Below are 57474 nucleotides of genomic sequence, written 5' to 3' on the forward strand. Positions count from 1 at the left end.
TTTATTTAAAAGCTTTGATCTAGAGAAAGATAAAATAGTTTGGGATGTTGGTCATCAAAGTTATATTCATAAACTATTAACAGGAAGAAAAGAGATGTTTAACACACTTAGACAATATGGTGGGTTAAGTGGATTTCCTAAAAGATGTGAAAGCAAATATGATTCGTTTGATACAGGTCATAGTACCACCTCACTATCAGCAGCTCTTGGAATGGCAAGAGCTAGAGATATTAAAGGTGAAGATAACGAAGTTATTGCAGTTATAGGTGATGGAGCTTTAACTGGTGGGATGGCTTTTGAAGCTTTAAATGACGTAGGGTTTAATAAAACTAAAATGATAATTATTTTAAATGATAATCAAATGTCCATTTCTAAAAATGTAGGTGGATTATCTAGTTATTTTAATAAAATAAGAGTTGATCCTAAATATAACAAATTGAAATCAAACATAAATACCTCGCTAAAATTATCAAATACAGGAAAACGAGTAGCTTATTATTTAAGCAAAATTAAAGACGGAATAAAGCAAGTTGTTGTTCCATCTATGCTATTTGAAGATATGGGTATTAAATATATTGGCCCAATTGATGGACATGATATAGATATGATGAACGAAGTATTTAAAAAGGTTAAACAAATAGAAGGACCTGTAATTATCCATACTATAACTCAAAAGGGTAGAGGCTATGAACTAGCTGAAAAAAATCCAGGTAAATTTCATAGTGTAGGAGCTTTTGACTTAGAAAGTGGAGAAGTAATTAGTTCAGCCAGTGAAAATTATTCAAAGGTTTTTGGGGATACTATGATAGAGTTAGCAAATGAAGATAATAGAATAGTTGCAATAACAGCGGCAATGCCAGATGGAACTGGGCTTAAAGACTTTGCTAAAGAATTTCCAAATAGAATTTTTGATGTAGGAATAGCAGAGCAACATGCAACAACATTAGCAGCTGGAATGGCAAGTCAGGGATTAAGACCTGTATTTGCAGTATATTCAACATTTCTGCAAAGAGCTTTTGATCAAGTTATACATGATGTATGTATTCAAGAAATGCCTGTAACATTTGCAATAGATAGAGCTGGTATAGTTGGTGAAGATGGAGAAACACATCAAGGTATATTTGATATTTCATATTTAAATCAAATACCTAAAATGAATATATTAGCACCTAAGAGTTTAGGTGATTTACCAATAATGCTTAAATGGGCTGTAAATTCAAATATGCCAGTTGCAATAAGATATCCAAGAGGTGGAGATATTTTAAAAGATATTAAGCCACTAACTGAAATAAAATATGGGAAATGGGAAAAGATAATAAATGGAGAAAAAATTGCAATAATAGCTGTAGGAAAAATGGTACAGCATGCAATTCTTGCAAAAAAAAATCTAGAAAAAAATGGAATAAATCCATTAATAATAAGTGCAACTTTTGTCAAACCACAGGATACAGAGTTATTAAAGGAACTTGTTGATAATAAATACAATATAGTAACTATAGAAGATAATATGATAAGTGGTGGTTTTGGTAATTCAGTTTTAATGAATTTAGTAGAACTTGGATTTGAAAATAAGTTTAAAGCTTTAGGGTTTAAGGATGATTTTATTACTCATGGAGCAGTTAACATATTATATAAAGAAGCAAAACTTGATGGGGATGGAATAGCAGAAACAATTATAGAACTTCAAGGATAAAGGAGATTATCATGTCAATTAAAAAAGAAAGAATAGATATACTTTTAGTAGAGAAAGGTATAATTACATCAAGAGAAAGAGCAAAAACTAATATAATGGCAGGTAAAATCTTTGTAAATGGACATAGAGTGGATAAAGTCGGAGAAAAAGTTGATGTAGATGCTGAGATAATATTTAAAGGGGAAGAGATTCCTTATGTAAGTAGAGGTGGACTTAAGCTTGAAAAAGCTATGAAGTCTTTTAATATAATATTAGAAGATAAGGTTTGTATGGATATTGGTGCTTCTACTGGAGGATTTACAGATTGTATGCTACAAAATCATGCAAGTAAGGTTTTCGCAGTAGATGTTGGATATGGACAATTTGCTTGGAAACTTAGAACAGATGAAAGAGTAGTATGTATGGAAAGAACTAATATAAGATATGTAACTCCAGAAGAAATAGGAGAAAAATTAGACTTTGCATCTATAGATGTTTCATTTATATCTTTAAAAACAATAATGCCAGCAACTGTAAATCTTTTAAAGGAAGATGGAGAAATTGTAGCTTTAATTAAGCCCCAATTTGAAGCCGGAAGAGATAAAGTTGGTAAAAAAGGTGTTATACGTGATATAAATGTTCATAAAGAGGTAGTAACTAAAATAGTTGATTACTTAATATCAAAAGAATTAAATATACTTGGGATAAGCTATTCTCCAATTAAAGGGCCAGAAGGCAATAGAGAATATCTTGTTTATTTTACAAAAAATAAAGAAAAACCATCAAATTTCAAAATAGAACAAATTGATGAAATAGTAGAAATGTCACATAATCAATTATAAACTTAAATAGTAAGGGATCTTTAAAAAAATAAATAGTGAGATTCTTATATATTATGTACTATGCTTAATCGAAATAACCCTTAAATGCTCAATGTGAGCAGATGTGGATCTTGGGCTAGTGCAAAATATCCTAAGAATCTTTTACTTATTATTTTATTTTAGCACCCCTAAGTGTTGGAGGAGTTATGAAGAATATTATAATAGCTATAAATCCATTAAAGGATAAAGGAAATAAAATTCTAGATTTAGTTCTAGAAAAAGTTAAAAAAGTATTTACAGATTCTAAAATAGTAGTTTTAGATAGTTATAAAATTTCTGATTATGACTTTAAAGAAGAAATAGATATTATTATGGTCCTAGGTGGAGATGGAACAATTTTAGGTGTAGCTAGAGAACTAATAGGAAGAAGTAATGCACCTATAATTGGAATTAATATTGGAAACCTAGGATTTTTATCAAGTGTTGAAATATCAGGATTAGATATGGCTATGGATAAGTTGAAAAATGGAAAATATAAAATCCAAAATAGGATGATGTTAGAGTGCAACTTAGCAATAAAAGAAATTAAAAATAGTCGTAATGCACTTAATGATATTGTTGTTGCAAGAGGAACTTTATCTCGTATGGTTAAGTTTCAAGTTTTTATAGACGGTAAACGATATTATACTTTTAAGGGTGATGGAATTATAATTGCAACGCCAACAGGATCTACAGCATATTCTTTTTCAGCGGGAGGACCATTTGTATATCCAGATGTAGATGTAATTACAGTTACTCCTATATGTGCACATACAAAAGGAATGCAGACTATTGTATTAAATAGTGATAGTGAAATAGAAATTATGGCTGAAAATGGGGAAGAGGAAATATATATAACCTTTGATGGACAAAAAGCCATTAAATCAAATAAAGAAGCTCTAATAAAAATCAAAAAATCAAAAGAATATGCAAAAATTGTATTATTTGATGATTATGATTATTTTAAAGTTCTAAGAACAAAAATATTAAATAATTCTAAAGAATGTGAAGGTGATTAAATTGAAACCTAGAAGACATAGTAAAATTTTAGAGATAATTAATGATAAAGATATAGAAACTCAAGAAGAATTAGCAGATGAATTGAAAAATGATGGGTTTGATGTAACTCAAGCTACAGTATCAAGAGATATAAAAATATTAAAATTAATAAAAATGCAAAGTTCTTCAGGAAGTTATAGATATATAGCATCCTCCACGGAACAAAGAGATATAAACAATAAACTATCTAGTATTTTATCAAATGCAGTTGTATCAGTAGAAAATGTAGATAAGTTTGTAGTTGTAAAAACATTAACTGGAGCCGCTAATGCAGCGGCAGAGGCTATAGATATATTAATTCCTACAGAAATTGCAGGAACTATAGCTGGAGATAATACTATATTTATATTAGTTAGAAGTATTGAAAAAGCAGAAGAATTAGTCTGTAAAGTAAGAAAAATGATTTTATAAAGGATATGAAGGATGGGATAGAATGTTATTGCAATTAAACATTAAAAATTTTGCTTTAATTCAGGAGTTATCTGTTGAGTTTGGAGAAGGTTTTAACATACTATCAGGTGAAACAGGAGCAGGTAAATCTATATTAATTGATACTATAGATTATGTTCTTGGGGGAAAGTTTTCTAAAAATTTAATCAGATATGGAGAGCAGAAAACATTTGTAGAGGCTGTTTTTTCTATAGAAAATGAGGATGTTTATGTACCACTTAAAGAACTTGAAATTCAAGCTGATGACATACTAATAATATCTAGAGAAACTACAATTTCAGGAAAAAGTATAATAAAAGTTAATGGTAAATCAGTAGTGCTTAGTTGTATAAAGAAAATAAGAGAAAAATTACTTGATATACATGGCCAAAATCAAAATCAAAATTTACTACACAAATCTTCTCATATTGGTTATTTAGATAGTTTTTGTGGAGAAAAAATAGATGCTTTATTAGAAAAATTTATTGTTTTAAAAGATGAATATAATAGTATAAAAGATAAAGTCGAAAGATTAAGAGGAAATGAGGATAGGGAAAAACTTATAGATTATATAAAATTTCAAATAGATGATATTGAAAAAGGAAAATTAAAAGTTGGAGAAGAGCAAGAGTTACTTGAAGAGTTTAATCGTCTTTCAAATGCAGAAAAAATTTCTCTAGCTCTTGGAAATTCCTATGCTCATTTGGATGAACCTAAAGAAGGTGTATCTGTTTTAGAAGGCTTATCTAAGGTTATAAATGAATTGTCTTTTGTAGAAGAACATTTTGAAAAAATTAAAGATAAAAGAGAACAAGTTGAAGGTGCTTTTTATGTAATTGAAGAAGTATCAAGAGAAATAAGAGATTTTATGAGTGAAGTTTATTATGATGAGGATACGTTAGAAAAAATAAATTCAAGAATATATGAGATAAGTATTTATAAAAAAAAATATGGAAAAACTCTTGAAGATGTACTTGAATATTATACAAAACTTAAGAATCAATGTGATGAATTAGTTAATTCAGAGCAAATAATTATAGAATTAAAAGAAAAAGCAAATAATATCATTGAAAAAATGAGGATTTTAGGAGAGAAAATGCATTTAATTAGAAATGAAAATGCAGAAATTCTACAATATGAAATAAAACAAGAATTAGCTTATGTAGGGTTAGAAAAAGCTATTATTAAAATTGATGTTAATTTAATAGATGAGTTTAATAGCAAAGGCTATGATGATGTAACTTTCCTAATTTCTACTAATCCAGGAGAACCTTTAAAATCATTAGAGAAAGTATTATCAGGTGGAGAATTATCAAGAATAATGCTTGCATTAAAATGTGTATTTGTTGGAAAAGATAAAATACCTACTTTAATATTTGATGAAATAGATACAGGAATAAGTGGAACTATCGCAAAAAGAGTTGGAGAAAAAATGTATCAAGTATCTACCAAACATCAAGTGCTTTGTATAACTCATCTTCCTCAAATATCAGCCTTATCAGATTGTCATTATTTTGTATCTAAAAAGGTTAAAGATAGTAAGACTTTTACCCAAATAAGGACTTTATCTAAATATGATAAAATTAAGGAAATTGCAAAAATGATTGGTGGAGATGAAATAAGTGAGGTAACCTTAGAAAATGCATCTGAAATGGTTGAATTTGCTGAATTAAAGAAAAATGAAATAAGAAATTTATATAATTAAATACATAAGAATTATATATAATGTAAACAATAGAACCATGGTAATTTACCGTGGTTCTATTTTTTTTATTTAAATTAAATATTAATATTTAACTATTAATATTTAACTATTAATATTTAACTATTATAACAATGTTCCTACAGCATATAAAAAACTCTAAAAGGGAAACTTAAAGACAGAAGCAAAGGAGGAGATAATATGTCATATAAGCGTTTAAGTAAATACAGTATAGTAGTGACTCCAATATTGATTCTGGGATTAATAATTTTCCTTAGTTTAAGGGATATACCAGAAGTTGTTTATATTAATAATTCGGTTCAAACTTCCGATATTTGTTTCCCGAAAATTAGTACATTCAATAAACTAAAATATACAAAAGATAAATTAAAAGTAAGTTTTTTAGGGTTAATACCATTGAAGTCAGTATCTGTTCAAAAAGTAAATGATTTAGAAGTTTATCCAGGTGGTAGTAGTGTAGGTGTTAGGCTATCTACAGAGGGAGTTTTGGTTGTAGGACACTTTGAAATGCAAACAAAAGAAGGTGAAGTTTCTAGTCCAGGTCAAAATGCAGGTATAGAACTTGGAGATGTAATTTTAAAAGTTAATGGAGAAGAAATTCAAGGTTCTAAAGATTTATCTAAAAAAATAAAAGATAGTGAAAGCCAAAAGGTAAATATGGAATTGATGAGAGATGAAAAAATAATTTCTAAAGAAGTAAATTTATTAAAAGAAGAAGAAGAATATAAATTAGGTTTATGGGTAAGAGATTCTACTGCTGGAATTGGAACATTGACTTTTTATCACAAAGAAACATCAACTTTTGGAGCGTTAGGACATCCAATTACAGATGGTGATACTAATAAAGCATTTAGAATAAAAACAGGAGAGTTATTATCTTCATCAGTATTAAGTGTGAGAAAAGGAGAAAAAGGAACACCAGGAGAGTTAAAAGGTTTATTTATAAATGATAAAATAAGTATAGGATCAATAGATAAAAATACTAAATCAGGAATTTTTGGAAAAACAGAAAATTCAATAATAAATGAATCATATAGTAAACCAATGAAAGTTGGATTTAGAAGCGAAATTAAAGAAGGACCAGCAAAAATAATTACTTCAATAGATCAAAAAGGTCCTAAAGAATATGATATAGAAATAGTAAAATTATTATCTCAAGATGAACCAGGACCTAAAAGTATGGTTATAAAAGTAACTGATCAAGAATTGTTAGAAAAGACTGGGGGAATAGTTCAAGGAATGAGTGGAAGTCCAATTATACAAAATAATAAATTAGTTGGTGCAGTTACACATGTTTTAATAAATAAACCAGATGTAGGATATGGAATTTATATTGAATGGATGTTAAAGGATGCTGGAGTTTTAAATTAGTTTAAATATAAATATTCAATTATAAAATAAATAACTAGTCAAAAATCCTAAGGATATTTGACTAGTTATTTATTGTAATAAATGTTATTTGCAAGTGTTATATATTATAGAAAAAATTTAACTTATTGGTAAATATGTTTAAATATAGATAAAAATAAATTTTAAAACACTAATTAAGTAAAAAAATATATAAAATTATTATTAATTTAAACACAATTATGAAATAAAGAGATAAAATAAAATAATTTCAAAATAATGTAAAATATCTATCTTTCATATATTATATGTGTTATAATAATATTAAATTATTACTTATAACAAAATATACAAAAAAACTTATGAAACTAAGGTTTATTTTGAAAAATACTTCGAAATAAAAGGAATAATTTAACTTTAATAGAATTAATTAATTAGGGAATTGAAAAAAAGGGAATAAGGGGAGAAAAATATGAATGGATCAAAAATATCAGTACTAATAGCTGATGATAACAAGGAATTTTGCAGTATTTTAAATGATTATCTTTTAAATCAAAGAGACATAGTTGTTATAGGGATTGCTAAGGATGGAAGAGAAGCATTAACTCTAATTGAGGAAAGAAAACCGGATTTAGTAGTGTTAGATATAATTATGCCACATTTAGATGGTCTTGGGGTATTAGAAAGATTGAATATTATGGAATTAGAAAAGATGCCAAGAGTAATTGTTTTATCAGCAGTTGGGCAAGATAAGATTACTCAAAAAGCAATAACATTAGGTGCTGATTATTATGTGGTAAAACCATTTGATATGGATGTATTTACTAAAAGAATAAGAGAAATGTTTACTGGATCTACAACAAGTGAACCAGTAAGAAGACAATCTGGAATGATGAGAAGTGAAATGCCAACTAAAGAGCCTATGGATTTAGAAACTGAAATTACAGCTATAATTCATGAAATAGGAGTGCCAGCACACATCAAGGGATATATGTATTTAAGAGAAGCTATTATGATGGTTGTAAATGATATGGAGTTACTGTCAGCAGTAACAAAAGAATTATATCCATCAATAGCTAAAAAATATAACACAACTGCTTCAAGAGTTGAAAGAGCGATAAGACATGCAATTGAGGTTGCTTGGGGTAGAGGACAAATTGAAGCTATAAATAAATTATTTGGATATACAGTTCACACTGAAAAAGGAAAGCCTACTAATTCAGAATTTATTGCAATTATTGCTGATAAATTAAGACTTAAAAATAAAGTTAGCTAAACTTGTGTAATTCTTATTCTTCATAGAATCCATATCTATAAACAAAATAAAAATATCTATGAGATCTATGAACTATATCAATGAGTTAGAATAATTAAAATTATGAAAACACCTTTTATCTATTGCTTTAAATATCAATAGATAAAAGGTGCTTTTTTATATAAAATATTAAAATTTAATTTTTAATATTTTAATTATATATTGAAATATTCTATAAAATGTTATAAAATGATAACAAGTGATAATAAACAATAGAAAGTAATTTGAAATTCACTATTAAATTAATTAATAATAGAAATTAAAGGGGTGAAAAACAAATGTTCATGGAAGAAAGATTAGAGGCAATATTACAATTACTAAAATTAGAAGGGAAAGTGATTGTCAAAAGTTTAAGTGAAAAATTTAATGTTTCAGAAGGTATGATTCGTAAGGATCTTCAAAAATTAGAATGTGAGGGTCTTATTAAGAGAACTTATGGGGGAGCTATATTAGAAAGAAAAATATTGAATAATGAGAACACTACAGCAAGAGTTATAAGTGACTTAGATGGAAAAGAAAAAATTTCTAAGGTAGTATTTAATGAAATAGAAGAAAATGATGTTATATTTTTAGATATATCTAGTACAAATTATGCAATAGCAACAGTCTTGGAGAAAATTCAAAAAAATATTACTATAATAACAAATATGAATCGAATATGTATGTTGTTCGATTATAGCCCAAATGTTGATGTTATTTTTGTTGGTGGAAATTATAATAAGAAGCTTGGAGGAACAATAGGATCAGAAACAATAGATGCTATTAGAAAATTTAGAGTTAATAAAGCATTTATTGGAACAGGTGGAATAAATATAGAGAGAAATTTTATAAGTAACTTTAACTTAGATGAAGCAAACACTAAAAAGGCTATTATGGAAATAAGTAAAAAAAACTATTTAGTAGTCACAAATGAAAAATTCTATAGAGATGGGTCCTATAAGTTTGCTAGTTTGAAAAATATAAATTTTATAATTACAGATATCAAACCTGATGAAAAGTTAATGCAAGGTTTGAAAAAATATGAAGTAGAAGTAATATATTAATAATGTAAAAAACAAAAGTTCAAGATGAGATAGTTTCAAAAAAACGACTAATTAAGAATACATATTATAAAAATTAAAAAGGTAGGGATAGGTACATATGATAAAGTTAATTGCAACTGATATGGATGGAACATTATTAAATACAAATAATGAAATTAATCCAGAATTTTATAAAATTTTTAAAAAACTTAAACAAAAGGGGGTTATTTTTGCAGCAGCAAGTGGAAGACAATATTATAATCTTTTAAAAAGGTTTGAAGATATTAAGGATGATATGATGTTTATAGCTGAAAATGGAACGTTTGTGGTCTATAAAGGTGAGGAATTACTAGTTAATGCATTAGATAAAACTTCAGCTAAGAAGTTAATAGAGGTAGGAAGAACAATAAACAATGCTTATGTTATTGTATGTGGCAAAAAATCAGCTTATATTGAACAAGCTGATAGTAGATTTATAAAAGAAACAGAAAAGTATTATGAACAATATGAAGTGGTTAAAGATTTAACTAAAGTTCAAGATGATATATTAAAAGTAACAATATGTGATTTCTCGGGTTCGGAAAATAACAGTAATAACTATTACGAAGAATACAGACAAGCTTTCCAAGTAACTGTTTCAGGTAAATTATGGTTAGATATTACGGCTAAGGGTGTAAATAAAGGTATAACTATAAATAAAATACAAGAACTTCTAAATATAAGATATGAAGAAACTATGGTGTTTGGAGATTATTTAAATGATTTAGAAATGATGGAAAGTGCTTATTATAGTTATGCTATGGAAAATGCTCATGATAATTTGAAAAAAGTATCAAGGTTCATAGCTGAAAGTAACGATAATAATGGAGTAGTTAAGGCTATAAAGGAAGTACTGAGATTAAAATAGAACGAATATATACAAATAAAAGGTGATTTCTACATTGTTAGAAATCATCTTTTATTTTAATAATATATTTTTTAATATGACTAAGATACTTTTTTACAAAATCGTTTTCAAATAAATTAGCATTGTAATCCGTTTAGTCGTTCTTGTTCTTCTAATTCCTTATATTCTATATCAAAAATTTCTTGTTCAAGTAATTTAATTTTATTAGTTAACTCTTTAATTTTATCTTCTCTATAAATTGATTTATGATCCCTATTCCACATTACTAATTCCCTTTTGCTTTCTTTTAATTGCCATTGTAATTCGTTCATTAATAAGCACCACCTTTATAATAATATATTTCTACAATAATTATTAAATTCCTTTATTTTTTGAATATTTTTAATTTTCTTTTAAAGTATATCATTTCTATTTATATTAGTATAGCTTTACTGGTGAAAAATATATTAGATTCTACCGATATATTATTTGTTTATAGTCACTATTTAAGTTAATCTATAAATACTTATATTGATTAATCATATGCTATAATAAAAATAAAGTTAAAGGAGAGTTTTGAATGGATTTGTATGAAAAGACTATAACTGAAACAATTATACATAAGGGGAATTTTATGACTTATATTAATGTTGATGTTGAGCTTCCAGATGGTAAAATAGGAAATAGAGATATAATAAAACACCCAGGAGCATGTGCTATTATTCCATTTATAGATAATCAAACAGTTATATTAGTTAAGCAATTTAGAAAGGCTTTAGAAAAAAATATTTTAGAGATTCCAGCGGGAAAATTAGAAAAAGGCGAAGATCCAAAGCTTTGTGCAATTAGAGAATTAGAAGAAGAAACCGGGTATAGAGCAGAGAATGTAACTTTTCTTGGTACAATAGCTACAGCCCCAGGATTTTGTGATGAATTAATACATCTATATAAAGCAACAGGCTTATTTCAAGGTGAAAAAAGTTTGGATGAAGATGAATTTACAGAAGTAAAAATATTTACTATTGAAGAAATAAAGTCAATGATAAAGAATGGAGAAATAATAGATACTAAAACAATAAGTTCACTTATGTATTTATAAAATTTGAGAAAGTTAAAGTAAAGGGTAGAAATCTAAAATAGATTTTCTAGTCTTTATTTTTATATATAGAGTATAAAGAAATATTAAGTTTAATATATTTTAGAAATAGAGAACAAAAAAGATTATGTAATTGATAAGTTATGTTTATATAATTCAGAAATTATAGTATTAAGTAAATTAATACTATGCAATTACTTAACATTACTTGTAATAGTATTAATTATGTAAAGATGGAGACTGATGTTTTATAACAGCATATATTGCTGAAATTATATGTATATTTTAACCGGAAATAAATGAAGTACTGTATAAAAAAAATGAAAATGTTAGATAAGGATAGAATAATAAAAAAAATGTCTAACATTTCTATATGTTACATATATTTAATTGTGAATATATGTAATGTAATTATCATAAGTATTATCTATAGCAACTATTGAGGAGGGAAAACATGAATATTGTAAACAAGTTAAATTCAAAATTTAGAGAAAATAAAATGCTTTATATATTAGTATTAGTTTTTTTCTGTATAGGAATAGTTTTGGGTACGTACACAATAAAATATATGAATACAAGTGATACAACAGATTTATCTAACTATTTTACTACATTTATAAATAGCTTAGGGGACAAGCCAATAGATAAAAAAATATTATTTATTGATATTTTAAAAAAGAACATAGTAATTATAATTTTAATTTTAATGTTATCATTTACGATTATCGGATCGCCTATAATTTTATTAGTAGATTTATTTAAGGGATTTACATTAGGATATACATTTAGCTTTTTGATAACTACATTTAGTGGAAAGGGAATTTGGATAGCTCTTGCATCTATAATACCTCAAAATATATTTTATATACCATTTTTCATTGGTATAAGTATTATATCAATTGAAATGTCATCAATAAAATTAAAAGAGAAGTTTTTAAATAAAGGAACAAAAAACAATATTTTTTCTAATGAATTATTAATTAAGTTAGGGTTTCTGTTTTGTCTCTTTGTAGTAGGCGTTATTATTGAAACCTTTATTTGCCCAAATTTAATTAAATTTATATCTAGTAAGTTGTATTAATTATTGAGGCTAGGCTAAAAAATAAAGGTAATATAAGTTTTTTGTCGAATAGAAATAAGTATAATGGGATAGGGGAGAATTATGAAAGAAATTGTGAATAACTACAGAGAATCATTATTGATAAGTCACAAGAGTGAAAATACTGTTTATGCCTATGTTACAGATGTTAATCTTTATATTAAACATCTAAATACTAAAAATTTAGATGTTATTGAAACAGATAATATTGCAGTGCTTGCATATATACAACATCTATTAAGTGAAGGAAAATCGGAGAGATCTATAAATAGAATTGTTATTAGTCTTAGAAGTTTCTATAATTATTTAAAGGATTCAAAAGTAGTTACAGAGATTCCTAAAATATATTATAAAAGTACATCCACAACTAAAAAACTACCAGAAGTATTAACAATTGAAGAAGTGGATAAAATAATAAGAATAGTAGATAAGGATTGTAACAAGGGAATAAGAGATACTGCTATTTTAGAATTAATGTATGCAACTGGTATGAAGGTTTCAGAAGTTATTGGAATAAGAACCTGGGATATAAATTTGGATTTATCTTTTGTGAAGTGTCATGATAATAAGAATTTTGAAAGGCTAATTCCAATTGGTAGAAGCGCAGTAGAAGCTATAAAAGAGTATTATAAAGTAAGAGAGCATATAGCATCCGCAGGAGTAGATACGCTTTTTGTAAACTTAAATGGAAACCAGTTAACAAGACAAGGAGTATGGAGAATTGTAAAGGAATACTCCCATAGAGCAGGAATAAAAAAAGATGTTAATTTAAACACTTTTAGACATTCTTTTGCGGTTCATTTATTGCAAAATGGAGCTAATGTGAGAGCGGTTCAAAAACTATTAGGTAATCAAGTTCTTACTTATATGGATACTTATTATGAAATAATAAATAATGATAAAATAAATATAGTTTATAAAAATTTTCATCCTAGAGCATAATAAGTGATTTAGAGTTGAAAGTAGATATTTAAATTAAGAAAGTAATATTAGATAGTTTAGGAGTAGGATAATTGTCCTTGGGAAACTATTGATAAACTAGAATGTTTTAAGGGGTTTTCAGTTTAACTAAGTCAACAAGCATTTATAAAACTATATAGTAAATAAATGAAAAAATATGATAAAAAGAAAATTTATTTCTTTTTATCATATTTTTATTTATATTGGTAATAATAAGCTTGAAGGGAGGTAGTGAAAATGAATAAAAAAACAATTAAAAGATTTTCAGTAATAGCTTTAAGCTTATTTTGCCTAAATACAGTAAACGTAAAGGCAGACACAGATCCATATAACACATGGTGGAATGCAGAGGTGAATGCAGAAAAAGAATCTCAAAATGTAATTGAAAATTATGATGATTTTACAAAAGCGGTAAATGCAGAAGAAGGAATAAACGTAGAGGCTAAATCTGCAATACTTATGGAACCTACAACGGGGAAAATTCTTTATGAAAAAAATATAGATGAAAAATATGCCCCTGCATCAGTAACTAAGGTTATGACCATGTTACTAACTATGGAAAATATAGATAGTGGAAAAATAACACTACAAGATAAAGTTACCTGTAGTGAAAATGCTAAAAATATGGGCGGTAGTACAATGCTGCTTGATACAGGTGAAATTAGAACTGTAGAAGAATTATTAAAAGGGGTAGCTATAGCATCCGGTAATGATGCGGCAGTTGCACTTGCAGAGTTTCTTGGTGGAACAGAAGATGCTTTTGCAGAAATGATGAATAAAAGGGCTCAAGAATTAGGTATGACAAATACAACGTTCAAGAACTGTAATGGATTGCCAGCAGTGGGACATGAATCAACAGCAAGAGATATTGCTAAAATGTCATTGGAATTATTAAAACATCCTACTATTCTTAAATATACAGGTACATATATGGAAACAATATCTGAAGGTCGAAAGAGCCCTATAGAACTTGTTAATCATAATAAACTTGTAAGATTTTTTGAAGGTTGTGATGGGCTTAAAACAGGATTTACAGATGAAGCTAAATATTGCATAACAGCAACAGCAACAAAAAATAAAGTTAGAATGCTTTCAGTTATAATGGGAGCTCCAACCTTCAAAATAAGAAATAGAGATGCCAGCATGCTTATGAACTATGGTTTCTCTAAATACGAAGGAAGAAAATTATTAGCTAAGGATGAAGATGTAGAAACAATTTATATGAGTAAGCAAACAGATAGATTTTTCATCGCAAAGGCTAAAGAAGATTTAGTTGTAGTATTACCAAAAGGAACAACTGGAGACCTTGAAAAACGAGTAGTTATAGAAGAATTACAAAAAGAATATAAATCTGGAGATGTAGTAGGTAAATGTGAAGTTTACTTAGGTGAAGATAAGGTTGGAGAAGTAGAACTTTACTCTGATAGAGATATTAAAAAGGGAAATATATTAGATAACTTTAAATATAATGTTAGAAACTTATTCAAAAAAGGGATTTAATTATCGTTAGAGAATTATTTATAATATATTTAACTTAAATAGACCTAAAAAAGTCAGCTAATTATAGCTGGCTTTTTTATGTAGATAATTAGTATGAAACTCATTTAGATTTTTTGTTGTTCTTTCTTGTTAAAATTGATATGATATAAGATGGATAATAAGTATAAAAAATATGAGGTGGGATGACAAGTATGGAAATGCCAAAAGTGAAAGTGGCAAATTTCGAAGGACCCTTTGATCTCTTATTGCATCTAATAAGAAAGCATGAAATGGACATATATAATGTCGAGATATATAAGATAACAAATCAATATTTAAAGTATTTAGATGATATGAAAGTTATGGATTTAGAAGTTACATCTGAATTTATTGTAGTTGCAGCAACATTAATTGAAATAAAATCTAAAAAGCTTCTTCCAAAGGTTAAGGAAGAAGAGGAAAGTGAAGAGGATATTGAAAAGAATTTATTGGAAAAATTAATAGAATATAAAAAAATCAAAGGTGTCTCAGGATTTTTTAGAGAGCGATATATAAGTGCAGGGGATGTGTATCCTAAGAAAGCTGAAATTATAGAAGAAACAGAAAGTGAAACAAATAATGATGATATTTTTAAAAATACCACTTTATTAGATTTATATACTATTTACAATAGTCTTTTAGAAAATTATACAAACAAACAAAATACAGCAAATATTATACAAAAGAAAATATATGTTGATAAATATAAAATAGAAGATAAGATGGAAAGTTTATTAAATTTATTTAATATTAAAGAAATAATGGAGTTTGATGATTTGGTAAATGAGTGTGAATGTAAACTAGAAGTTGTAGTAACATTTTTAGCATTACTCGAACTTATAAAGATAAAAATGGTTAAAATATATCAAGATGATAATTTTGGTAACATACTTGTAAAGAGGAGAAAATCGGATGGATAGTTTATATATAAAGCAGTATGAATTTGAAGAAACAGCTAGGACTACAGCAATAAAATCAGTGATTGAGTCATTACTATTTGTAAGCGGAGAGCCATTATCTATAAGGGATTTACATAATAATCTTGAAATTTCAATTAAAGTAATTGAATCGGTAATAGAGGAAATGGTTCATGATTATGAAGAAGATAATAGAGGGATTAAATTAATTTCTATAAATGGAGAGTATCAATTAGTTTCTAAGCCTCAGAATAGCGATAGTATTCAAAAATTACTTAAGAAAAATAAGAGACAATCCCTTTCACAGGCATCATTAGAGAGTTTAGCTATAGTTGCATATAAGCAACCTATAACAAGAATCGATATTGATGAAATTAGAGGGGTAAAGTCTGATAGTGCCCTTCAAAGATTAATCGAAAGAGAATTAATTAAAGATATTGGGAGATTAGAAGTTCCTGGTAGACCAATTATTTTTGGAACAACAGAAGAATTCTTAAGACAGTTTGGATTAAAAGATTTAGATGAATTACCTTCGCTAGATTTATATGATGAAAAAGATGATGATGAAATAGAAGGATCTATTGATTTATTAAATAAAGCAATGGAAACACTTTAAGTAAATATATAGATAAAAAACGCCAAATAAGGATTGTTAAATATCCTTATTTGGTGTATTTTTAAAAATTATATTAGTTAAGAGAACTTCAAAACAAATAAATTATTTTGAAAAATCATTACCCATTGAAGAACTACTGTCGTCGCAGCAATAATCGTCAGCCTGTTTGTTATTGTTTTGATTAGAGGAATCAGTATGACATTTATTTTTTATAATGTCATTATAAAAACCTTTAAACATATCAAGAACTTGAGGAACAGAATCTACAATTCTATCATATGTATTATCTTGATCTACAGGAAGTAACCTAACAGAATCTTCTTTAACAACAAGGAAGGCTACAGGTTTAACTGTAACTCCTGCACCAGAGCCTCCTCCAAAAGGTAGTTTACTATCTTTATCTGCTGAGGGTTTTGTTGCATTACCAAATTCACTTCCGCCAGATGCAAAACCAAAAGTTACTTTAGATATTGGCACTATGTAGCTACCATCTCTTGTCTCAACAGCATCACCAACTACTGTATTAACATCAATCATATCCCTTAAATTTTCCATTGTACTTTTCATCAAATTTTCTACTGGATGTTCATTATTCATAAAATTCCCTATAAAGTTATATTAAAATAAATAGAAATTCATTATTAATAAGTTTTCAGAAAAATATTTATTTTAATATTACTAAGGGTCCACCTCCTTTTTATTTTTAAATGATTTAATAGTTAAAATTAATATATATATAATTTTAGCAATATTGAAAGAAATTATACTAGTAATTGTGAAATTTAATAAATTCTTTCCTGTAAAATGGGGATTTATTTGTAAAGACAAATCTTTCACCTTGAAAATTTTTGAAAAACTAAAATATAGTAATGGAATTAGATTAGAAGCAACACCGTAGGTAATTGCAGTTATTGCTGCATCTTCTAACTCGAAATTAACATCGCCTCTAAGTTTAAATTTAGGTTTGAATGTATTAGTAGTTAAATTTTTATATAATTTAAAAATAGAAAGTTTTTTATTTTTTAGTTTTTTAGATAAGGGGTTATGCCGTTTCTTTTGATACTTTTCTTTTTTTTTATTAGCTTTCTTTGAATATTTAGAAGAAATTTTAATAGAAAGCTTTTTTATTAATTTATTTATTTTATCTTCTTCAGAAGATAAAAGTAAAATCTTATAAAACTTAATATAAAAACAGTTTTTTGAAAAATGTATAGTTAACTTAATTGGTATTGGAACTAATAGTATAAATAATAAAACTAGAAAAACTAACAATATAGACATAAAATTCCTCCTATATAAACTATTAATAGTATTACCATAAATAAATAAAGTAATCTAAATTTTTTTTATTAATAGTGAGTAAAAACTTTTTTTTTGAAGAAACTACACTTAGATGGTTGATATAGAGGGTGATTTTATGAAAAATGTAAAAAAAATAATTTTAATGCTTTTAATATTATTATTAACAACTCAAAGTTTTACATGTTATCCTAAGGCATATGTTGATGAAGATAATATAGAAAAAGAAGAGGAAACAATTGATTTTAAAGAAGAGGAAATTGATGTTGTTGATAATAAACAAGTTAAAAGTCCAGGTAAACTTAGAGTAAGTGCCCACAATGCAATTGCTATAGATGCTGAAACAAGAGAAGTCCTTTTTGAACAAAAGGGATATGAAGTAGTTCCTATGGCTAGTACCACTAAAATATTAACAGCTTTAGTTGCCATAAGTTATGGGGATTTAGATAGAAAAATAACCATCAGTAAAAATTCAGCATCAGTTAGAGGATCAACAGTAGGGTACAAAGCAGGAGAGGAAATAGCGATGAGGGAGCTTCTTTTTGGGTTAATATTTAAATCTGGAAATGATGCAGCCATTGCAATTGCAGAAGAAATCGGAGGTTCAATTGAGAATTTTGCAAATATTATGAATGATTTTTCAAGAAGTCTTGGGCTTTTGAATTCTCATTTCGAATCGCCTCATGGGCTAGATAGTGCAAACCATTATTCATCAGCCTATGATTTAGCTATTTTAACATCAAAAGCAATGGAAAATGAAATATTTAGAGAAATTTGTGGAGAGAAAACTATATCTAAAGAAAAATATAATTTTACAAGGGAATATAATAATATAAATAAAATACTATGGCAAATTCCCGGAGCAAATGGAGTAAAGACAGGTTATACAGGTCAAGCAGGAAAGTGTTTGGTATCGTCTGTAAACCATGAAGGCAGAAATATTATAATGGTAGTGCTAGATTGCACGGACAGATGGAATCAAACAGCAAAGATTTTCAAAGAAGTTACAGATACAAATGCATTTCAAAAAACAACTGTTAAAGATTTAGTAAATAAAGAAGGCTATATGCAACTTGGATCATTAATTCAAGATGAAGAGTTTAGTTATGGATATAAAGATGATGATGAAATAGAAATAGAAGTATTTCATCCTATAGATGATATAAAAGAAGGCGATGTCCTAGGAAAAATTATTTTAAAGGAAAAAGATAAAGAAAAACTTAGAAAGGCATTAAGAAGTGCTTCAAATATTAATAAATCAGAATTTGAAAGAATGACTCTTGTAAAATAACAACAAAAAGGTCAATCCAATTTGGGTTGACCTTTTTGTTATTTATTTTACTATGCCTTATTTAGAATTAAAGCTAGCACAATTTGTTTCAGAGTAGATTTTAGCATTTTCACCTGAAACATTAATTGAGTTAAGATTGCATAAATTATTATAGTTATACTCGCAACTTTCAACTTTACATATAAGGCAATCGCAATAACATTGGGTATTTACGTTATTAGTTAAATCACTATATAGTTTTTTATCTAAGAATGAGCCACAACAAGTATCGCATTCTTCGTTTGCGGTTTTACCACCAATATTGACACGAGTTGAATAACAAATATCTGACTTATTATAAGAACAGTTATTTACAACACAATTAATTTTATTCATTTAAGACACTCCTTCATTTATTAAAATCATTTGATAATTAAAGTATTACCTATTAATAAAGAATATATTTAGATTATATAAAAATAGTTTTTTTATATAATTATTTAGTTCGTATTTATTGTGAAATAGCCAAATCACAGTATTGATAAAAATTAGATGTTTTATTAAAAAATCTATATGCACAAAAAAATTGCAATAATAACTAATTGTATATATAGTAGAAGGAGAATCTTTGGGCAATATAAAATATGAATCTTTAGAAATACATATTACTTGAAATTATATAATTTACAGATATAAAACAAAACAATAAGTTAAATAAAAAATGATAATATAAGATAGGAGCAAAAAATGAATAAACAAGATTACTTAGGAGAAGCACCAATATATAAATTGTTAATTAAATATTCAATACCTGCAATTATAGGAATGATGGTAAATGCATTATATAATGTTGTAGATAGGATGTTTATTGGTAGAATTCCCGACATTGGAAAATTAGCAATGGCAGGACTTGGAGTAACTATGCCAATAGTTACTATAATGTTAGCTTTTGGAATGTTGGTTGGAATAGGTACTGCAGCAAATATCTCTATTAAACTCGGACAAGGAAATAGGGAGGATGCAGAAAAAATTATAGGAAATGCATTGACATTAGGGGTGGTAATAGGAATTGGTATTACGGCTATAGGAATAATATTTGGAGGAAAGTTATTGTTATTATTTGGTGCAAGTGAAAGCACATTACCATTTGCTAAAGCATACATAAATATTATTCTATTAGGATCAATATTTAATATTGTATCTTTTGCATTAAATAGTTCAATAAGATCAGATGGAAATCCAAAAAAATCAGCAATTATAATGGTAGTTGGATGTTTAGTTAATATAATTTTGGATGCGTTGTTCATATTTGTTTTTGGATTTGGAATTGAAGGGGCAGCATTTGCAACTATAATTTCACAAGCTATAACAGCAATTTGGACTGTTTTATATTACACTAAAGGAAGTTCTAATTTGAAATTAAAAAAAGAAAATCTAAAATTAGATAAAAGATTAGTAAAAATGATATTTGCAATAGGGTCAGCACCTTTTGCAATGCAATTAGCTTCGAGCTTAGTTCAAGTTATTGCAAATAATACATTGAAAACTTATGGTGGTGATTTAGCCATTGGAGCTATGGCCACAATTTCAGCAATATCAATGATGTTTTTGATGCCTATATTTGGAATAAATCAAGGAGCACAGCCTATTATAGGTTACAATTATGGGGCTAAAAAATATGATAGAGCAAATAAAACATATTTACTATCAATGGGAGTGGCTATGGTAGTATTAGTAGTAGGGTTTATAATAATTCAAATTTTCCCAAGAGCTATACTTGGATTATTTAATAAAGATGAAGAGTTAATGAAAATTACAATAATAGGGGTTAGAATATACTTATCTATGCTACCTATTGTAGCTATATCAATAACCGGTTCAAATTATTTTCAATCAATAGGATCAGTAAAAAAAGCAATGTTCCTAAGTTTATTAAGGCAAATAATACTTTTAATGCCATTACTTATAATTTTACCAAAATGGATAGGTTTAAAAGGGGTATGGTTAGCTCAACCAGTATCAGATGTTTTAGCTGTTAGTATAACACTAGTATTTTTGATAAATGAATTTAAAAAACATAAGAGTGGAATATCACAAATTTTAAATTCTTAATGAACTTAAAAAATAAACTTGCAAAAATAGAGTTATTATGTTATTCTTAATGAGTTGCAAAAGCACATTGATTTAAAATATGTAAATGAGCAATAAATATGAAGATAGATAATTATAAGATACTTTCTCCATTAAGAGATATGTTTTTATATGAAAATCTTTAAGGATGGAGGAATTTATAATGGAAGATAAGAAAATAATCTGTAGAGATTGTAGCAATGAATTTGTTTTCACAACTGGAGAACAAGAATTCTACAAAGAAAAAGGATTCGACAACGAGCCAGTAAGATGTATCGATTGTAGAAGAGCTAAGAAAGAACAAAACAACAGAAGATAATTCTATTGTGTAAAAGAGCTGTAAGAGTTTTACTCTTACAGCTTTTTGTTCATATTTAAAAATAAAGAAAAGAGGTAGCTAATGAAAATTAACTGGAATATTAAATATACTACTATATGTGTGTACACATTTATTCTATTAAGCTCACTTGGAATATTGTATTTATCAATATCACACTTAGGAGAGCTTATAAATAAAGTTGATGATATAGTAAAGATTTTACAACCATTTATAATAGGGTTTGCAATTGCATATCTTTTAAATTTTATTTTAAAATTCTATGAAAATAAGGTGTTAAAGAAGGTTAAAATAAAATCTAAAAGGGGAATAGCTATTTTATTAACATATATAACTCTATTTTTTATTTTGAGTTTGTTTATTAAATTTGTATTACCTCAGCTAATAGATAGTGTAGTTGGGCTAATAAATGACATTCCTATATATATAAATAATACAAGTATATATGGATATAATTTATTGCAAAATTTAAATATAGATGAAGAGTATTTAAATATTATAATGAAAAATTTTAATGGATTTGTAGATTTCATAATTAAGTTCACAACAAATTTAATTCCTGTATTAGGGAGATTACTCGCTACAATTGCATCAAGTATTTGGAATGTAATTTTAGGTCTTATTATTTCAATTTATCTATTAATAGATAAAGATAAGCTTTGTGCATTAAATAAAAAAATGACTTATGCTATATTGCCAGAAGTTGCTGCAAATAAGGTTATAGAAATAACTCATATGAGTAATGTTACTTTTGGTAAATTTTTAAGTGGAAAGATATTGGATTCATTTATTATAGGTGTATTAACATTTTTAGTATTAACTATTTTTAAAATGCCATATATTCTTTTAATATCAGTTATAATAGGTATTACAAATATTATTCCGTTTTTTGGACCATTTATAGGTGCAGTTCCAGCATTTATAATAATTTTATTTATTTCACCAACTCAAGCTTTGTGGTTTTTACTAATTATATTAGTAATCCAACAAATAGATGGAAATATAATTGGACCTAAAATACTTGGAAACTCAATTGGTATATCTGCCTTTTGGATACTATTTTCAATATTAATAGCTGGAAAAGTATTAGGTGTATTAGGAATGATTATAGGCGTGCCTTTATTTGCAATTGTATATTCAATAATAAAGGATGTTATTGAAGTGTCGTTAAAGAAAAAAGGTTTGAAAAGTGAAACTAAAGATTATATGTAAATACAAATTTATAAATAAAAATATTTTAATTGGAGGTAATTATGGCAAAGAATCAAAGTGTTAAGGGAAATTTTAATTACAATAATATAGAGAAGAAAGATAAGAATTTTATGTATAAAAACCTTAGAAGAAGTAATTGTTATAACTGCAATTTTTCAAATTCAAATTTTAATTTTGCAAGTTTTAGAGGTGCACATTTTAAATCATGTGATTTTTCAAAATGCACATTTACATGGGCTGAGTTAATTGGAACTAATTTGAAGGGTAGTAATTTAAAATTCGCTAAATTTGAAAATACTGTATTTGATGGGGTGAACTTAGATGGTGCTGATTTTAAAGACGCAGAGTTTAAGAACACTATATTTTTATCAACGAATACTGAAAAGGCTGAAAATTTAAATCTGAATGATCCTGGAATAAAAATATTTAATGAAATGCCTCAAATAGATATTAGCGAGGAACTAAGAACTTCTGTTATAAATTCAATGGAAAATAAATATGTAAAAGAGTCAAGAGTCTTAGATACAAAAGATGGATCACTTAATCTATTAAACTTAATGATTTTATTAGAGAACTTTAATGAAGAAACATTAATTAAAGGCTTAAATATAATTGGAAATGAATTGGATAAAGAATTTTGTACATTAAGTTATATAATTAAATTTATAGAGAAGTGCTAATAATAACATATCAGGTACTTGAAAAAATAAATCAAGATGAGTCGTATATTTTACACTCTGAATTGTTATTTATTAAAATAATTAAAGAGACCAATCCTAAAAGGATTGGTCTCTTTTTTATAATAATTTTTGCGCGAAAATATCATTAAGGTTTAATTTTTTAATTCTATTTAGAATTTCGGATTTATCTGTAGTATAAAGACCTAATTCTTTCATTCTTTTAAAATAATCTGAACCAGCAAAGGTAAATCTTTGCTTTCTACCTTCACGTGTAGTTGATTTTTCGTTTGCATAAGAAATTATATCGCCTATCGCAAGTGAAGATGGAAGAATTAGAAGATGCATTCCCATTGAAAGTCTTACAGCATTGTGACCAGCTAAGCTACCAGTAACAATGGCTTCCGTATGGCCAACAAATAGTCCTGACTTTTCACCAGCACAGAATAAGTTATCTACTCCATTTACTTTTAAGTCATTAGTTCTTGGAGCTACTGATAAATATCTAATTGAATTGCCTTTACTTCCAGCATAGGGATCTACATATTTTGCTTTTTCTAATCCTTTAATTTTTCTTAGCTTATGAAGGGGATAATATGTTGTCATAAGCTTAGCATGCCCTGTGTCTAATAAAATTATATTTTCGGCGAACTCTTTAAGGGCATATTGTTGACAAACCTTTGTTGCGAGCTTATCGTAGTTTACATCTTCCTTTGGAATTTCAAGAATAACAACACCAGTTTCATCTAGTTGATTTTGTATTTCTTTTGAAAGACTTTCTTTAGCTAATTTACAAGATCCTGAGAATGCACCTAAAATATCATCTTCTCTTTCACCTTGAATATCTGAAACACCACATCTTTCACTTACACTTAATCTAGGCCCAAATGATGGACATCTAAGTATGCACATAGAACATCCATTACCGTAACGTAAACAGTTGCCCATAGGCCCTGTAGTCCCTGTGGTTTCTATAAATACGTCTGCTTCTTCATAGGTGTCATCGCTTAAATAAATACCAAATATTTTTCCATCTTTAAAATTAACATCAACAACTCGACTTTCCATATGAATGTTAATACCCATATTAACAATATATTCGCGTACGTTACCTTCAATTAAATTAACATCATAAAGAGTAACGTGTTTATGCCCTGGAAACTCTATATCTGTATGCCTTGCAGTGTTATCAACAATATCTATTAAATCTCCAGCCCCAAGATAGTTTAATTCTTCAGAAGCTGTATATCTACCATTATTCCTCATTATTCCGCCAACGTTTCCAAGTCCTAATAATAAATCAGTTTTTTCATATATATGGACTTCAGCACCAGCTTTTTTAGCAGTAATTGCAGCAGCAACACCAGACCAACCTCCACCAATAATAATAACCTTCATATAAATCTCCTTCCTTCAAAAACATTTCTAGGATCTGCTTGAACCTTACAAAATCTTTTAACTCTATGACCAGAAAATCTAGTAGTACAACTTCCACAAATACCTTCACCACAACACATTTTAGTGTTATTACAGCAGGATAGTAAAACTTTAGTATTATTTATTTCATTCATATAGTCAATTATTTTATAAGTTAAAATATCAGCTCCGGCTATATGAATATTTGAAATGTTTTTTTCAGAGATAAATGTATTTATCATATATTTACATTCAGATGAAATATCGCCCTTGTCAATAGTATTCATAAAGATAGGCGTTACATTATATTTATCTAAATATTCTTTAACGTAGTTATCTTTGTAAGGTTCCTTATCTAATAAAAGATAAACCTTATTGTTATTCGCTGTAAATTTTTGAATTACAGGCATCATAGGAGCCATCCCTATTCCCCTTGAAATAATTAATACATTTCTATTTTTTTGCTTTTGTATGTTTTTAAGTCCAAAAACGCCGTTCCAATAAGGTCCTCTTATTGTTATTTCGCCACCTTTTTCAATTCCTAATAGTTTTTTAGTTTTAATCCCTCTAACTTCAATCATTATTGTTATAATGTTAGTTTCAATATCAGATTCTAAAATAGAAATTGGAACATCAAAGTAAACATTAGGGTCAGTTCTTATAAATATATATCCTCCAGGCTTAACTAAGTCTATAGCTAATTTATGAGGTGCTTTGAATTTGATTAATAGAACATCATTTTCATATAAAAGTTTTTCCTCCACTAAACAGTTAAAAGTCTTTCTACCTTCTTTAGCCTTTTCACCATTGTATTTAAACTCTTGGTAAATACAAACTCCCTTCCAGTTTGAACAATCACAAAAACAACTTCCATGAAGTTGTGAGCATAATATACAATCGCCAGACTCGGCTAAATGGCAAGGACAATATTCTGAACCTGCATCAATACAATCAATAGTTTCTTTAAACATGTATTCTCCTCGCATTAATTTCTATATACTAATAGGTTATTTAAAAAAATTAAAATTGTTACAAATATTATAAATTGGGTTTATTAAAATAGAAATTAGTGCTAAACTAAAGAAAATTAAAGAATGGTTGGAGTTGATAAAGTGTTTAATATTGATTTAATGAATATATTCCAAGGATTAGTTAGAAATTACTTGAAATTCAACTTAACTACGGAAAGCAATAAATTTGAAATTTTAAAAAAAGAATTAGATTATATTGTAGAGGTAGGAGAAGTGCTAGGTTATTCTTCAATACTTACAGGTATTAATGAGGAATCAAGAGCTATAACTGATATAATTGAAATAAGATGGCACAATTATGATGATAAAAATACTATTAGTAATGAATTGTTTTTATATTTTTCAAAAGAATTAGATTTAATTGAAGATGTTAAAGCTATTAATAATTTAGTTAATACAATAGATACTAAAAGTGAAACAAAGTTTTTTGTTCAAATTATAGAAGTTTCATCTAAGGATAGAGTAGATTATTTAAATAAACTTTTACAATATGCTAAAAGATTTAACTCTATAGATGTTCTAATTATATATAAAACATCTAATATAAGAGAACAAACTAGTGAGTATTACTCATATTTATTTAAAGAATCTAAATTAGTAAAACAAAAAAATGCCTGCTCATATTATGATGTATTTGGATCTCTTAAAATGAAATTTCATTAAGGCATTTAAAAAAAATAACAAACCAATCTTATATATATATTGGTTTGTTATTTATTACTATGTCTATTATATACGCCTTTTAAAAAATTTTAATAATTGTAGATAGTCTAAGTTCACCATTATCTAAAATTCTTAAATACCACTCTATAGGTATTAAATCCAAAACTATGAAATTGTTAGCAATATTTTGGGAACTGTTTTTTATTATTGGATTTAAAAAAGAGTAGACACTATCTTTTTTTATAATCAATAACAGCATGAACTCATTATCGGTACACATAAAGCTTAAAGATTTAAGATTTATATTAAGAAAGTCATTTTCAATTGAATGTTCTGCAATAAATATATCTCTAGTTTTTATATTCTTAAGTATAACTTCTATTTCATCTGCCTCTTTAAAATCTATATTATTTAATTTTAATTTAATTTTATACATTATTAATTCAAGAGATGAAAGACTAACATTTTTAATAGGATAATTTAATAGATTGTTTTTTATAATTAACTCTTTGCTTATGTCAGTTTTCATAGAAAATCCCCTCATAAAATTAGTTTTGAAAATTCCGTGCATATTAAATAATATTTGTTGAATAATAATATAATATAGAAAGAAATGAATTAAGTTACTAACATTAATAATTTTTTAATAAAATTACAAAAGATAATAGTGGTTAGAAGGGAGGTTAGAATTTGAATGACAATCTAATTACAACACTAATTTCAGGTAGTGCAATTATAATTGGATCACTAATAGGTGCAAGTTTTAGTTGGTTAATAAACAAGAAAATAACGTCTAAATCTATTAAAGAGCAATATAAATTACAAGAAGTTAATAGAAGGTATGAAGAAAGTTATAAAATGAAAGAATTATGTATATACGCAAATGTAGTAAGATTAGATATATGTACTGCTATATTTCAAAGTATTAGAAGTTTACAAAATCAAGATGAGATGTCGTATCTTTATATATTACCAATAAGTAAAGAATATCAAAAAGCAGTAGCATCTTTAAGTGATAAATATAACTTAAAAGAACTAAGTTATATTTATCAACTTTATGGAATTATAGAAAAAGTAAATAAGGATGTATATAAATGGGAATATGGGGATAAGAAAACCTATGAAAATATTAGAAATGGGTTAAAGGATATATTGAAAAAAATATATGGTGAAAACTATAATAAAATAGTAAATACGGATATAGAGAAATTAAGCTATGAGGACTTATATAATAATGATTTAATTAAAGATGGATTTAAAGAGGTGCTAATAATACTAGATCATCTATGTTATATTGAAAATCTTAAAAAAGAAGATACTAAGCTATAAATAGCTTAGTATTTTTCATATTAAGAAAATTTTAAGAACTTACTAATATAAGTTAAGGAAATCTTAATTGCTTAAGCTTTAAAAAAATAATATAATTAGACTATACTATATCAAGTATGGTGTTTTTTGGAGGGGAAATATGAAAAAATCAACATGGTTTGCACTTATTACAGTTATTCTAATAATATTAATACTTCAATCTGTTGGATCAAAAATAAAAGTTTATGAAAAAAGAAAAGAATATGTGTCACAAGAAGAAGTTATAAAGGATTATTTGAAAAATATTAATCTTATGTGGGGAAATAGAGGTCGTGACGGTAATATATTAAAGATAATTCCAAATTTGGATTTATACGAAACTATTTCAGAGAGAGCTAGGCTAGTGGTTGAAAATGAAGAAGATATTAACTATATTCAAATTCCAAATTTTAAGGAGTATAGCTTAGAAAATGTAACTAGTAGCGAAAGTTTAACTTTAGAACAACATTTGAATACTTATAAGAATATTGGAAATTATAAAGTGCCGAAAAAACGTGAAATTTATAAAATATCGGGCAAAGCAATATTAAATATACAAAAATATACTATTGATGAAATTGATAAAATTAATGATATTAATAAGGAGTATGAAGACATATATATTCTCCTAGTGTTGGTAGATGAAGGTGATGGATATGTAGTAGATCAGTGTATTAGTAGATTTTAATATTAAATAATAAAAAATCAATATATATTTTAGGAGGAAAAAATTAAATGTTAGAAGTTAAAAATCTCTCCTTAAAGTTTGGTGAAAAAAAAGTAATTGATAATATAAGTTTACAAGTAGAAAAAGGAAAAATTCTTGGGATTATTGGACCAAGTGGAGTAGGTAAAACTTCATTAATAAGAGCTTTAGTTGGTATTTATGAAGGGGATTTGGGACAAGTTTTAGTAGATGGAGAAAACCTTTATGATAACTCATCAGCAAAGAAAAAAATAGCTTATGTACCTGATGAACATAATAGTTTTTCTCTTATAAAATTAGCAGACATAGTAGAGTTTTATAGAAGTATATACCCTAAATTTAATGAAAACAAATTTAATAAAATAAATAAAATATTTAAAATACCATTAGAGAAAAGATTTTTCCAACTTTCTAAAGGTATGAAAGTTAGAGTAAATCTTATGTTAGCATTTTCTATAGGTGGAGAGTACTTAGTTTTAGATGAACCTACATCAGGACTAGACCCTATTCTAAAAGAAAAGGTTTTAAAACTTATAATAAGAGAAGTACAGAAATTTGGAGCAGGAGTAATAATCAGCTCCCATCATTTAGATGAACTTGAGAGGGTTTGTGATAATATTATAATAATTGATAATGGAAAAATAGCTTATCATAATTCCTTAGAAGAAATGAAAAAAAATATTAAAAAAATTCAAGTGGCTTTTGAAGCACCTATTTATGAAGAGGATTTAGATATTGAAGGTATATTTAGTATAACCCACTTAGGACGGGTGTTTACAATAATTACAGATAGATATGATGAAGATTTTAAAAATAAACTTAATAAGTTTAATCCATTATTTATAGAAGAAATAAATTTAAGCTTAGAGGAAGTGTTTATTTATAAACTCGATAAGGGGGACAATTATGAAGAAATATTTAAATAAAAATATATTTTTTCAGGGGGATGCTAAAATATTTTCTGTATTAATGTCCTTACTTTTATTAGTAGGAGTTTTTTTAGATATTACTATGAATAATTCTAACTATAATGATTATAGATTTATGTTGTATAACTATTCAGATCAAGTTAAAAATCCACTAGGTATAGTTGGAATGTTTATATTGGTGGTATTTTTAGTAATATGCTTTGTTTTAATATGTGGAATGTTTAAAAGGAAAAAGTGGGCTACTCTTTTATCAGGTCCATTTAGCAGAATTGACATAAGGAAAAGAGAGTTGGCCTTAATGATAGGATGTATAATGGGATTTATACTTCTGTTTTTACTGGTATGTGAGAGGAATTATATAGCGAATGATGTTTTAAATTCATATATTAAAGGATTTTGGATATTGGTAGTAATAGATATTATTAGAATAGTAGTAGTATCAGCAGCTTTAACATCTATATTATTTTTTATAGATTCATTAACTTCTAATATGTATGTGACATTAGGTTCAATGTTTGCAATAGGTGCATATTGTATAGTTGTGATAATAACAATAGGAAGCTCATTTTTATGGGCATATAATAGTATAGTGCGTAAAGTTTGGGAATATATTACTATTATGATTGATTCTATATTATTTGGAGCTGAAATAAATATACACAAATATATATTTTTTACAGGACTAATACTACTTATAATAATAACAATAGTATGTACAATAATAACTAAAAAATTAACTAAAAAAATAAAAGTTGAAAATATGGGAGATGCTTTAATATTTAGATCGATAAGAAAAATTGCACCAATTTTGTTATCCACACTAATAGGAATGATAGTTGGTACTATTATATTTAAAGGATTATTAGTAGATAATAGACTTGAAGTAGTGTTAAATACAGTAACATATCCTCTTATAAGTATTGGAATAATAACAATAATTTCAATAATAATTTATATAATTATAAAATCTATTAGTATAGTATTAAAAAATAAAATTCCTGGAAAATATATATAGGTTGATGAAATTTGTAGAACAATTGAAACCTTCTCTGAATAGTATATAGCATACAGAAGAGAAGGAGATGGTAAACATGTCAAAGAGATGTTGTTGTAATAGAAGTTGTAATAGCTGCTGTAATAGCTGTTGTAGAAGAGAAAGCTGTGGCTGTGGTAATAACTTTGGAGGCTGTGGTAATAACTTTGGAGGCTGTGGATTTGGAAACAACTGCGGAGGTGGATGTAGCCCGCTAATATGGTTATTATTACTAGGTGGCGGTTGCTTTTAGTAAACCCATAAAAAGGTGCTTAAGTTTAGGCACCTTTTTATTATTAGTAGATTGCTAAAATACAATTTAAATATGCTTAATAGATATAATAAATATTTTTTTATTATATCTATTTTTTTATTATATCTATTTTTTTAGGTTTAAATGGGGTAGCGCCAACATTTCCGACAAAACTTACGCTAAGACATAAAATGGATTATAACTTATACTTTTATAATATTTAATTCTAATCATTCTTATATTGTTCATCAACAAGAGTTTAAATAAATGCTCTTGTTTTATTTTTTGAGAGAGTACCATAAGCGAACGTTTATGGTACTGAAATAGTTTGGTGCTTTTTTAGTTCTTATTTTCGTAATATGCAGTACCAAAACTATTACAAAAAACAAAGTATAAAAATTGACTATAGCCTAACATTTTAGGTACTATTTAAGTAAGGTGATGGAATGAAAATTGGTTATGCAAGGGTAAGTACTGAAGAACAAAATCTAGATAGACAGATAGATATCCTAAAACAGGTTAGTTGCGATAGAATCTATGAAGAAAAAATATCTGGACTGAAAAAGGAACGTCCAGAACTTACTAAAATGCTAGATCAACTTCGTACTGGTGATGTAGTAATTATAGCGGAGCTTACAAGATTTAGCCGAAGTTTTAAAGACCTTTTTAGTCTTGTGGCTCAGATTGATGAAAAAGATTCTAATATTAAATCAATTAAGGAATCCTGGGTTGATACTACAACTGCTCAAGGGAAGCTGATGTTTACTATATTTGCAGGTATTAGTCAGTTTTAACGTGATCTTCTATCTCAAAGAAAAATAGAAGGCCTTAATGCAGCACGTGCACTAGGAAAAAAAGGTGGCCGTCCAGAGGGTAAATGATAAAGAGATTAAGCTAGCAATTAAGATGTATAATAGCAAGAACTACAGCATTCTTGAAATTACGAAAGCAACTGGCATTAGCAAAGCTACTATTTATCAATATATTAATAATAATAAATAGGTTTAGTAATTAAAACAAGGAGTTGATATATAGTGGCAGCACCAGAAATTTTACTGACAGAAGATCACAGACTTGAATTTATTCAAATACCACAAAATATTAGTGAATATGAAATTGCAAAATACTATATTTTTTCTTCATATGATATTGACATCATTAATAGACATAGATGAAATTTTTCATATTTTCAATTATACTTTGAGTATAAATTAGATGTGAACAGCTGGTTGGTTTCGTTCTTAGCTTCTTGGTGGATTAGCACCTTTAAGTTACTTCAAATTGTCTGAGAGACGATTTGAAGAACCGAAGTTCGCAAAAGCACTACTTAAATAGTTGTGCTTTTTTGTATTCAATTTTAAATATATGTTCTACTTTTTATATATAATTTACCATTTATGACTCTCATTTTAACCACTTATTTTACATAATGTAAGTTTTTTTATTACACCTTTTTAATTACTTATTTTACATTTTTATTATACTTGTTGTTAATTTCCTAATTAAGCATATACCCCAACACCTTTAATGAATAACAAAAGGGATGTATTAAAATAACTTTGATACTAGCCGATGAAAAATTAGAATTATCTATTCTAATTTTATTTATTAATTCTATCGAAAAAACAATCAAATCTTGTTTTGTATCTTCTCGATATAGAATCCTAGAATATTTATTTATTATTGGATTAAATATATCTATTATTTCCTCCAAGCTTTTAATCCTCCCCTCTTTAGCTCTATTAACTTTCTCATATAACTCTCCCCCTCACGTTAAAAAGAGGATATTTCAAGTTATTTTGTAAACACTTGTCTTAAAATCTATATTTCCATTATTTTATATACTAGATATTATTCTCTATCAAATATTATGGAATTATTACTAATCGAAAGTATGAGTGAATAAGAAAAGTCTCAAATTGAGAAAGAAATTTCAGAAGGAACAGTAAAAATAGAGTTTGAAAAAACTAAAAATCACAAAAGATATTGTAGAAATGTTTTTGATGATATGAATGCTGCTAGGAGTATGAACTCTACTCTAAATCTTCATAGCCATATGACTAGATGGCCTGTATATATACCAGGTGTTGCTCCAATAAGTGGAAATCAATGTGGATACTTATCACCATCACAATTTAATGGGCTAATCTATTTGGGCTATAATGTAGACCCTCTGTGGGTTGACGTTTATAGAATTGAAACTGGAAGTTTTGGAGAAGTTAGTATATGGTGTCCTAAAGACTCTGATTCCTGTACAAAAAGTATCACTTGTGTTGGTAATCTAGTATACACAAGATGTATAGATGGTAACGAGTATACATCTAACCCTAATAAATGAAATTATTTAGGGTTAGCTTATAAATATAATAGGCATAAAAATATAAAAGCAGCAGATTTTTTCTACTGCTTTTTTGTTCTCTCAGGATGTTTACAAAACAAAATCATGTTTAAATATATGTAAAGTAATTTTATAATGAAAAATGAGTAGCGTAATTAAATTATACATACATATATATATAGTTTACTATTTATAAAATAATTCCTTTCTATTTATTGAAAGAAGTGATCTTATGAATAGTGAACTATTTAACTTTTTAACTACTCAAGGAGTTTTTGCATTACTGTTTGGCTATCTATTATTATATGTTTTAAAACAGAATCAAATTAGAGAAGAAAACTATCAAAAAATAATTCAACAACTCAATGAGCTTCTCCCTCAGATAAAAGATGATTTAGAAGATATAAAAAAGAAGATATTCAAATAAATGATATCTTCTTTTTTATTATTTAATATTTTTAGCATAAAATTTTCTTAGCTTTTTTAACCAGGAAGAACTAATGAAAGAAAATCATACACTAGAGTTAATAAATATATAATAACGCTTAGAAAAAATATCTAAAAAATATAGTTACCAATCAAATTTATATTTTTTAAGAGATGTGTAAAATCTAACCTATTTCCATAAATATTAGATTTTAGTTATCCATTTACTCAAAAAATAGAATTTAATGTTAGTCTAAATTTAATTATACTAATTGATGACATTGATATAGGAGTCGGTTGCCACTCACCAATCTCGTCGCTCCTACTTTTGGAAAATGTATTTCAATTTGCTAAAAACATTTTACTTTCCTTTTTGTTTTTGAAGCCTATTACTATACATAAAGTGAATAGAGTAATATAATCGATGAACAGAATAAATGAGCACCAGGGGTACTTTAGATATTGGCATGAACAAGTGATTAGACTCTAGGGAATGACTTTATCCACCGCACTAATACCCTAATATTATAGATATAATATTATAAATTTAAAATCATGTTTACAGCACAAATTAAAAATGCTCTTATATAAGTGTACCAGCGCTACCTATAAACGGAACATTTACTACAAGGCGAACTATGACATTAGGTTCTGCTAACCTAGGATATATATAGAGCTTCAATCATCAAATTCAAATTTATGTAGTTCTAAATTTATTGCAGTAATAGATGATATATTCTGCATAACTTTAGCTGAACCAAGTTATTTCATTATCAGCTGATATTAATTACGCTCCACTTTTATCAGGTAAATAATTATATAAGAAAAAAAATATATGGCTTCACATTCCAATAAATGTGAGAAAGAAGGTATATTATGAAAAATGAATTAAAGAAATTCCCAAATGTTACTGGTATCTATGTTATGGAAAGAATAATAGATAAGAGTGGATTTGAAACGAACCAGTCTTATTCAAAGAAAGTTTCTTCTACTGCTACTTCAACAGTAGCAACTGCAAGTATATTAACTAAAGAAATAGATGTTGAGTTAAACGCTAAAGTTGTAACACTACAACCAGGTGCTACTTTACCATTGACATTTACAACACAATCTCCACATTCAATGCTTGTATTGGATGTTGCTGTTACTACAAATAATAAGAATTTTTCTGCAACTCTTGATGATATAGTAATTGATAATATAGAATCTTATATATGGGGTGGCAATTCTACATTTACTGTTTAAATAAAAAATAATGGTATTACTTCAATTAGTACATCTGGAGTAGTTGCTAGACTAAAGGTGAAAATATTAAACGAATTTAAATTAATATAATATAAATTCAAAGGTGATATCGCAAAATGATTAATTATTTTGCGACATCACCTTTTATTATTATATAACTTCTTTATAAATCCTTTTCATCTTTTTAGGGCTCTATTTTTTGATTTATTAACTGCTTGCCTGGTTATTTCCATAGTTTGATATATTTCTGTTACTGAAAATCCATAAATATATATTAATTTAATTATATATATTTCTTTTTCTGTTAACTCTTTAAATAATTCAACAAATGAAAAGTCTTCTTTAAAATACTCGCTTTCTAATTCATTACCCAAATCTAATTCAACTTTATTACTATTTATACTATTTTCTCTTTTTGATATTTTTATATATTCATTTTTTATCGATTTAGATATGTACGACAGAATAGATTTATCATGTCATATAATATTTTTATTAACCAGAATTCTATCTAGGGGTAGTACTCGCAAAGCGTAAATTCACAACGCTAAGACAGTTATTTACAATTTAATATTATTATTTGAATATTGCGACTTAGAATTAATACATACCAAATATTTGGGTTAACTAATTTATTAGGTTTCAGATTTGCTCCAAGACTTAGAAATATATCAGACTGTAAATTATACTACATTGAAAAAAAGACGATTTTAAAAATATTCAAGAAGTTATAAAAGGAAAAATAGAAAAAACTATTTTATCCTTGATTATTTATCAGACGAAGATTTCAGAAGAAAAATTCAGATAGTATTGAATAAAGGTGAATAAATGAATGCACTGGCTAGAGCCATACTCTTTGGAAAATATGGAATGCTTCATGAAAAAGGTATTCAGGGACAGCTACAAAGAGCTACTTCTCTAAGTATAAATGCAATAACGCTTTGGAATACAATGTATTTACCTAAAGTAGTTGATAAACTTAAAGAAAAAGAAGATGTTAATGACGACTTTCTAAAACATGTTTCTCCACTTGGATGGGAACATATCAATTTTATTGGTCAATATAAATTTGATTATAATTTAGTAGATAATATGAGATCTTTGAAAGAAATTTAACATTACTGCGATATAGTTAAAAATGTTTTTAACTATATCGTCCATTTGGAATTATATGTCTTATCGTGGTAAATTTACGCTTTTCGGTTACTACCCCAATATATATACCTTAGTTTCTTTAATGCTCTATTCTTTGTTTGATTTATAGATTGTCTTGTTACTTTCATAAAATCAGCTACTTCACTTATAGATAAATAATTTACGTATATTAATCTCATTATATACGCTTCTTTTTTAGTTAATATTTTAAATATATCTAACATTTCTATTTCAGACCCAAACTCATCATCCACTATCTCTGTATCTAAAATTAATTCTGTTTCATTAATTTTTCTTTTATCATATTTTTGTGATAACTTTATATATTCATTTCTTATAGACTTTGCTATGTACGCAAAGATAATTTTATCTTTATAAAAATCTTTGTTTTCTATAGTAATATTATTAATTATTTTAATTAAATATAAACTTAGATCTTGTTTTGTATCTTCTCCCTCTAGTATTCTAGAGTACTTATTTATTATCGCATTAAATATTTTAATGATTTCTTCTAATGCCTTATCATTACCATCTTTATATTTTTTAATATACTCATAAATCCCATTTCCCATATTAAATCACCTCACACATACGCCTAGCAAGCATATGTTCTATTTGTAAGCTAAATATTTTTATTTTTTTATAATTTATTCAGTTTACAAAATACATTAATTACTCTTTATTATTAATGACTAGTCACTCAATCAGACAATAAAATTTAAAAGGAGTTTTTTTTTATGGCAGAAGTAATAGTTAACAAATATTCGGAAAGTGGTATATGTTACCCAAGAATAAGCATCAACATAAGAACTGCGCCATGTGCAACAACCGGAGTTATCTTAGATCAGTATCTCCAAGATGAATCAGTTATTTATGATCAAGTAGTTAAAACTGACAAATATGTTTGGATAAGTTGGTTATCAACAAGTGGTAGAAGGGTTTATATGGCAATTAAAGACCAAGTTACAGGAGAAAGATTCGGTGACTGTGCTGATATTGCTAATTCTTCTGTAGGTACTGAAACAATAGTGCAAGAATATCCTGAGAGTGGTATATGTTATCCTAAAATGACCATTAATATTAGAGATTTACCATGTTCATCAACAGGATCCATATTAGACCAATACTATCAAGGTGAAAGCGTTATTTATGACTATGTTGTTAAAACTGATAAATATGTTTGGATAAGTTGGATTTCTAGAAGTGGTGCTAGAAGATATATGGCTGTTAAGGACCAATCTACTGGTGAGAGATTTGCAGATTGCGGAGATGTACCGGGTGGATTTGGTGAATCTAATACACCTACAGGGTCTGAACCAATAATTAATGAGTATTCTGAGAGTGGTATATGTTATCCAGATAGATCTATAAATATAAGAAATATTCCATGTTCAACGACAGGCGTTGTTTTAGATCAATATCATTTAGGTGAATCTGTTATTTACGATTATGTTGTAATAACTAATAAGTATGTATGGATAAGCTGGACAGGCATAAGCGGTAGAAGAGTTTACATGACTGTTAAAGATCAAGTTACTGGTGAAAGATGGGCAAACTGTACTGATATATCTGATAGTTCTGGTGGCTCTGGTAATTACAGTGGAGTTGGAATACCAGGAGTGCAAAAGGTGTTCATTGACGCAGGGCATGGAGGAAATGATCCAGGTGCTTGTGGTAACGGATTAAAAGAGAAAGATATTGTTCTTGCTATTGCACAAAAGTTAACAGATTTATTTAAAGCTAAGGGAATACAGGTATCTCACTCAAGATATTCTGACAATAGTGTAGAATTAGCTGAAAGAGCAGAAATGGCAAATAAATGGGGAGCAGATATTTTTATATCAATTCACGCTAATGCACTTGACGGAAGTGGTAGTGCATATGGAACAGAATGTTATACTTATCCGAATAGTACAGCAGAAAATAAGAGATTAGCAACTGATATTGCCACCTCTATTTCAAGAAGGTTAGTTACTTACAACAGAGGATTCAAAGAAGCCGACTTTGCAGTACTTAGATTAACAAGTATGCCAGCAGTCTTAGTTGAAACCGCATTTATTGATAATGTAGGGGATGCTAACAAACTTAGAAGCAGACAGGGTGATTTTGCTCAAGCTATTTTTGACGCTGTAATGGGTAAATCAATTGGTGGCTCAACTACTACACCAGAACCTGATGGACCAGTGATTAAACCTATGAAACACGACACTGAATTGATTGCTGAGGTTTACGACTGTTTTGCAAAATTACATCCATGGAAAACAGTTAAATATGCTAACGAAGATACTGGAGACTATATAAGAAGTAAGGATTATACAGGTCTTCAATGGGACCTTATCCTTGGCTCGCCAAGTGGTGCCGTTCAAGCATTAGCAATATCCCATCCACAAACTGGAAATAAATTATATAAACTTGCAACAGATAATATATACATTTACGATAGAGAGGTTGACATAGCTCATTTAATAGCTACAGCATTAGGATATCGTAGGTCAATAATTTGCCCTGCATTTTGGACTGGTTGGGGTGGAGATTTAGCTACCCTTATAGGAGATATTGCAAAGAATAGGAACGCTGAAAAATCTGAGTTAGAAACAGCTTACGAATTAATGGGAAGTAAGGATTATTCTTTTTCAAAAATAGATTTAGAGGCTGATATAGATGCTATTGCAATCGCTAAAGCTTACGAATCCAAAAGACTAGATAGAGTTTTTGAAGATTATTTTGCTTTTGTTACTAATAGTTCAAGAAAAGAACTATTTTTAACAAATGATCTTGAACTTTCTAAAAGCGCCTCATTTGATGAAATATACAATAAAGTAAAAACGATAATGACTTATAAAGGTTTCGGTTTTGCTTTTGAAGCAGGAGGCCATTTATTGAAAAAGAAGATGTGGGGACAAGCTGCTGGAGCTGAAGTATATGCTTCAACTACAGACGCTGGATATAGAGCTTTCGCAAAATATATATATAATTTGAAATAATAATTTGAAATAATAATATAAAATAGAGGGTTGTAATTTACAACCCTCTATTTTATATTATTCATTTTAACTAAACGCTTCTCGAGGTCAATAGTATATATAATGTTATTTTCTTCGTGTGGCATTTCCACAACAGTATCAGTTATCCAGTTAAATGATTCTTCTGTATTGTTAAGCTTGACATCGTAACGACTCTTCTCGAAACCGGCCTCATGTTCTTCTTTATCAAAAGGCTTCAAGAACACACCTTTATTTAAGTCGTAGAAACTTAAACTATCATGTCGTTTTCCTCTAATATGCTTTTGCTTGACAACTATAGTCTTATCTCTATCTTGGAAATTAAATGTATAATAATCTGACATAGAATTACTAAGAGAAAAACCAAAGCACGAATATAATATCACGCATGATAGAAATAAAAAGGATACAATCCAAGATATTATTTTTATTTTTTTAACAGATTCACTCTTGGTTTTAAATCTATATATAATGATAGTTGCTTTTATCATCAAAAGCGAACTAAACATCGTTAGTAGCAGGTAAAATAAAGTATCGGAGTCCATATTTAAAATAAAGAACATCCCTAAATCATTTCTATTAGCCGGTTCTATATCCCCCAAGAATACTAAAAACAATACTAATATAATAAGTATAAGATTATAAAAAAGATTACTTTTTTTTATACGTATTTTCATGCCCCCCCCTATACAATTTTAATTTAGTCTATAAATTTTAAAGTTAGTTATTCAATTACTGGACAGTCAAAAGTTCTCAATAAAAAAAACAATAGCCATCACGCTAAAAATGTAATATCCTTTTAGCTACAAGCCAAAAAATGAGAACGCCATTAGCGGAGGCTATTATTGAATATTTTACCATACTCTTAGGCCATTGGCTACATAAAAAATGTTTTAATAGAAATGCAACCTTCAAATGGTTTGTAATAATAATAGTTGAATAAAAATAGTCAAAGGAATAGCAATACTGTTAGTTTTTATAGGACATGCTTCTACACCATCTTTTTTACAAAGACCTTATACTTATGAATTCATAGTACAATTAATTTATTCTATTCATATGCCATTATTTTTTTTGGTATCTGGTTTTTTGTCATACAAAATTATTAACATGAATTTAAATAAGAACTACTTAGATTTTATAAAAACTAAGTTTTACAGATTAGGAGCTCCATTTTTAACAATTTCTTTTATAACTAATTTTATAATTATTATTTTCAAACAACTACTTAATGAACCGTTATCCATTAGTACTTTGCTAGAGATAATTAAAACAGTATTTTTATATCCTGAAAATGGGGTCATGGGATCTCTTTGGTTTTTATACACTCTATTGCTTATTAATATAATTGAACCACTTATTGTGAAATTACCATTAAATCTAATAATTGTATTCTCATTATTTTTCAATATATTTACACCTCAATACATAAACTTTTTATCTATTAGTAGAATAAGCTTCTTTTAAGTCTATTTTCTTATAGGCCTTTATTTTAGAACATATTATGAAGTTGATAAAAATAATATATTTAAATTTATTTCTCCGTTTAAAAGAATAACTCTCTTTATTATTTCTACAACATGTATTTTTTCATATTCATATATAATATCTAATCAAATATTTATATCAAAATATATTCTAAGCACTTTAAATTTTCTTTGCGGATTATTTGGTATAGTTCTAATACTCATGCTCATAGAAAAGATTAAAAATTTCTAACTACAATATATTTTTTATAAGCAACATGATGATAGAAATTTTTTGCCTACCATTTTCTATATATATACTTAGAATATTTAAGATACTTAAGTTTTTATTTTTAGGGGACTTTTCAAAATGATGTTCCATTAAAATCTATACATAGTATAACCACTTATATATATACATTCGCTAAATACATCTTTTAACTAATAAGTAAAAATCAACGATTTTAAGCCATTGGTAGCTATCATTTTTTTGAAAATTAGCTGATTTGGTTTACTAGAACTAAACATTAATAAAAAAGGTACTATTTCGTGTAGAGCTACACGAAATAGTACCTTTTTGATATGTTATTTTATTTCTTATTTAATCATTCACAAAGTTTGTGTGCTAAAATGTCCAATTGGTGTATTTTTTTGTGATTTACTTTCCTTACTGGTTCTATTCTGTGCTATACAGTTCTATTTTGTTTTCAACATATGTTGATATTTTGGGATAGTAGTATTACAATGTAATTAAAAAAGCACTACTTATTTACAAGTTAGTAATGCTTTTTTCTAAAATATTAAATTAATTTATTTACCATTTCTAATATATTATTTGCTATGTCGAGTAGCATTAATATAAATGGTGGTGTCCAAAGTATCTCTTTTTTTAAAGTGGTACTTTTTTCTATGTCTTAAACACTTCCTTTTCTTCATCTTCTCACCTCCTATCCTAGCGAGGTATATAGGTATAATTTATGGCTAGGAATACATTATATATTGATTTTTTTTGTTTATCCACTTTTTATACACAATATATAGTATATCGTAACTATATTTTTTTCTTTGTAAAGCAAAAAAAATTGATATAAATAAAGAAAAACTGAGATACATTAATATATACGTACTTTTTTATTATATATTGATAATTTTTCCACTTTGACTTTTATATTTATACCTTTTTATTATAATTATACGCAATACAATGGTTATTAAGCACTTTACCTAAGTTCTAGCGTGTTTACCTTTCAACAATAATTAACTTGACTAGGGAATCCACCTAAAATATAAAAAGACACAACCATTACGATTACGCTCTTGGAGTTGATATTTATCTTTTACACTTTATCACAGATTAATAATTTAATTATTAATCGGTTTAATATTTTCTAATTTCATTTCTAAGGTATTATACTTTTCTTGTAGTAATTGCTCTTTATTTATAGCCTTATCTAATTCTAATTGGTACTTTGATTTTTCAACTTCTAGTTTATTATCTAATTCCTCTTTAAATTGCTTTGTAAGCTCTTTCTTTAGTTTAGATATTTCCTCTGTTTCTATAGCGTTTAATTCTTCTTTATGAGCCTTCTTAATAGCTTTAATTTCTTCCTTGTTGTTTTCATCTATCTCTTTAAGGGGTAGCGCCAACATTTCCGACAAAACCCACTCTAAGACATAAAATGGATAAAAAATTGACTTTTTATCCACTCTAAGCCATTTTATGGCGTATTAATATTCAACGGTCTCAATTCATCCGATTCAAGAATATTTTTAACTTCAAAATTATATTCGCCAAGTAAATTGATATGTTCCCATCCTAATGGGGATATATGTTTAAGTAAACTTTCATCAAAGGTATAATTCTGTTTTAAATGACCTATAGCCTTTTGTAAACAAGTTGTATTCCAAATGCTGATAGCATTAATTAAAATATTCAGAGCATTTGCTCTTTGAAGCTGATCCTGTAACTCTCGTTCTCTAAATTCTCCACGTTTATTTTAGTGTTTATACGCCCATTCAAAATGCTCTCAATTTTAGGATACTCACTGACCTTTCCAGTACAATATAGTTTGATTTCTGATATATCCCTAATTCTCGGTGCAAAGCGAAAACCTAGTAAATGACTTAATCCAAATACCTGGTCAGTGTAACCGGCTGTATCTGTATAATGTTCCTCAATATTTAAATCTGTTTCGTGATAAAGAAGTCCATCAATTACATGTACTGCATCCCTGGCATTAGTATTTATAACCTTAGTGTAAAAAGTTGAAAATTGGTCACTTACAAATCTATACATGGTAGTCCCTTTCCCAGTGCCATAATGTGGATTAGTGTCAGCATGTAAAGAAGATACTCCAACCTGAACACGCATGCCATCACCGGAGGAAGTGCTTCCATCACCCTAAAAGGCTGATAAAAATAATTTATGCTGATAATTAACAAGTGTAGATTGTGCTTTTTTCATAGCATCATCATATAATCTCCATTGTGCTGTATTAGCCATTTGCCTATAATATATACCAGGCGTTGAATCAGCCATTTTTGACAATCCTATATTATTTCCCAGAGCCATAAGTGCTGGTATTAGTATGGTTTTTTCTTCACTTTTAGCAACATGCCCACTTGAAGCATGAATAAAATTTCTATCAAAGTTTGTCCACTTTAATACTTCCAAAAGTAAATCAGGAAGTTTAATTCTAGGCATCATTTTATATAACTTCCGCCTTAATAGAATAGCTTCTGGGGGAGTACTCTTTTCTAATTTATCAATATGTATCTTAGAATTTTCAATTGCTACACCATCTAACCTATCAATATTTTCTGAGAACCACTTTAATCTACTGTTCAATGATTAAATTCTTTCTTGTAGGTATTCGCTCACATCTAGGTTTACTGCAAGTCTTGCACCTGTTTTTTTAACAATGTTCCATTCAGCATGTGGGATAAGATATTCTTCAAAGTCTTTGAAATTCTGCTTCCTTCAACAGACTCTACAAGCTTACTCCATGTCATTACAGCTTCTAGTGTTTTAAATGGGTCTAAATCCGCCTCCCTTGCCTTTATCAAAGCAGCTCCAACATCTATATAGTAAACAATCTTTTCATTCAAATCTTCTTAATGAAAATGGTTCATATTTAGATCCTAACCTAGATAATTGACGAATTCTATTTGGATGTAGCCCCACAATATTTAGTTCAAGCTACAGGCTTCTTATCAATTCTAGTCGTTCTATTACTTCTGCAAATGCTTTTGGTGATGAATGTCCTTGATCTTCTTTCAACCAACCAAGTCTTGTCTTTGTATCCTCAGTTTGAGCGTTTATAAGCATATCTAGTTGATACTTTTGATCACTTGTAATACTAGTATTTATAATTTCAATAAATTCTTCATCGGCCGTTGCTATTACTTCACTCACAACTTCTTCAATGGTAGTAATACCTGGTAGTATTATTTTTTGTTTTTTAATTTCGTTGATTGCTAATTTCATGAGATTTATGACATTGTCATTTTCAATGGCATAAGGAAGTAATGTTTGTATTAAAGATTGATTATGTTGGTCAGTGTAGTTCTTAAATCCATATATTTCTCTAATCTCCTGTAGATGTTCTAATCTTGTATTCTCTCTTTGAGCATATAATTGAAGCTCTTTTGAACTAACTTGTATTTGTTCTGCAATGTAATTTAAAACACTTTCAGGAATATTATTTATGCTGATTAAAGACCAAACTGGATTACTTAGTAAGGCTAATTGAACAGCGAAGCCAAGACGGTTATAATCTCTTCTATGTCTATTAATGATGTCAATATCATATGAAGGAAAAGTATAGTATTTTGCAATTTCGTATTCACTAATATTTTGTGGTATTTGAGTAAATTCAAGTCTCTGATCCTCTGTCAGTAAAATTTCTGGTGCTGCCACTATATCAACTCCTTGTTTTAATTACTAAACCTATTTATTATTATTAATATACTGATAAATAGTAGCTTTGCTAATGCCAGTTGCTTTCGTAATTTCAGAAATGCTGTAGTTATTGCTATTATACATCTTAATTGCTATCTTAATCTCTTTATCTCTTTATCATTTACTTTTGGGCGGCCACCTTTTTTTCCTAGTGCACGTGCTGCATTAAGTCCTTCTATTGTTCTTTGAGATATAAGATCACGTTCAAACTGACTAATACCTGCAAATATAGTAAACATCAGCTTCCTTTGAGCAGTTGTAGCATCAACCCAGGATTCCTTAATTGATTTAATATTAGAACCTTTTTCCTCAATCTGCGCCACAAGACTAAAAAGGTCTTTAAAACTTCGGCTCAATCTTGTAAGCTCTGCTATAATTACTACATCACCAGTACGAAGTTGATCTAGCATTTTAGTAAGTTCTGGACGTTCCTTTTTCAGTCCAAATATTATTTCTTCATAGCTCCTATCGCAACTAACCTGTTTTAGGATATCTATCTGTCTATCTAGATTTTGTTCTTCAGTATTTACCCTTGCATAACCAATTTTCATTCCATCACCTTACTTAAATAGTACCTAAAATGTTAGGCTATAGTCAATTTTTATACTTTGTTTTTTGTAATAGTTTTGGTACTGCATATTACGAAAATAAGAACTAAAAAAGCACCAAACTATTTCAGTACCATAAACGTTCGCTTATGGTACTCTCTCAAAAAATAAAACAAGAGCATTTATTTAAACTCTTGTTGATGAACACTATAAGAATGATTAGAATTAAATGTTATAAAAGTATAAGTTATAATCAATTTTATGTCTTAGCGTAAGTTTTGTCTGAAATGTTGGCGCTACCCCTAAATGTAAATAATAAAAAACCATTTAAATAAATAGGATTAATAGAATTTATTAAAATTGTATGGATACATTTGACAATAAAACCTTTAGAAAATATGATATAAATATAGAAATAAGAGAAGTAGTTAAGGGGGGATTCAAATGAGATTTAAAACAAAGAGGTTAGTAGTAATTGCACTTTTAGCAGCAATATGTTATGTGGGGACATTAATTAATATTAGAATACCTATAGGTCCAACTCAATCAATGATACATCTTGGGACAACAGCTATTTTTGTAGCAGCAGTTATAATTGGTAGAGATGCAGGCCTTGCAGGGGCAATAGGTTGTTCTATATTTGATTTATTAAATGGTTTTGCTGCCTATACAATACAAACATTTGTAATAAAAGGATTGACAGGATATGTAGCTGGAACTATAGCCTTTGCCAAAGAAAAAGAAGGGAATAGTATTAAATATAATTTAATAGCTTTTATAGCTGGAGGATTAGTATCTATAAGTGGTTATTTTTTAAATAATTTATTATTTCTTGGCAGAACATGGGCAGTAGCTATATCAAGCTTAGGGACTTCATTAATTACTACAACTATTGGAATAATAATTGCAATACCCTTAGCAAGTGCTATAAAAAAAGTAATGAATAAATCAAATTTCAAATTACAATAAAATGAAAGATTAAAGGTAAGTATGTTTTGAAAAAGCCAGTAAATAAAATTGCAATTATTCATGATTTATGCGGTATTGGAAAAGTCGCTTTAACTAATATTATACCAGTTCTGAGCATTATGGGTATAGAACCGTGTCCTATACCCACCCTTGTTTTATCTACACATACTGGAGGCTTTGGAATACCTATAATAAAAAACATTCCAGGATTTATAGATGAAACAGTTAAGCATTATAAAGATAATAATATAAAGTTTAAAGGAATATTTGTTGGGTATTTAGGTAATGAAGATAATATAATTAGTGCAATTAATTTTATAAATAATTTTAAAGTAGAAAATGGAATAGTCTTATTTGACCCTATATGTGGGGATAACGGAAAGTTATATTCAAATTTTAATAAATATTATGTTGACCAACTAAAGTGTATTATAAAATTATCAGATATTATAACACCAAATTTTACAGAAGCATGTTATTTAACTAATAGTTTGGAAAAAGATATTATTGAAATTAATGATGTTAAAAGGTTATGTATAAAACTTTCAAAACTTGGAAGTGAAAATATAATTATAACAAGTGTACCTAGTGATAGTATTGAAGAGGTTTCGTTAGCAATCTATAATAGTAAAACTGATTATTTTAATATTATAACTCATAAAAAAGAAAAGAAAAGTTATCCGGGAACAGGGGATATATTTGCATCAGTATTACTTGCTGAACTTACAAATGGAAATGATTTAGAACAAAGTGTTATAAAAGCAAGCAATTTTGTGGTAGAATGTATAAAAGAAAGTAGTAAATATGATTATGATACTAAAGAAGGTGTCTTATTGGAAAAATGCTTAAAAAAACTTTTATAAAATAATTAATAATTAATTTGAATTTTAAGAATTGATAAGAGGATTAAAGTAAATACTAATATCATATTTAAAATATAATCCAATACAAAAATTTAGAAATGATAAAAAGGAGCCACAAATGAAAGAAAAGTATTTAAATGAAGTTAAAATAGGTGAAAAAGTTGAAATGTCATTAATGATAATAAAAATATTATCAAGAGATGAACTTACAATGACAGCGTACATAGGAGATAAAACAAAAGAAGTTAAAGCAGTGCTTAAAGATGAAAAGAAAAAACTTACCGTGGGACATGTAGTTAAAACTAAAGGCACATATGGAAATCTTTACAAAGCAGAAGTCTTACAAATTATAGAAGACTTCGATTTACGGGATTATGTGCCATCAGTAAAGAGACCGGTTGAAGATATAATGAAAGAATTAGAAGAACTTACATATATAGAGTTTAAAAGTCCAGAAGTAATCTCTTTAAATAACTATTTCTTTAAAGATGAGAAGTTTTTAGAACGATTTACAAAAGCTATTGGAGGAGTATATCAACACCATAATTATTTAGGTGGGCTCGCAGAGCATACTTTAGGGGTAACTTATTTAGCAAAAATGTTTGCAGATAGATATAATTGTAGACATAAAGAAATAGCTATACTTGGAGCTAAACTACATGATATTGGTAAAATAAAAGAGATGAATTATGATGGACCATTTACTTACTCACTAGAAGGCGAAATGGAAGGTCATATAGTTATTGGAGTTACAATGCTTGAAGAAGCATTTAGAGCAAATCCTGAGTTATATACACATGAGTTTAGACAAAGAATTAAAGGTATTATAGTTCAACATCATGGAAAGCTAGAATATGGATCACCAAAAACAATGAAGAGCCAGGAATCTTATATAGTTCATTATTCAGACTATGTAGATTCAACTATGAATAAAATTGATATTGTTATGGATGGTGTAGAAGAAGGCGAGTGGACTTCTTATGAAAGAAGAATGGATGGAAAGCTTTTTGTATAAAGTATAAATTTAATAAAAAAAGAGTGCAGAAATTTATTGGTTTTTGCACTCTTTTAAATTTGTTAAGATCAATAATTATTTAAGTAATTATCTCATTTAATAAATATAAAAATACACGTTTATTTATGAATTTTAGCGTGTATTTTCTTTTTTTATTTATTAAATGTCAAAAAGCATAGTATATGCATATTTTATAATGAGGTGACTAAAATGAAGATTGTAATAGATTATGGACATTGTCTTTCAGGATATGATACAGGTGCATCTGGAAATGGATATAGAGAGGAAATATGCACTAGAGAAATAGGAAAAAGAATTAAGAGTAAATTAGAGAAGCTTGGACACACTGTTTATGCAATAGCTCCAGATTATTCAAACTCAGTTAGAGAAAGCTTAAATGTACGGGTAAATTCTGCAAATTCAAAAAGTGCAGAAATTTCAGTTTCAATCCATTTGAATTCAGGTGCAGGAAGAGGGGTTGAAATATATACAAAAAATGGACAAGCATTTTCTCAAGCAACAAATATTTTGAAAAATATTTGTGAGATGGGATATGTTAATAGAGGAATTAAAGATGGATCTGAACTTGCTCTGGTAGGTAGTATTTGGACAAATTCTATGCTTATAGAATGTGGATTTATTGACAATGAATCAGATATGAAAATATATAATCCTGAAAAAATTGCAGATGCAATAGTAAAGGGATTAGTGGGTTCAACAGTTTCTATACCTGATAGAGAAACAAGTGGTGAGAATTCTAATGGGGGGACAATAAACAAAAATAAATACTTGAATTTAAGTCCTAGCGTAACTAGTTGGAGGGTATATCCATTAGGTAAGTCTCCAGTAGTTGGAAATGAAGTTGGAAAGCTTGCACCGTCTCAATATGGAGGATTATCGTATTTAATACTAGGAAGTCCATCAGTAGATATATATACTATAGAGACATCTGTTTGGGGTAAGGTAAATATATATGCTCCATCTAATGATAGTTCATGTTCATTTACAAATAGTTCTAATGATGGAGGTAGTCCAAGTGTGCCAAGCACTGTTAAATATTTAAATCTGAGCCCAAGTGTAAGTAGCTGGAGAGTTTACCCATTAGGTAAAAATCCTGTTATAGGAAATGAAATAGGTAGTTTAGCACCAGTAACTTATGGAGGATTATCTTATGAAATTAAGGGGAATCCTATAGGGGATGTATATACTATAATAACATCAGTTTGGGGAAAGGTTAATATTTATGCACCTAGGGATAATGAAAGTACAATAACATCAAGACCATCATATTAATTAGAAGATAAAAAATAGTTATATACTATGCTTAAAGCTGGAATTAGTAATAAAGAATCCTAATATAAAACAGGATATTTTTATTGTTAATTCTAGCTTTTTTATATTTCACTAAATTGATATTAAAAAAGAAAATTATTTGGGCTAATAGGGGCAAATGGAGCCGGGAAATCTACAATTATAAGATCTATACTTGGTCTTATAAAGAAAACTAGTGGAGATATTAAAGTTAATAATAAAAATATAGAGACTAATGAAAAGGAAGTAAGAAGTAATATTGGATACTTACCATCAGAGTGTAACTATTATAGTGATATGAAAGTTAAGGATATACTTAAGTATTCTCAAAAGCTTTATAAGAAAGATAATATATCAATTGAAGAGTTAGCAAATAAGCTAAAGTTAGATTTAACAAAGAAAATAGATGATTTATCTTATGGAAACAAGAAAAAGGTTGGTATAGTAGATGCAATTCTATCTGATGGTGATATTTATATATTTGATGAACCAACAGGTGGATTAAATCCTTTAATTCAGGAAGAATTTTTAAAAATTATTGAAGATTTAAAATTGAAGGGAAAGACTATTATTTATTCAGCACATGTATTATCAGAAGTTAAAAGGTTATGTGATAGAGTTTGCATTATTAAAGATGGAAAGATTATCAAAGTAGAGGAGATAAGTGATATAAATGAAATGAAACTTAAACATGTTATCTTAAAAGTTCGTAATGAAGAAAAAATCAATATAGAAGGAGCTATGGATATTAAATATGAAAAAAATAATATAACGTTCAGTTATACTGGATACATTAATAAGTTAATGAGTGAATTAGGAAAGTGAACATTGTAGATATTAATATAGAAAATCCATCTTTAGAAGAGGTTTTTTAAAAAAATTATGAAAGATAGGAAGAAAATATGAATGATATATTTAAAAGAGAGTTAAAGAGTAATATAAAGTTAGTAATTATATGGACTTTAATTATAGCTGCTTTAGTCTTAATGATGGTGGGATCATTTACCGTGATGAAAGATGACTTAGAAAAATTAACAGAAATGATGGATGTTATGACAAAGGCACTTCTTGCAGCGTTTGGAATGGATAATTTAAATATGATTAAAATTGAAGGATTTTACGAAAGTAAAGGACATTTAATTGTTATATTAATGGGATCCATTTTTGCTGTATATTTATCATCAAGTTTACTTGTAAAAGAAGAGGATGATAAAACTATAGAATATTTATTAAGTAAACCAATAACAAGAAATGAAATTTATTGTGCCAAATATATGGCTTTCGTTACAATAATTACAATGTTTAACATTGTAATTGCAATGCTTATGGCAGGTGGAATATATGCTTTTGCAAATGCACCTGTAGATGGGGAAATTGTTACTCTTTTAGCAGTTACACCTCTGATTTTACACCTAACATTTGGAACTATTTGTTTTGCAATTTCAACATTATTTAAAAAAGTAAGGTTAGTTATAGTCCTATCTTTAGATATGTTCGATAGAATTATACAAGTTTCAATGGTAAAGGGGAAGTCGCATTTGAATTTAAAATGGAGTCAGGAATAGTAGTTCAGGCTTTTGGAGAGTTGTATAATGAGTTTAAAGCTGAGTTAGAAGTGGACTATAATAGATATGTGCTACTTACTAATGAGTTATTACTTAAAAATATAGATTATTCGAAATTTAAGGAAGATGTTAATGTAAATAAGGTTTTGGAAATAATTATTTATGTTTCAGAAGGGTTGAATAATAAATTTATAGCGCAGTATAAAGGTGATTATAAAGAAATTATGAAAAATACAGTAAAGATAAGAGAGGAAGCCTTAAGTTATATAGATATTATAAAAAAGAGTGTTTATTTATAAAAAAATACAATTAAACTATAAAATGTAAAATAAAATCTAGACTTAATATTAAAAAGTAGTTATAATAATTAAATACTATTTTCTTAATATTAATAATTTATATAAATAATAAATTGTAAGGAAGTTTTTAATATGAGAGCACTTATTATTGGATTTGATCCATTTGGTAAAGAAAATATAAACCCGGCATTAGAAGCAGTTAAATTATTACCAGAAAACATAGCTGGAGCAGAAATAATTAAATTAGAAATACCAACAGTATTTGGGAAGTCTTTAGAAAAAATAGAAGAAGCAATAATTAAACATAGTCCAAACATTGTAATATCAGTAGGTCAGGCAGGTGGGAGATTTGGAGTTACTCCAGAAAGAGTGGCTATAAACTTAGATGATGCTAGAATAAAAGATAATGAAGGAAATCAACCAATTGATGTTTCAATATTTGAAGATGGAGAAAATGCATATTTCTCAAGCCTTCCAATAAAATCAATGGTATTTGAAATGTCCGAAGAAGGAATCCCTTCATCAGTCTCAAATACAGCAGGTACATTTGTATGTAACCATGTAATGTATGGTATTCTTTATTTAACTAATAAGAAATACCCTGGAATTAAGAGTGGATTTATACATGTTCCATATATACCAAGTCAAGTTATAAGAAAACCTAATATGCCATCAATGTCTTTAGAGGATATTTGTAAAGGATTAGAAATATCAATAAAAGCAGCAGTAGAAAATAATGAAGATATTGAAAATGGAGATTGGACAAAAAATAGAAAATGTAGTAAAATTAAATAGAGATTAATAATCTTCATGAAGTTAATTTTATTTTTGTGTTAGAAGAAGGCAGGTATTTTACCTGCCTTTTTTGTTTATTATTTCATAGGCCACATTTTTAATTTGCTTTGGTATTTCAGTTTTAAAGCTTTTATTACAATTATTACAAATCGTATTTCAATAAATATCAGCATCCATTCCTGCAATGTTTGTTAAACTCCATGCAGTAATTTCAGAATCACCATGCTCATCTTTATCAACTTCAGGAACAATCTGTTTGAAAATATTATAATTTTTATTTATAATATCTAATCTAGTTTCACCAGGTTTTGGGCCAACCTCAACTGTAATTATATAGTATCTTTATATTCACTAGTTCTTATATCAACTGCGTTGACAAAAGAGGCCCCATGAGATAAATCAATAGCTTCAGCTTCAGATTTATCTTTCTTAATATTTTTTATATTTATATAACAATGTAATATTATAAAAAATAACGGAGAAATATATATATCACAATAACTATTATTTTTTAAATGCCTAATATAATAATGAAAGGTTAGTTAAAATAAAGTTAACTGTGAAATATTAGTAAACTACGTTAAATTATGATATTATAATTTAATAAATATAGTTTTATAAGGAGATAAAAATGAGTGAAAAAATTACGCTAGAGGATATTTTAGAAGTTCAAGAAATGGAAATGGAAGAAATGACTAGTTATTACAATATTATATCGCAATGTATGGTTGTATTATCAAAAGATGATATGGAAATAGCTAAAAGCAATGGAGATACAATCAAGTTAGAAAGCTGGAAACGAGAAACAGCAGAACAAGCTAAAGATTTTCTGGAAAATCCTAATAATTATATAAATTTTCCAAAACAAGAAGAATATAATGAATATGTAATAATGGAAGATTTTATTAAACAATGTAATAATGAAGATTTATTAAAAAAGCTAAATATTAATTTAAGTGGAGAAGAAGCTTTTAGAAAATTCAAAGATACAGTTTATGATATTGGATTAGTTGATGAATGGTACTATTTTAGAGATGAAAGATGTCTAGAAGTGGCGAGAAAATGGTGTGAAACAAATGGTGTAGATTACGAAAAGTAATACATAAGGCATATAAAAAAAACAGGTAGAAAACTTAAATAATTTATTTGAACTATTTTATGTATAAGAACCTATGTTTGAGTTAATAATTAAAATAACTCAAATATTAGGAGGTTTTTATTATGAATAAAGTAAATATTATTGGAAATGTAACAAAGGATTTGGAACTTAAAACAAGTGAGAGTGGAGGAACCCCATATGTTCAATTTATAGTAGCTCTAAATGAATATATATATGGAACAAAGGAAAAGAAAGCAATATTTTTAGAAACTGTAGCATTTGGAAGACAGGCAGAGGTTTTAGCTGCGCATTTAGTAAAAGGAAGCAAAATTGCTATAGAAGGAAAGCTAAGTACTGGTAGTTATATAAATAAAAATGGTGTAAAGTCTTATAGTACAAAAATTATAGTTGAAGACTTTACTTTTGTAGATTCAAAAAGAGCAATAAGTTAATTAGAGAAATTGATATTAGGATAGAAAAATATACTAAGAATTATTTAAAATAAAAAATAAAAAAGCGAGTTTAATATTATGAGTATAATTTTAAACTCGTTTTTTCATACTAACTTTTATTTTCATATTCCTACCAGTAGAAATTTATAAAAGGCGATAGTAGAACATAGTTCATATAATGTAGTATAATATAAAGAGTACGTATTTAAAGTAATAATAAATACTATAATAATAAAATAGATACTAAAGAAGGAGATCAAATTATGGCTAAGGTTATAGTTGTAGGGGCAGGCCCTGCTGGTATTATGGCAGCACTAAGTGCATCAAAAAATAATGATGTAACATTAATAGAAAGAAATAATGAAATAGGAAAAAAGTTAAAGCTTACTGGTGGTGGAAGATGTAATATTACAAATAATAGAAGTATTGAAGAGATATTTGATAAAGTTGTTAGTAATAAGAAATTTTTATATAGTGCTTTTTATACTTTTTCTAATACAGATTTATTAGATTATTTTACTGAAAATAATCTTGAATATAAAGTTGAATATGATGAAAAAGTATTTACTAAAAGTGATAAATCAGAAGAAGTAATTCAGCTTTTTAATAATGATCTTATAAAAAATAATGTTAAAATTTTATATAATACTAAGGTAGATAATTTAATAATTGAGAATGGAGAAACAAAAGGGGTTATAACTAATTATGGCAAAAATATATATGCGGATAAAGTTATAATAACAACTGGTGGTAAAAGTCATCCGCTTACTGGTTCTGATGGGAGTATGTTTGAAATAATAAGGGGGGTTGGGCATACTATAAAACCATTATATGCAGCGTTAATTCCTCTTGTTATAAAAGAAACGTTTGTTAAAAATTTACAAGGTGTAGCGATGAAGGAAGTTGTATTTAAAGTTAAAATAAAAAAGAAGAAGATAGAAATTACAGGTGATATGATATTTACTCACTTTGGAATATCGGGTCCAGGAGTTTTAAAATTATCTTCACATATTAATAAAGTATTAGAAAATGAAGAAGTGGAAATTACATTGGATTTTTTTAGTGATAAGTCTAGAGAAGAAATTTCAAACATAATTAAAAGTAATCCAAATAAAACAATTTTTAATAATTTAAAAGGACTTTTAACACAAAACTTTTTAAAGGAAATTTTAGGGGCATTAGATTTATTGGAAACAAAACCAACAGATTTAAAAAAGGAAGATGAAATAAAGATTATAGATTTTATTAAAGAAATGAAACTTACAGTTAGAGAAACATTAACAATAAAAGCAGCGATGGTAACTAGTGGAGGAGTTAGTGTTAAAGAAATAAATGCATCAACTATGGAGTCGAAAATAATAAAAAATCTTTATTTTGCGGGTGAAGTAATAGATGTTGATGCTGAAACTGGTGGGTATAACCTTCAAATAGCATTTTCAACGGGGTATTTATCAGGGTGTGACTATTAATTTAATATAATTAATTCAAATATATGTGCATTAATTTGGAGGCAATTATGAAGACAGAGTATTTTAAGATAATAAAAAAAATTAAAAATGTAGATATTAAATCAATTGATTTAGTATGGTTCTTATTATTTCCAATATTAAATATAAATTATATTGTAGCTGCTAATATAGTTGAATCAGGTAAAAATATTGAACTTGGATTTGATAGACTAATTCCTTTTGAATCAATTTTTATAATTCCATATATCTACTGGTATATATTTATTACAATAGGGTTAATCTATATTTTATATAAAAGTAGAAGTGAATATATTAAAGTTTTTATAGCAATAACAATTGGAATGAGTTGTTGCTATGTTATTTATTATATATTTCCAACTCAAATAATTAGACCAGTTGTAGATAAGTCTAATATATTAAATAAACTGGTAAATATCATATATTTAAAAGATAAACCTTTTAATTGTTTCCCATCAATACACGTTTTGAACACATATTTTATTATGAGATATACTAAGTTTGAGTATAATAAAAAATATTTTTATTATACTCAAACAGTGGGCGTACTAATAATTCTTTCTACTGTTTTTATAAAGCAACATTTTGTTTTAGATATTATAGCATCTATTATTTTATGTGAAGAAATAATATTTTTAATTAATAAAATAAAGAATGAAAGTTTAAATAAAATATTAGATTTACCATTACGTATTAAAAATAGATTTGATAAAAATAACGAAATAACTTACTAAATTTATATTAAATGGAATTATAGCAATGATTATCTTTTATTTTTCTAATATCACGCATTATAAAGTGAATATTTTAAAGTTGATCCTATTAATAATACTATAGTAAATAAGATAAAAAAAGAAATAATAGTTCACTATTATTTCTTTTTTTTATGAAAAATAAATTACTAAAAATAGATTTAATATTTTTAGTAATTTAATTGTAGTATTATATAAAAATCTATTCTGTTAATAAAATAATATACGAATCTAGTTTTTTTTATATAAAAGCAACCTCAAAACACAAAATAAAAATAAATAATCTAAGAAAAATAGGAAATATGAAGTTAAATAAATGACTCTAACTTCATATTTAAATTAATTAAAGTTGGTTAACATCAATAACTTTAAAGAATAGATCTTCTATAGATCCACTCTCTTTATATTTTTCACGTAAAGAGTATTTATTTCCAAACTCTAATATTTTTCCTTCCTTCATAATTATCATTGTATCACTTATTTCATCCATAGACGCAAGAACATGAGTACTAACTAGTATTGTCTTACCGAGATTCTTTAATTTAAGCATCATTTCTCTAAATTCTTTAATTCCTTGAGGATCTAATCCAACAAAAGGTTCATCAATAAAGAAAATATCAGGATTATGAATAAGTGCCATTATAATAGATACCTTTTGTTTCATACCTTTAGAAAGTTCTTTTGCTAATGTATCTTTTTTATCAACTAAATTAAAAGCTTCTATATATTCTTCAGCTTTAGAGGTCCAATCCTTTATATTATATGCTAAAGCTATAAATTTAAAGTGTTCCCAAATTGTAAGAAGCGGATAAAGGTCAGGGGTTTCGGGGATGTATGCTAAAGTTTCTCGAACACTTCTATCACTAGAAGGTATGTCGTTAATAAGTATTTCACCACTATCTTTTTTTAGTAGAGAAAGTACGCATTTCAAAGTTGTAGTTTTACCAGCACCGTTAGGACCACATAAAATTGCAATTTCTCCTTTATTTAAGGAAAATGATATATTATCAATAGCCTTTACTTTTTTAAATGATTTAACTAGATTTTTAATTTCTAACATAATTTCTCCTCTTTAATATTCTATTTTATTAAATAATGTATTACATAGTAGCATTAATAAACCAAAGTAAATACTTATAACAATGGTTAATGCTCCAAAAGCTATATAAGGATTTGTAGTAATTGAATATGTTAATACAGTAATGCCTACAGGAACCATAACAATAATCATTGAAAATAATATTGAAAGCATTCCAGGTCCTACATCTTCTTCTCGGGGTAATAGTAATATCATGACTAAATTTTGCATTCTAAGAACAAATGTTGTTAATATAGTTATTATATAAATTCCTATACCTAAAATTAAATATTCATGTCTTAATACTATAGATGGTACAAACATTATAGTAATTCTAATTACTAGTAATAGTATCTCATCTAAAAGTGTAGCAAAAATTTTAGCAATAGGACTACCGGGTATTAAGTAAATATATAAATTTTTTAACTCTCTTGGTAGTTCCGAAGCAGCTGTAAATATTAATACCCCATAAAGTGTTGAAACGCTAATAGATACTAATGCTATTAATTGATATCCTTTTAAAGTAGCATAAGCACCCCCTATAGAAATAGCAATATTTAATGCGAATACAAGATACTTTTTTATAGAGGTCTGTCTTCTTTTACGTGCTACAGAACATTTCCAATATAAAGCCATTACACCAGTTCTCTCTTTTGATGATATGCCTATATTAACTTTTTTTATTTTATTTTCAACCTGAGTATTATAATTAAAACCTCTTGAGGCTTTAGCTACTTTTATTTTTTCATTAAGATCTGCAACACTATTTGCTATGTCTTCATAATAGTCTACATTTAATATGGTAAATATATAGGAGTTTAATATA

Annotated in this window: 65 protein-coding genes and 5 pseudogenes (2 of these 70 cut by a window edge); 49 read left to right on the forward strand and 21 right to left on the reverse strand. The window is 27.2% G+C overall.

The features are described 5' to 3' along the window. From dxs to J1C67_RS14790, 9 genes are all read left to right on the forward strand, one after another. Positions 1-1693, forward strand: the 3' portion of a protein-coding gene (gene dxs, locus J1C67_RS14750; RefSeq protein ID WP_167865318.1) for a 1-deoxy-D-xylulose-5-phosphate synthase. 164 nt of this gene lie to the left of the window's left edge; 1693 of the gene's 1857 nt are visible here — the last part of the coding sequence; its start codon lies off the left edge, out of view; it ends in the stop codon at positions 1691-1693. Positions 1694-1704: 11 nt separating this feature from the next. Then, positions 1705-2514, forward strand: a complete 810-nt coding sequence (locus tag J1C67_RS14755) for a TlyA family RNA methyltransferase (protein WP_089965725.1) — start codon at positions 1705-1707, stop codon at positions 2512-2514. 185 nt (positions 2515-2699) lie between these two features. Further along, positions 2700-3551: an NAD(+)/NADH kinase gene (locus J1C67_RS14760; protein WP_089965727.1), complete on the forward strand. Its 852-nt coding sequence runs from the start codon at positions 2700-2702 to the stop codon at positions 3549-3551. Between the two features lies 1 nt (position 3552). Then, positions 3553-4002: an arginine repressor gene (locus J1C67_RS14765; protein WP_089965730.1), complete on the forward strand. Its 450-nt coding sequence runs from the start codon at positions 3553-3555 to the stop codon at positions 4000-4002. Between the two features lie 22 nt (positions 4003-4024). Then, complete coding sequence (recN, locus tag J1C67_RS14770) at positions 4025-5725, forward strand: DNA repair protein RecN (RefSeq protein WP_167865018.1); 1701 nt, start codon at positions 4025-4027, stop codon at positions 5723-5725. 198 nt (positions 5726-5923) lie between these two features. Beyond that, complete coding sequence (gene spoIVB / locus J1C67_RS14775) at positions 5924-7114, forward strand: SpoIVB peptidase (RefSeq protein ID WP_089965734.1); 1191 nt, start codon at positions 5924-5926, stop codon at positions 7112-7114. A gap of 448 nt (positions 7115-7562) precedes the next feature. Further along, entirely contained in the window at positions 7563-8366 is an 804-nt protein-coding gene (spo0A, locus tag J1C67_RS14780; RefSeq protein WP_089965737.1) for a sporulation transcription factor Spo0A, read from the forward strand. Between the two features lie 317 nt (positions 8367-8683). Then, complete coding sequence (locus J1C67_RS14785; RefSeq protein ID WP_167865019.1) at positions 8684-9448, forward strand: DeoR/GlpR family DNA-binding transcription regulator; 765 nt, start codon at positions 8684-8686, stop codon at positions 9446-9448. Positions 9449-9545: 97 nt separating this feature from the next. Further along, positions 9546-10334: an HAD family hydrolase gene (locus tag J1C67_RS14790; protein WP_089965741.1), complete on the forward strand. Its 789-nt coding sequence runs from the start codon at positions 9546-9548 to the stop codon at positions 10332-10334. Between the two features lie 116 nt (positions 10335-10450). Here J1C67_RS14790 and J1C67_RS14795 read toward each other — a convergent pair whose 3' ends face one another. Beyond that, positions 10451-10645, reverse strand: coding sequence for a hypothetical protein (locus tag J1C67_RS14795; RefSeq protein ID WP_089965743.1), 195 nt, complete (start codon positions 10643-10645; stop codon positions 10451-10453). Positions 10646-10893: 248 nt separating this feature from the next. On the opposite strand from J1C67_RS14795, the gene J1C67_RS14800 reads away from it, so the two are divergent. From J1C67_RS14800 to scpB, 6 genes are all read left to right on the forward strand, one after another. Then, positions 10894-11412, forward strand: a complete 519-nt coding sequence (locus J1C67_RS14800; RefSeq protein WP_167865020.1) for an NUDIX domain-containing protein — start codon at positions 10894-10896, stop codon at positions 11410-11412. A 451-nt stretch (positions 11413-11863) separates the two neighbouring features. Further along, the gene (spoIIM, locus tag J1C67_RS14805; protein ID WP_089965749.1) at positions 11864-12490 is read left to right on the forward strand and encodes a stage II sporulation protein M; all 627 of its coding nucleotides are present in this window, start codon (positions 11864-11866) and stop codon (positions 12488-12490) included. Between the two features lie 81 nt (positions 12491-12571). Further along, positions 12572-13450 (forward strand): tyrosine-type recombinase/integrase, encoded by an 879-nt coding sequence (locus J1C67_RS14810; RefSeq protein ID WP_089965752.1) that lies wholly within the window; start codon positions 12572-12574, stop codon positions 13448-13450. A 255-nt stretch (positions 13451-13705) separates the two neighbouring features. After that, the gene (locus J1C67_RS14815; RefSeq protein ID WP_167865021.1) at positions 13706-14968 is read left to right on the forward strand and encodes a D-alanyl-D-alanine carboxypeptidase family protein; all 1263 of its coding nucleotides are present in this window, start codon (positions 13706-13708) and stop codon (positions 14966-14968) included. Between the two features lie 191 nt (positions 14969-15159). Then, positions 15160-15906 (forward strand): segregation/condensation protein A, encoded by a 747-nt coding sequence (locus J1C67_RS14820; protein WP_167865022.1) that lies wholly within the window; start codon positions 15160-15162, stop codon positions 15904-15906. Then, a complete protein-coding gene (gene scpB / locus J1C67_RS14825) occupies positions 15899-16519 on the forward strand; it encodes an SMC-Scp complex subunit ScpB (protein WP_167865023.1) in 621 nt (206 codons plus the stop codon). The genes J1C67_RS14820 and scpB overlap by 8 nt, the downstream gene beginning before the upstream one ends. Positions 16520-16621: 102 nt before the next feature. Here scpB and ytfJ read toward each other — a convergent pair whose 3' ends face one another. After that, positions 16622-17116 carry a GerW family sporulation protein gene (gene ytfJ / locus J1C67_RS14830; protein WP_089965760.1) on the reverse strand — a complete coding sequence of 165 codons (495 nt, stop codon included), beginning with the start codon at positions 17114-17116 and terminating at the stop codon, positions 16622-16624. Positions 17117-17197: 81 nt separating this feature from the next. Next, a complete protein-coding gene (locus J1C67_RS14835; RefSeq protein WP_167865024.1) occupies positions 17198-17800 on the reverse strand; it encodes a DUF2953 domain-containing protein in 603 nt (200 codons plus the stop codon). A gap of 136 nt (positions 17801-17936) precedes the next feature. Between J1C67_RS14835 and J1C67_RS14840 the strand changes: the two are divergent. Continuing rightward, positions 17937-18869 (forward strand): annotated as a pseudogene (locus J1C67_RS14840) (D-alanyl-D-alanine carboxypeptidase family protein); the annotation flags it as partial. A gap of 297 nt (positions 18870-19166) precedes the next feature. On the opposite strand, the gene J1C67_RS14845 reads toward J1C67_RS14840, so the two are convergent. Then, positions 19167-19484, reverse strand: a complete 318-nt coding sequence (locus tag J1C67_RS14845; protein WP_167865025.1) for a DUF1540 domain-containing protein — start codon at positions 19482-19484, stop codon at positions 19167-19169. 351 nt (positions 19485-19835) lie between these two features. On the opposite strand from J1C67_RS14845, the gene J1C67_RS14850 reads away from it, so the two are divergent. The 4 genes from J1C67_RS14850 (at position 19836) to J1C67_RS14865 (ending at position 23447) form a co-directional block, all read left to right on the forward strand. Then, positions 19836-21200 carry an MATE family efflux transporter gene (locus tag J1C67_RS14850; protein WP_089965771.1) on the forward strand — a complete coding sequence of 455 codons (1365 nt, stop codon included), beginning with the start codon at positions 19836-19838 and terminating at the stop codon, positions 21198-21200. Positions 21201-21381: 181 nt separating this feature from the next. After that, positions 21382-21537 carry a zinc-ribbon domain-containing protein gene (locus tag J1C67_RS14855; RefSeq protein WP_089965773.1) on the forward strand — a complete coding sequence of 52 codons (156 nt, stop codon included), beginning with the start codon at positions 21382-21384 and terminating at the stop codon, positions 21535-21537. Positions 21538-21618: 81 nt separating this feature from the next. Beyond that, positions 21619-22767, forward strand: coding sequence for an AI-2E family transporter (locus J1C67_RS14860; RefSeq protein WP_089965775.1), 1149 nt, complete (start codon positions 21619-21621; stop codon positions 22765-22767). A gap of 41 nt (positions 22768-22808) precedes the next feature. Then, positions 22809-23447: a pentapeptide repeat-containing protein gene (locus J1C67_RS14865; protein ID WP_089965780.1), complete on the forward strand. Its 639-nt coding sequence runs from the start codon at positions 22809-22811 to the stop codon at positions 23445-23447. A 117-nt stretch (positions 23448-23564) separates the two neighbouring features. Here the strand turns inward: J1C67_RS14865 and J1C67_RS14870 are convergent, their stop codons facing one another. Then, positions 23565-24842 (reverse strand): FAD-dependent oxidoreductase, encoded by a 1278-nt coding sequence (locus J1C67_RS14870; RefSeq protein WP_167865026.1) that lies wholly within the window; start codon positions 24840-24842, stop codon positions 23565-23567. Beyond that, a complete protein-coding gene (locus J1C67_RS14875) occupies positions 24839-25831 on the reverse strand; it encodes a sulfide/dihydroorotate dehydrogenase-like FAD/NAD-binding protein (protein ID WP_167865027.1) in 993 nt (330 codons plus the stop codon). The genes J1C67_RS14870 and J1C67_RS14875 overlap by 4 nt, the downstream gene beginning before the upstream one ends. A gap of 141 nt (positions 25832-25972) precedes the next feature. Here J1C67_RS14875 and J1C67_RS14880 point away from each other — a divergent pair, with 141 nt between their 5' ends. Continuing rightward, the gene (locus J1C67_RS14880; protein WP_167865028.1) at positions 25973-26554 is read left to right on the forward strand and encodes a hypothetical protein; all 582 of its coding nucleotides are present in this window, start codon (positions 25973-25975) and stop codon (positions 26552-26554) included. Between the two features lie 79 nt (positions 26555-26633). Here the strand turns inward: J1C67_RS14880 and J1C67_RS14885 are convergent, their stop codons facing one another. Then, on the reverse strand, positions 26634-27083 hold the full coding sequence (locus J1C67_RS14885; protein ID WP_167865029.1) for a hypothetical protein: 450 nt from the start codon (positions 27081-27083) through the stop codon (positions 26634-26636). A gap of 161 nt (positions 27084-27244) precedes the next feature. Between J1C67_RS14885 and J1C67_RS14890 the strand changes: the two genes are divergently transcribed. From J1C67_RS14890 to J1C67_RS14920, 8 genes are all read left to right on the forward strand, one after another. Beyond that, positions 27245-27883: a hypothetical protein gene (locus J1C67_RS14890; RefSeq protein ID WP_089965945.1), complete on the forward strand. Its 639-nt coding sequence runs from the start codon at positions 27245-27247 to the stop codon at positions 27881-27883. A 139-nt stretch (positions 27884-28022) separates the two neighbouring features. Continuing rightward, positions 28023-28589 carry a hypothetical protein gene (locus J1C67_RS14895; RefSeq protein WP_089965947.1) on the forward strand — a complete coding sequence of 189 codons (567 nt, stop codon included), beginning with the start codon at positions 28023-28025 and terminating at the stop codon, positions 28587-28589. Between the two features lie 47 nt (positions 28590-28636). Next, entirely contained in the window at positions 28637-29533 is an 897-nt protein-coding gene (locus tag J1C67_RS14900; RefSeq protein ID WP_089965949.1) for an ABC transporter ATP-binding protein, read from the forward strand. After that, a complete protein-coding gene (locus tag J1C67_RS14905; protein ID WP_167865030.1) occupies positions 29514-30551 on the forward strand; it encodes a hypothetical protein in 1038 nt (345 codons plus the stop codon). The genes J1C67_RS14900 and J1C67_RS14905 overlap by 20 nt, the downstream gene beginning before the upstream one ends. 76 nt (positions 30552-30627) lie before the next feature. Continuing rightward, positions 30628-30822, forward strand: coding sequence for a hypothetical protein (locus J1C67_RS14910; RefSeq protein ID WP_167865031.1), 195 nt, complete (start codon positions 30628-30630; stop codon positions 30820-30822). Between the two features lie 446 nt (positions 30823-31268). After that, on the forward strand, positions 31269-31616 hold the full coding sequence (locus J1C67_RS19805) for a recombinase family protein (RefSeq protein WP_341479182.1): 348 nt from the start codon (positions 31269-31271) through the stop codon (positions 31614-31616). A gap of 112 nt (positions 31617-31728) precedes the next feature. Beyond that, on the forward strand, positions 31729-31824 hold the full coding sequence (locus J1C67_RS19810; protein WP_341479183.1) for a helix-turn-helix domain-containing protein: 96 nt from the start codon (positions 31729-31731) through the stop codon (positions 31822-31824). 32 nt (positions 31825-31856) lie between these two features. Further along, positions 31857-31997 carry a DUF4158 domain-containing protein gene (locus J1C67_RS14920; RefSeq protein ID WP_207253522.1) on the forward strand — a complete coding sequence of 47 codons (141 nt, stop codon included), beginning with the start codon at positions 31857-31859 and terminating at the stop codon, positions 31995-31997. Between the two features lie 323 nt (positions 31998-32320). Here J1C67_RS14920 and J1C67_RS14925 read toward each other — a convergent pair. Next, positions 32321-32563: pseudogene (locus J1C67_RS14925) on the reverse strand (hypothetical protein); the annotation flags it as partial. Between the two features lie 285 nt (positions 32564-32848). Between J1C67_RS14925 and J1C67_RS14930 the strand changes: the two are divergent. From J1C67_RS14930 to J1C67_RS14940, 3 genes are all read left to right on the forward strand, one after another. Next, the gene (locus J1C67_RS14930) at positions 32849-33160 is read left to right on the forward strand and encodes a hypothetical protein (protein ID WP_207253523.1); all 312 of its coding nucleotides are present in this window, start codon (positions 32849-32851) and stop codon (positions 33158-33160) included. A gap of 232 nt (positions 33161-33392) precedes the next feature. Further along, on the forward strand, positions 33393-33587 hold the full coding sequence (locus tag J1C67_RS14935; protein ID WP_167865033.1) for a BhlA/UviB family holin-like peptide: 195 nt from the start codon (positions 33393-33395) through the stop codon (positions 33585-33587). Positions 33588-34462: 875 nt separating this feature from the next. Beyond that, positions 34463-34831, forward strand: coding sequence for a hypothetical protein (locus J1C67_RS14940; RefSeq protein ID WP_167865034.1), 369 nt, complete (start codon positions 34463-34465; stop codon positions 34829-34831). Positions 34832-35007: 176 nt separating this feature from the next. Here J1C67_RS14940 and J1C67_RS14945 read toward each other — a convergent pair whose 3' ends face one another. Then, positions 35008-35205: a sigma factor-like helix-turn-helix DNA-binding protein gene (locus J1C67_RS14945; protein WP_167865035.1), complete on the reverse strand. Its 198-nt coding sequence runs from the start codon at positions 35203-35205 to the stop codon at positions 35008-35010. A 213-nt stretch (positions 35206-35418) separates the two neighbouring features. Between J1C67_RS14945 and J1C67_RS19920 the strand changes: the two genes are divergently transcribed. Genes J1C67_RS19920 through J1C67_RS14960 form a run of 3 tightly spaced genes read left to right on the forward strand, consistent with a single transcriptional unit; the run spans position 35419 to position 35947 of the window. Beyond that, positions 35419-35565, forward strand: coding sequence for a Tn3 family transposase (locus J1C67_RS19920; RefSeq protein WP_167865036.1), 147 nt, complete (start codon positions 35419-35421; stop codon positions 35563-35565). A gap of 25 nt (positions 35566-35590) precedes the next feature. Next, complete coding sequence (locus J1C67_RS19925) at positions 35591-35659, forward strand: Tn3 family transposase (RefSeq protein ID WP_167865320.1); 69 nt, start codon at positions 35591-35593, stop codon at positions 35657-35659. Next, positions 35660-35947 carry a Tn3 family transposase gene (locus J1C67_RS14960; RefSeq protein WP_167865037.1) on the forward strand — a complete coding sequence of 96 codons (288 nt, stop codon included), beginning with the start codon at positions 35660-35662 and terminating at the stop codon, positions 35945-35947. Between the two features lie 74 nt (positions 35948-36021). Here the strand turns inward: J1C67_RS14960 and J1C67_RS14965 are convergent, their stop codons facing one another. Continuing rightward, positions 36022-36558: a sigma-70 family RNA polymerase sigma factor gene (locus J1C67_RS14965; protein WP_167865038.1), complete on the reverse strand. Its 537-nt coding sequence runs from the start codon at positions 36556-36558 to the stop codon at positions 36022-36024. Positions 36559-36723: 165 nt separating this feature from the next. On the opposite strand from J1C67_RS14965, the gene J1C67_RS14970 reads away from it, so the two are divergent. Further along, complete coding sequence (locus J1C67_RS14970; protein ID WP_167865039.1) at positions 36724-38970, forward strand: N-acetylmuramoyl-L-alanine amidase; 2247 nt, start codon at positions 36724-36726, stop codon at positions 38968-38970. A gap of 47 nt (positions 38971-39017) precedes the next feature. Here the strand turns inward: J1C67_RS14970 and J1C67_RS14975 are convergent, their stop codons facing one another. Then, a complete protein-coding gene (locus tag J1C67_RS14975) occupies positions 39018-39332 on the reverse strand; it encodes a hypothetical protein (protein WP_207253524.1) in 315 nt (104 codons plus the stop codon). A 634-nt stretch (positions 39333-39966) separates the two neighbouring features. Between J1C67_RS14975 and J1C67_RS19930 the strand changes: the two genes are divergently transcribed. Then, the gene (locus J1C67_RS19930) at positions 39967-40455 is read left to right on the forward strand and encodes an acyltransferase family protein (RefSeq protein ID WP_423738878.1); all 489 of its coding nucleotides are present in this window, start codon (positions 39967-39969) and stop codon (positions 40453-40455) included. A gap of 1361 nt (positions 40456-41816) precedes the next feature. On the opposite strand, the gene J1C67_RS14985 is transcribed toward J1C67_RS19930, so the two are convergent. The 7 genes and pseudogenes from J1C67_RS14985 to J1C67_RS14995 all read right to left on the reverse strand — a co-directional run bounded on the left by J1C67_RS14985 (position 41817) and on the right by J1C67_RS14995 (position 44966). Further along, on the reverse strand, positions 41817-42161 hold the full coding sequence (locus tag J1C67_RS14985; RefSeq protein ID WP_167865041.1) for a hypothetical protein: 345 nt from the start codon (positions 42159-42161) through the stop codon (positions 41817-41819). A gap of 11 nt (positions 42162-42172) precedes the next feature. Further along, positions 42173-42391 (reverse strand): Tn3 family transposase, encoded by a 219-nt coding sequence (locus tag J1C67_RS19980; protein ID WP_243176638.1) that lies wholly within the window; start codon positions 42389-42391, stop codon positions 42173-42175. Further along, positions 42388-43161 (reverse strand): annotated as a pseudogene (locus J1C67_RS19985) (Tn3 family transposase). Before J1C67_RS19985 ends, J1C67_RS19980 begins: the two are co-directional and overlap by 4 nt. A 182-nt stretch (positions 43162-43343) precedes the next feature. Continuing rightward, complete coding sequence (locus J1C67_RS19990; protein ID WP_243176611.1) at positions 43344-43562, reverse strand: hypothetical protein; 219 nt, start codon at positions 43560-43562, stop codon at positions 43344-43346. Between the two features lie 91 nt (positions 43563-43653). Then, on the reverse strand, positions 43654-44373 hold the full coding sequence (locus J1C67_RS19995; RefSeq protein WP_244980253.1) for a DUF4158 domain-containing protein: 720 nt from the start codon (positions 44371-44373) through the stop codon (positions 43654-43656). 30 nt (positions 44374-44403) lie between these two features. Then, the gene (locus tag J1C67_RS19545) at positions 44404-44499 is read right to left on the reverse strand and encodes a helix-turn-helix domain-containing protein (protein ID WP_243176612.1); all 96 of its coding nucleotides are present in this window, start codon (positions 44497-44499) and stop codon (positions 44404-44406) included. An 8-nt stretch (positions 44500-44507) separates the two neighbouring features. Further along, positions 44508-44966, reverse strand: a complete 459-nt coding sequence (locus J1C67_RS14995; RefSeq protein ID WP_243176614.1) for a recombinase family protein — start codon at positions 44964-44966, stop codon at positions 44508-44510. A 441-nt stretch (positions 44967-45407) separates the two neighbouring features. Between J1C67_RS14995 and J1C67_RS15000 the strand changes: the two genes are divergently transcribed. From J1C67_RS15000 to pcp, 8 genes and pseudogenes are all read left to right on the forward strand, one after another. Further along, positions 45408-45932, forward strand: coding sequence for an ECF transporter S component (locus J1C67_RS15000; protein WP_167865042.1), 525 nt, complete (start codon positions 45408-45410; stop codon positions 45930-45932). A gap of 26 nt (positions 45933-45958) precedes the next feature. Beyond that, positions 45959-46795 carry a pyridoxamine kinase gene (locus J1C67_RS15005; protein ID WP_089965957.1) on the forward strand — a complete coding sequence of 279 codons (837 nt, stop codon included), beginning with the start codon at positions 45959-45961 and terminating at the stop codon, positions 46793-46795. 118 nt (positions 46796-46913) lie between these two features. Continuing rightward, positions 46914-47810: an HD domain-containing protein gene (locus J1C67_RS15010; protein ID WP_167865043.1), complete on the forward strand. Its 897-nt coding sequence runs from the start codon at positions 46914-46916 to the stop codon at positions 47808-47810. A 210-nt stretch (positions 47811-48020) separates the two neighbouring features. After that, positions 48021-49103, forward strand: coding sequence for an N-acetylmuramoyl-L-alanine amidase (locus tag J1C67_RS15015; RefSeq protein ID WP_167865044.1), 1083 nt, complete (start codon positions 48021-48023; stop codon positions 49101-49103). 144 nt (positions 49104-49247) lie between these two features. Continuing rightward, positions 49248-49946, forward strand: a pseudogene (locus tag J1C67_RS15020) (ABC transporter ATP-binding protein); the annotation flags it as partial. Between the two features lie 77 nt (positions 49947-50023). Further along, a complete protein-coding gene (locus J1C67_RS15025) occupies positions 50024-50686 on the forward strand; it encodes an ABC transporter permease subunit (protein WP_167865045.1) in 663 nt (220 codons plus the stop codon). Then, positions 50671-50985 (forward strand): hypothetical protein, encoded by a 315-nt coding sequence (locus J1C67_RS15030; protein WP_167865046.1) that lies wholly within the window; start codon positions 50671-50673, stop codon positions 50983-50985. The genes J1C67_RS15025 and J1C67_RS15030 overlap by 16 nt, the downstream gene beginning before the upstream one ends. 132 nt (positions 50986-51117) lie before the next feature. Further along, positions 51118-51780, forward strand: a complete 663-nt coding sequence (pcp, locus tag J1C67_RS15035) for a pyroglutamyl-peptidase I (protein WP_167865047.1) — start codon at positions 51118-51120, stop codon at positions 51778-51780. Between the two features lie 63 nt (positions 51781-51843). Here pcp and J1C67_RS15040 read toward each other — a convergent pair. After that, positions 51844-52229 (reverse strand): annotated as a pseudogene (locus J1C67_RS15040) (lactate/malate family dehydrogenase); the annotation flags it as partial. 182 nt (positions 52230-52411) lie between these two features. Between J1C67_RS15040 and J1C67_RS15045 the strand changes: the two are divergent. The 4 genes from J1C67_RS15045 (at position 52412) to J1C67_RS15060 (ending at position 55552) form a co-directional block, all read left to right on the forward strand. Then, positions 52412-52879 (forward strand): UPF0158 family protein, encoded by a 468-nt coding sequence (locus J1C67_RS15045; RefSeq protein ID WP_167865048.1) that lies wholly within the window; start codon positions 52412-52414, stop codon positions 52877-52879. A gap of 122 nt (positions 52880-53001) precedes the next feature. Next, positions 53002-53331, forward strand: coding sequence for a single-stranded DNA-binding protein (locus tag J1C67_RS15050; protein ID WP_167865049.1), 330 nt, complete (start codon positions 53002-53004; stop codon positions 53329-53331). Positions 53332-53594: 263 nt separating this feature from the next. Further along, positions 53595-54800 carry a BaiN/RdsA family NAD(P)/FAD-dependent oxidoreductase gene (locus J1C67_RS15055; protein ID WP_167865050.1) on the forward strand — a complete coding sequence of 402 codons (1206 nt, stop codon included), beginning with the start codon at positions 53595-53597 and terminating at the stop codon, positions 54798-54800. Between the two features lie 47 nt (positions 54801-54847). Next, positions 54848-55552: a phosphatase PAP2 family protein gene (locus J1C67_RS15060; RefSeq protein ID WP_089965974.1), complete on the forward strand. Its 705-nt coding sequence runs from the start codon at positions 54848-54850 to the stop codon at positions 55550-55552. A gap of 361 nt (positions 55553-55913) precedes the next feature. Here the strand turns inward: J1C67_RS15060 and J1C67_RS15065 are convergent, their stop codons facing one another. Both J1C67_RS15065 and J1C67_RS15070 read right to left on the reverse strand, forming a co-directional pair. After that, positions 55914-56630: an ABC transporter ATP-binding protein gene (locus J1C67_RS15065; RefSeq protein ID WP_089965976.1), complete on the reverse strand. Its 717-nt coding sequence runs from the start codon at positions 56628-56630 to the stop codon at positions 55914-55916. Positions 56631-56642: 12 nt separating this feature from the next. After that, a protein-coding gene (locus tag J1C67_RS15070) for a putative ABC exporter domain-containing protein (protein ID WP_167865051.1) crosses the window boundary here: on the reverse strand, positions 56643-57474 show its 3' portion. 794 nt of this gene lie beyond the right edge of the window; the window shows 832 of its 1626 coding nt (coding positions 795-1626); its start codon lies beyond the right edge, outside the window; the stop codon is at positions 56643-56645.

The organism is Clostridium gasigenes, assembly GCF_017348895.1.
Taxonomy (GTDB): domain Bacteria; phylum Bacillota; class Clostridia; order Clostridiales; family Clostridiaceae; genus Clostridium; species Clostridium gasigenes.

What these genes read in the sequence shown, in the direction of transcription:
- J1C67_RS14795 (WP_089965743.1), bottom strand. Translation starts at nt 10,645, where the DNA reads ATGAACGAATTACAATGGCAATTAAAAGAAAGCAAAAGGGAATTAGTA.
- J1C67_RS14930 (WP_207253523.1), top strand. Translation starts at nt 32,849, where the DNA reads ATGAACTCTACTCTAAATCTTCATAGCCATATGACTAGATGGCCTGTA.
- J1C67_RS14755 (WP_089965725.1), top strand. Translation starts at nt 1,705, where the DNA reads ATGTCAATTAAAAAAGAAAGAATAGATATACTTTTAGTAGAGAAAGGT.
- recN (WP_167865018.1), top strand. Translation starts at nt 4,025, where the DNA reads ATGTTATTGCAATTAAACATTAAAAATTTTGCTTTAATTCAGGAGTTA.
- spo0A (WP_089965737.1), top strand. Translation starts at nt 7,563, where the DNA reads ATGAATGGATCAAAAATATCAGTACTAATAGCTGATGATAACAAGGAA.
- J1C67_RS14870 (WP_167865026.1), bottom strand. Translation starts at nt 24,842, where the DNA reads ATGAAGGTTATTATTATTGGTGGAGGTTGGTCTGGTGTTGCTGCTGCA.
- J1C67_RS14935 (WP_167865033.1), top strand. Translation starts at nt 33,393, where the DNA reads ATGAATAGTGAACTATTTAACTTTTTAACTACTCAAGGAGTTTTTGCA.
- J1C67_RS14965 (WP_167865038.1), bottom strand. Translation starts at nt 36,558, where the DNA reads ATGGGAAATGGGATTTATGAGTATATTAAAAAATATAAAGATGGTAAT.
- J1C67_RS19545 (WP_243176612.1), bottom strand. Translation starts at nt 44,499, where the DNA reads ATGTATAATAGCAATAACTACAGCATTTCTGAAATTACGAAAGCAACT.
- J1C67_RS14995 (WP_243176614.1), bottom strand. Translation starts at nt 44,966, where the DNA reads ATGAAAATTGGTTATGCAAGGGTAAATACTGAAGAACAAAATCTAGAT.
- J1C67_RS14910 (WP_167865031.1), top strand. Translation starts at nt 30,628, where the DNA reads ATGTCAAAGAGATGTTGTTGTAATAGAAGTTGTAATAGCTGCTGTAAT.
- J1C67_RS14790 (WP_089965741.1), top strand. Translation starts at nt 9,546, where the DNA reads ATGATAAAGTTAATTGCAACTGATATGGATGGAACATTATTAAATACA.
- J1C67_RS14875 (WP_167865027.1), bottom strand. Translation starts at nt 25,831, where the DNA reads ATGTTTAAAGAAACTATTGATTGTATTGATGCAGGTTCAGAATATTGT.
- pcp (WP_167865047.1), top strand. Translation starts at nt 51,118, where the DNA reads ATGAGAGCACTTATTATTGGATTTGATCCATTTGGTAAAGAAAATATA.
- J1C67_RS14940 (WP_167865034.1), top strand. Translation starts at nt 34,463, where the DNA reads ATGAAAAATGAATTAAAGAAATTCCCAAATGTTACTGGTATCTATGTT.
- spoIIM (WP_089965749.1), top strand. Translation starts at nt 11,864, where the DNA reads ATGAATATTGTAAACAAGTTAAATTCAAAATTTAGAGAAAATAAAATG.
- J1C67_RS15050 (WP_167865049.1), top strand. Translation starts at nt 53,002, where the DNA reads ATGAATAAAGTAAATATTATTGGAAATGTAACAAAGGATTTGGAACTT.
- J1C67_RS15010 (WP_167865043.1), top strand. Translation starts at nt 46,914, where the DNA reads ATGAAAGAAAAGTATTTAAATGAAGTTAAAATAGGTGAAAAAGTTGAA.
- J1C67_RS14815 (WP_167865021.1), top strand. Translation starts at nt 13,706, where the DNA reads ATGAATAAAAAAACAATTAAAAGATTTTCAGTAATAGCTTTAAGCTTA.
- J1C67_RS14835 (WP_167865024.1), bottom strand. Translation starts at nt 17,800, where the DNA reads ATGTCTATATTGTTAGTTTTTCTAGTTTTATTATTTATACTATTAGTT.
- J1C67_RS14865 (WP_089965780.1), top strand. Translation starts at nt 22,809, where the DNA reads ATGGCAAAGAATCAAAGTGTTAAGGGAAATTTTAATTACAATAATATA.
- scpB (WP_167865023.1), top strand. Translation starts at nt 15,899, where the DNA reads ATGGATAGTTTATATATAAAGCAGTATGAATTTGAAGAAACAGCTAGG.
- J1C67_RS19805 (WP_341479182.1), top strand. Translation starts at nt 31,269, where the DNA reads ATGAAAATTGGTTATGCAAGGGTAAGTACTGAAGAACAAAATCTAGAT.
- J1C67_RS14895 (WP_089965947.1), top strand. Translation starts at nt 28,023, where the DNA reads ATGAAAAAATCAACATGGTTTGCACTTATTACAGTTATTCTAATAATA.
- J1C67_RS14905 (WP_167865030.1), top strand. Translation starts at nt 29,514, where the DNA reads ATGAAGAAATATTTAAATAAAAATATATTTTTTCAGGGGGATGCTAAA.
- J1C67_RS14850 (WP_089965771.1), top strand. Translation starts at nt 19,836, where the DNA reads ATGAATAAACAAGATTACTTAGGAGAAGCACCAATATATAAATTGTTA.
- J1C67_RS15030 (WP_167865046.1), top strand. Translation starts at nt 50,671, where the DNA reads ATGGAGTCAGGAATAGTAGTTCAGGCTTTTGGAGAGTTGTATAATGAG.
- J1C67_RS14855 (WP_089965773.1), top strand. Translation starts at nt 21,382, where the DNA reads ATGGAAGATAAGAAAATAATCTGTAGAGATTGTAGCAATGAATTTGTT.
- J1C67_RS15000 (WP_167865042.1), top strand. Translation starts at nt 45,408, where the DNA reads ATGAGATTTAAAACAAAGAGGTTAGTAGTAATTGCACTTTTAGCAGCA.
- J1C67_RS15045 (WP_167865048.1), top strand. Translation starts at nt 52,412, where the DNA reads ATGAGTGAAAAAATTACGCTAGAGGATATTTTAGAAGTTCAAGAAATG.
- J1C67_RS15055 (WP_167865050.1), top strand. Translation starts at nt 53,595, where the DNA reads ATGGCTAAGGTTATAGTTGTAGGGGCAGGCCCTGCTGGTATTATGGCA.
- J1C67_RS14800 (WP_167865020.1), top strand. Translation starts at nt 10,894, where the DNA reads ATGGATTTGTATGAAAAGACTATAACTGAAACAATTATACATAAGGGG.
- J1C67_RS14900 (WP_089965949.1), top strand. Translation starts at nt 28,637, where the DNA reads ATGTTAGAAGTTAAAAATCTCTCCTTAAAGTTTGGTGAAAAAAAAGTA.
- J1C67_RS15015 (WP_167865044.1), top strand. Translation starts at nt 48,021, where the DNA reads ATGAAGATTGTAATAGATTATGGACATTGTCTTTCAGGATATGATACA.
- J1C67_RS15025 (WP_167865045.1), top strand. Translation starts at nt 50,024, where the DNA reads ATGAATGATATATTTAAAAGAGAGTTAAAGAGTAATATAAAGTTAGTA.
- J1C67_RS15065 (WP_089965976.1), bottom strand. Translation starts at nt 56,630, where the DNA reads ATGTTAGAAATTAAAAATCTAGTTAAATCATTTAAAAAAGTAAAGGCT.
- J1C67_RS14845 (WP_167865025.1), bottom strand. Translation starts at nt 19,484, where the DNA reads ATGAATAAAATTAATTGTGTTGTAAATAACTGTTCTTATAATAAGTCA.
- ytfJ (WP_089965760.1), bottom strand. Translation starts at nt 17,116, where the DNA reads ATGAATAATGAACATCCAGTAGAAAATTTGATGAAAAGTACAATGGAA.
- J1C67_RS14885 (WP_167865029.1), bottom strand. Translation starts at nt 27,083, where the DNA reads ATGAAAACTGACATAAGCAAAGAGTTAATTATAAAAAACAATCTATTA.
- J1C67_RS14860 (WP_089965775.1), top strand. Translation starts at nt 21,619, where the DNA reads ATGAAAATTAACTGGAATATTAAATATACTACTATATGTGTGTACACA.
- J1C67_RS14960 (WP_167865037.1), top strand. Translation starts at nt 35,660, where the DNA reads ATGAATGCACTGGCTAGAGCCATACTCTTTGGAAAATATGGAATGCTT.
- J1C67_RS14760 (WP_089965727.1), top strand. Translation starts at nt 2,700, where the DNA reads ATGAAGAATATTATAATAGCTATAAATCCATTAAAGGATAAAGGAAAT.
- spoIVB (WP_089965734.1), top strand. Translation starts at nt 5,924, where the DNA reads ATGTCATATAAGCGTTTAAGTAAATACAGTATAGTAGTGACTCCAATA.
- J1C67_RS14820 (WP_167865022.1), top strand. Translation starts at nt 15,160, where the DNA reads ATGGAAATGCCAAAAGTGAAAGTGGCAAATTTCGAAGGACCCTTTGAT.
- J1C67_RS14970 (WP_167865039.1), top strand. Translation starts at nt 36,724, where the DNA reads ATGGCAGAAGTAATAGTTAACAAATATTCGGAAAGTGGTATATGTTAC.
- J1C67_RS14975 (WP_207253524.1), bottom strand. Translation starts at nt 39,332, where the DNA reads ATGTCAGATTATTATACATTTAATTTCCAAGATAGAGATAAGACTATA.
- J1C67_RS19810 (WP_341479183.1), top strand. Translation starts at nt 31,729, where the DNA reads ATGTATAATAGCAAGAACTACAGCATTCTTGAAATTACGAAAGCAACT.
- J1C67_RS14810 (WP_089965752.1), top strand. Translation starts at nt 12,572, where the DNA reads ATGAAAGAAATTGTGAATAACTACAGAGAATCATTATTGATAAGTCAC.
- J1C67_RS15060 (WP_089965974.1), top strand. Translation starts at nt 54,848, where the DNA reads ATGAAGACAGAGTATTTTAAGATAATAAAAAAAATTAAAAATGTAGAT.
- J1C67_RS14785 (WP_167865019.1), top strand. Translation starts at nt 8,684, where the DNA reads ATGTTCATGGAAGAAAGATTAGAGGCAATATTACAATTACTAAAATTA.